At 41.5% G+C, this 57,671-nt stretch carries 44 protein-coding genes and 3 tRNA genes (2 of these 47 cut by a window edge); 37 read left to right on the forward strand and 10 right to left on the reverse strand.

Annotation, left to right across the window (positions count from 1 at the left end; translation table 11 throughout):
• Positions 1-912 carry the 5' portion of a ribokinase gene (gene rbsK / locus DXA54_RS05170; protein ID WP_120079069.1) on the reverse strand. It extends 3 nt beyond the left edge of the window, so only the first 912 of its 915 coding nucleotides appear in the window; the start codon lies at positions 910-912; its stop codon lies beyond the left edge, outside the window.
• Positions 913-1,055: 143 nt separating this feature from the next.
• Between rbsK and DXA54_RS05175 the strand changes: the two genes are divergently transcribed.
• Positions 1,056-2,072, forward strand: a complete 1,017-nt coding sequence (locus tag DXA54_RS05175; RefSeq protein WP_009000993.1) for a LacI family DNA-binding transcriptional regulator — start codon at positions 1,056-1,058, stop codon at positions 2,070-2,072.
• A 70-nt stretch (positions 2,073-2,142) separates the two neighbouring features.
• Here the strand turns inward: DXA54_RS05175 and DXA54_RS05180 are convergent, their stop codons facing one another.
• Complete coding sequence (locus DXA54_RS05180; protein WP_120079070.1) at positions 2,143-2,622, reverse strand: DsbA family protein; 480 nt, start codon at positions 2,620-2,622, stop codon at positions 2,143-2,145.
• A gap of 343 nt (positions 2,623-2,965) precedes the next feature.
• On the opposite strand from DXA54_RS05180, the gene DXA54_RS05185 reads away from it, so the two are divergent.
• The gene (locus DXA54_RS05185) at positions 2,966-3,556 is read left to right on the forward strand and encodes a metallophosphoesterase (RefSeq protein WP_371682932.1); all 591 of its coding nucleotides are present in this window, start codon (positions 2,966-2,968) and stop codon (positions 3,554-3,556) included.
• Positions 3,557-3,608: 52 nt separating this feature from the next.
• Here the strand turns inward: DXA54_RS05185 and DXA54_RS05190 are convergent, their stop codons facing one another.
• A complete protein-coding gene (locus DXA54_RS05190; protein WP_120079071.1) occupies positions 3,609-4,208 on the reverse strand; it encodes an HU family DNA-binding protein in 600 nt (199 codons plus the stop codon).
• 331 nt (positions 4,209-4,539) lie between these two features.
• Here DXA54_RS05190 and DXA54_RS05195 point away from each other — a divergent pair, with 331 nt between their 5' ends.
• The 15 genes from DXA54_RS05195 to DXA54_RS05265 all read left to right on the forward strand — a co-directional run bounded on the left by DXA54_RS05195 (position 4,540) and on the right by DXA54_RS05265 (position 25,092).
• A complete protein-coding gene (locus tag DXA54_RS05195; RefSeq protein ID WP_120079072.1) occupies positions 4,540-7,959 on the forward strand; it encodes a TonB-dependent receptor in 3,420 nt (1,139 codons plus the stop codon).
• Positions 7,960-7,979: 20 nt separating this feature from the next.
• On the forward strand, positions 7,980-9,713 hold the full coding sequence (locus tag DXA54_RS05200; protein ID WP_120079073.1) for a RagB/SusD family nutrient uptake outer membrane protein: 1,734 nt from the start codon (positions 7,980-7,982) through the stop codon (positions 9,711-9,713).
• Between the two features lie 19 nt (positions 9,714-9,732).
• The gene (locus DXA54_RS05205) at positions 9,733-10,524 is read left to right on the forward strand and encodes an endonuclease/exonuclease/phosphatase family protein (RefSeq protein WP_120079074.1); all 792 of its coding nucleotides are present in this window, start codon (positions 9,733-9,735) and stop codon (positions 10,522-10,524) included.
• Between the two features lie 28 nt (positions 10,525-10,552).
• Entirely contained in the window at positions 10,553-12,709 is a 2,157-nt protein-coding gene (locus tag DXA54_RS05210; protein WP_120079075.1) for an alpha-N-acetylglucosaminidase, read from the forward strand.
• A gap of 8 nt (positions 12,710-12,717) precedes the next feature.
• On the forward strand, positions 12,718-13,860 hold the full coding sequence (locus DXA54_RS05215; protein WP_032850981.1) for a glycerate kinase: 1,143 nt from the start codon (positions 12,718-12,720) through the stop codon (positions 13,858-13,860).
• A 6-nt stretch (positions 13,861-13,866) separates the two neighbouring features.
• The gene (locus DXA54_RS05220; RefSeq protein ID WP_120079076.1) at positions 13,867-15,123 is read left to right on the forward strand and encodes a GntP family permease; all 1,257 of its coding nucleotides are present in this window, start codon (positions 13,867-13,869) and stop codon (positions 15,121-15,123) included.
• 14 nt (positions 15,124-15,137) lie between these two features.
• Positions 15,138-16,223: an acyltransferase family protein gene (locus DXA54_RS05225; RefSeq protein WP_008642604.1), complete on the forward strand. Its 1,086-nt coding sequence runs from the start codon at positions 15,138-15,140 to the stop codon at positions 16,221-16,223.
• 6 nt (positions 16,224-16,229) lie between these two features.
• A complete protein-coding gene (locus tag DXA54_RS05230) occupies positions 16,230-18,413 on the forward strand; it encodes an alpha-N-acetylglucosaminidase (RefSeq protein ID WP_008642605.1) in 2,184 nt (727 codons plus the stop codon).
• Between the two features lie 118 nt (positions 18,414-18,531).
• A complete protein-coding gene (locus DXA54_RS05235) occupies positions 18,532-19,113 on the forward strand; it encodes an RNA polymerase sigma factor (RefSeq protein WP_004317492.1) in 582 nt (193 codons plus the stop codon).
• A gap of 108 nt (positions 19,114-19,221) precedes the next feature.
• A complete protein-coding gene (locus tag DXA54_RS05240) occupies positions 19,222-20,178 on the forward strand; it encodes a FecR family protein (protein WP_008642606.1) in 957 nt (318 codons plus the stop codon).
• Between the two features lie 31 nt (positions 20,179-20,209).
• A complete protein-coding gene (locus DXA54_RS05245) occupies positions 20,210-20,983 on the forward strand; it encodes an endonuclease/exonuclease/phosphatase family protein (RefSeq protein WP_004296439.1) in 774 nt (257 codons plus the stop codon).
• A 7-nt stretch (positions 20,984-20,990) separates the two neighbouring features.
• Positions 20,991-21,770: a hypothetical protein gene (locus tag DXA54_RS05250; protein ID WP_009038942.1), complete on the forward strand. Its 780-nt coding sequence runs from the start codon at positions 20,991-20,993 to the stop codon at positions 21,768-21,770.
• 13 nt (positions 21,771-21,783) lie between these two features.
• Positions 21,784-23,313: a hypothetical protein gene (locus DXA54_RS05255; protein WP_008642608.1), complete on the forward strand. Its 1,530-nt coding sequence runs from the start codon at positions 21,784-21,786 to the stop codon at positions 23,311-23,313.
• Positions 23,314-23,553: 240 nt separating this feature from the next.
• Positions 23,554-24,357, forward strand: coding sequence for an inositol monophosphatase family protein (locus tag DXA54_RS05260; protein WP_009038943.1), 804 nt, complete (start codon positions 23,554-23,556; stop codon positions 24,355-24,357).
• 30 nt (positions 24,358-24,387) lie between these two features.
• Positions 24,388-25,092: a ComF family protein gene (locus tag DXA54_RS05265; RefSeq protein ID WP_120079077.1), complete on the forward strand. Its 705-nt coding sequence runs from the start codon at positions 24,388-24,390 to the stop codon at positions 25,090-25,092.
• Between the two features lie 1,898 nt (positions 25,093-26,990).
• Here DXA54_RS05265 and DXA54_RS05275 read toward each other — a convergent pair.
• Together DXA54_RS05275 and DXA54_RS05280 are read right to left on the reverse strand one after the other, a co-directional pair.
• A tRNA-Asn gene (locus DXA54_RS05275) sits at positions 26,991-27,064 on the reverse strand.
• 28 nt (positions 27,065-27,092) lie between these two features.
• A tRNA-Asn gene (locus DXA54_RS05280) sits at positions 27,093-27,166 on the reverse strand.
• A 77-nt stretch (positions 27,167-27,243) separates the two neighbouring features.
• Here DXA54_RS05280 and DXA54_RS05285 point away from each other — a divergent pair.
• Together DXA54_RS05285 and DXA54_RS05290 are read left to right on the forward strand one after the other, a co-directional pair.
• Positions 27,244-28,233, forward strand: coding sequence for an adenosine kinase (locus DXA54_RS05285; protein WP_009000957.1), 990 nt, complete (start codon positions 27,244-27,246; stop codon positions 28,231-28,233).
• A 45-nt stretch (positions 28,234-28,278) separates the two neighbouring features.
• A complete protein-coding gene (locus DXA54_RS05290; RefSeq protein WP_004310710.1) occupies positions 28,279-29,967 on the forward strand; it encodes a S41 family peptidase in 1,689 nt (562 codons plus the stop codon).
• Positions 29,968-30,109: 142 nt separating this feature from the next.
• Here DXA54_RS05290 and DXA54_RS05295 read toward each other — a convergent pair whose 3' ends face one another.
• Positions 30,110-31,309: a PAS domain-containing protein gene (locus DXA54_RS05295; protein ID WP_008646380.1), complete on the reverse strand. Its 1,200-nt coding sequence runs from the start codon at positions 31,307-31,309 to the stop codon at positions 30,110-30,112.
• A 183-nt stretch (positions 31,310-31,492) separates the two neighbouring features.
• Between DXA54_RS05295 and ahcY the strand changes: the two genes are divergently transcribed.
• Together ahcY and DXA54_RS05305 are read left to right on the forward strand one after the other, a co-directional pair.
• Positions 31,493-32,911, forward strand: a complete 1,419-nt coding sequence (ahcY, locus tag DXA54_RS05300; RefSeq protein WP_165863225.1) for an adenosylhomocysteinase — start codon at positions 31,493-31,495, stop codon at positions 32,909-32,911.
• A 151-nt stretch (positions 32,912-33,062) separates the two neighbouring features.
• Positions 33,063-35,576 carry a YfhO family protein gene (locus DXA54_RS05305; RefSeq protein WP_120079079.1) on the forward strand — a complete coding sequence of 838 codons (2,514 nt, stop codon included), beginning with the start codon at positions 33,063-33,065 and terminating at the stop codon, positions 35,574-35,576.
• A gap of 154 nt (positions 35,577-35,730) precedes the next feature.
• On the opposite strand, the gene DXA54_RS05310 is transcribed toward DXA54_RS05305, so the two are convergent.
• Positions 35,731-36,327, reverse strand: coding sequence for a hypothetical protein (locus DXA54_RS05310; protein ID WP_004302399.1), 597 nt, complete (start codon positions 36,325-36,327; stop codon positions 35,731-35,733).
• Positions 36,328-36,718: 391 nt separating this feature from the next.
• Between DXA54_RS05310 and DXA54_RS05320 the strand changes: the two genes are divergently transcribed.
• The 4 genes from DXA54_RS05320 to DXA54_RS05335 all read left to right on the forward strand — a co-directional run bounded on the left by DXA54_RS05320 (position 36,719) and on the right by DXA54_RS05335 (position 41,782).
• The gene (locus DXA54_RS05320) at positions 36,719-38,050 is read left to right on the forward strand and encodes a TolC family protein (protein ID WP_004302398.1); all 1,332 of its coding nucleotides are present in this window, start codon (positions 36,719-36,721) and stop codon (positions 38,048-38,050) included.
• 22 nt (positions 38,051-38,072) lie between these two features.
• Complete coding sequence (locus tag DXA54_RS05325) at positions 38,073-39,164, forward strand: HlyD family secretion protein (RefSeq protein ID WP_004296422.1); 1,092 nt, start codon at positions 38,073-38,075, stop codon at positions 39,162-39,164.
• A gap of 66 nt (positions 39,165-39,230) precedes the next feature.
• Complete coding sequence (locus DXA54_RS05330; protein ID WP_120079080.1) at positions 39,231-40,868, forward strand: MFS transporter; 1,638 nt, start codon at positions 39,231-39,233, stop codon at positions 40,866-40,868.
• 38 nt (positions 40,869-40,906) lie between these two features.
• On the forward strand, positions 40,907-41,782 hold the full coding sequence (locus DXA54_RS05335; RefSeq protein WP_055167324.1) for a helix-turn-helix domain-containing protein: 876 nt from the start codon (positions 40,907-40,909) through the stop codon (positions 41,780-41,782).
• Positions 41,783-41,786: 4 nt separating this feature from the next.
• Here DXA54_RS05335 and upp read toward each other — a convergent pair whose 3' ends face one another.
• Positions 41,787-42,440 carry a uracil phosphoribosyltransferase gene (gene upp, locus DXA54_RS05340; RefSeq protein ID WP_004310703.1) on the reverse strand — a complete coding sequence of 218 codons (654 nt, stop codon included), beginning with the start codon at positions 42,438-42,440 and terminating at the stop codon, positions 41,787-41,789.
• Between the two features lie 280 nt (positions 42,441-42,720).
• On the opposite strand from upp, the gene pckA reads away from it, so the two are divergent.
• From pckA to DXA54_RS05365, 5 genes are all read left to right on the forward strand, one after another.
• The gene (gene pckA, locus DXA54_RS05345) at positions 42,721-44,328 is read left to right on the forward strand and encodes a phosphoenolpyruvate carboxykinase (ATP) (protein ID WP_004296417.1); all 1,608 of its coding nucleotides are present in this window, start codon (positions 42,721-42,723) and stop codon (positions 44,326-44,328) included.
• A 149-nt stretch (positions 44,329-44,477) separates the two neighbouring features.
• Positions 44,478-45,788: a MutS-related protein gene (locus DXA54_RS05350; protein ID WP_055167326.1), complete on the forward strand. Its 1,311-nt coding sequence runs from the start codon at positions 44,478-44,480 to the stop codon at positions 45,786-45,788.
• Positions 45,789-45,905: 117 nt separating this feature from the next.
• On the forward strand, positions 45,906-48,395 hold the full coding sequence (locus DXA54_RS05355; protein WP_008646370.1) for a glycosyl hydrolase family 95 catalytic domain-containing protein: 2,490 nt from the start codon (positions 45,906-45,908) through the stop codon (positions 48,393-48,395).
• A 31-nt stretch (positions 48,396-48,426) separates the two neighbouring features.
• Positions 48,427-48,984: a chromate transporter gene (locus tag DXA54_RS05360; RefSeq protein WP_004310700.1), complete on the forward strand. Its 558-nt coding sequence runs from the start codon at positions 48,427-48,429 to the stop codon at positions 48,982-48,984.
• Positions 48,981-49,505, forward strand: coding sequence for a chromate transporter (locus DXA54_RS05365; protein ID WP_004296410.1), 525 nt, complete (start codon positions 48,981-48,983; stop codon positions 49,503-49,505). The genes DXA54_RS05360 and DXA54_RS05365 overlap by 4 nt, the downstream gene beginning before the upstream one ends.
• Before the next feature lie 81 nt (positions 49,506-49,586).
• On the opposite strand, the gene typA is transcribed toward DXA54_RS05365, so the two are convergent.
• Positions 49,587-51,386: a translational GTPase TypA gene (gene typA, locus DXA54_RS05370; RefSeq protein ID WP_004302390.1), complete on the reverse strand. Its 1,800-nt coding sequence runs from the start codon at positions 51,384-51,386 to the stop codon at positions 49,587-49,589.
• Between the two features lie 155 nt (positions 51,387-51,541).
• On the opposite strand from typA, the gene rpsO reads away from it, so the two are divergent.
• The 3 genes from rpsO to DXA54_RS05385 all read left to right on the forward strand — a co-directional run bounded on the left by rpsO (position 51,542) and on the right by DXA54_RS05385 (position 54,258).
• Positions 51,542-51,811, forward strand: coding sequence for a 30S ribosomal protein S15 (gene rpsO / locus DXA54_RS05375; protein WP_004296393.1), 270 nt, complete (start codon positions 51,542-51,544; stop codon positions 51,809-51,811).
• Between the two features lie 186 nt (positions 51,812-51,997).
• On the forward strand, positions 51,998-52,573 hold the full coding sequence (locus DXA54_RS05380; protein WP_004296396.1) for a helix-turn-helix domain-containing protein: 576 nt from the start codon (positions 51,998-52,000) through the stop codon (positions 52,571-52,573).
• Between the two features lie 35 nt (positions 52,574-52,608).
• Positions 52,609-54,258, forward strand: a complete 1,650-nt coding sequence (locus tag DXA54_RS05385) for an AMP-binding protein (protein ID WP_004296397.1) — start codon at positions 52,609-52,611, stop codon at positions 54,256-54,258.
• Between the two features lie 154 nt (positions 54,259-54,412).
• Here DXA54_RS05385 and DXA54_RS05390 read toward each other — a convergent pair whose 3' ends face one another.
• Positions 54,413-55,495 (reverse strand): mannose-1-phosphate guanylyltransferase, encoded by a 1,083-nt coding sequence (locus tag DXA54_RS05390; protein ID WP_004296398.1) that lies wholly within the window; start codon positions 55,493-55,495, stop codon positions 54,413-54,415.
• Positions 55,496-55,659: 164 nt separating this feature from the next.
• Here DXA54_RS05390 and DXA54_RS05395 point away from each other — a divergent pair.
• The 4 genes from DXA54_RS05395 to DXA54_RS05410 form a co-directional block, all read left to right on the forward strand.
• Positions 55,660-55,743: transfer RNA gene (locus DXA54_RS05395), tRNA-Leu, on the forward strand.
• Between the two features lie 236 nt (positions 55,744-55,979).
• Positions 55,980-56,888, forward strand: a complete 909-nt coding sequence (locus DXA54_RS05400) for a hypothetical protein (RefSeq protein WP_007479974.1) — start codon at positions 55,980-55,982, stop codon at positions 56,886-56,888.
• Between the two features lie 124 nt (positions 56,889-57,012).
• On the forward strand, positions 57,013-57,300 hold the full coding sequence (locus DXA54_RS05405) for a helix-turn-helix domain-containing protein (protein WP_005944327.1): 288 nt from the start codon (positions 57,013-57,015) through the stop codon (positions 57,298-57,300).
• Positions 57,301-57,305: 5 nt separating this feature from the next.
• A protein-coding gene (locus DXA54_RS05410) for an AAA family ATPase (RefSeq protein WP_004323659.1) crosses the window boundary here: on the forward strand, positions 57,306-57,671 show its beginning. It continues 708 nt past the right edge of the window; 366 of the gene's 1,074 nt are visible here — the first part of the coding sequence; the start codon lies at positions 57,306-57,308; the stop codon falls past the right edge of the window.

The raw sequence follows: 57,671 nt of genomic DNA on the forward strand, positions 1-57,671 counted from the left end.
TTGTATTTCTTTTCTCAAAGGTATAGATACTTGTGCTCCCATTCTGGTGACAGAAATAGAAGAGGCTTTACTTGCAAATATAATTGCATCTTTTAGATTCTTGCCTTCAGACAGAGCTACGCACAGTCCACCGCAGAATGTATCTCCGGCAGCGGTCGTGTCTACCGCTTCTACCTTGAAGGCTGGAATGTGAATAAACTCATTGTTCTCATAGGCGAGAGCTCCTTTGGCTCCCATAGTAATAATGACGGTTTTTATGCCTTTTGAACTAATATAACGAATCGCTTCTTTTGCCGATTCATCATCTGTAATGTGCATTCCCGATATGATTTCAGCTTCTGTGACATTAGGAATAAGAATGTCGACATTGGCTAATAAATCATCAGGTAGTTGTTGAGTAGGGGCAGGGGCGGGATTTAATATAACGGTAATCCCATCTTTTTTTGCCATTTTGGCTGCATAAGTGACACTCTCGATTGGAGTTTCCAACTGCATGATGACGATGGATGCCTGTTTGATGGCGGTTTCTGCTTTTTGTATGTCATCAATAGATAAAGTCCCGTTGGCTCCGGAAGCAACAACAATACAGTTTTCCCCTTTTTTGTCGACATTGATAAGAGCTACTCCTGACGGTTCCTGCGGAGTAATTCCTACATAAGTAGTGTCGATCTTTTCTTTGTGAAACATTTCCAAGGTTTCATTTCCAAAAATGTCATTCCCTATTTTGCATATGAAAGTGACATCTCCTCCTAGTCTTGCAGCAGCTACGGCTTGGTTAGCTCCTTTGCCGCCATGATTCATTAAGAAGTTTCCTCCCAGAATTGTTTCTCCTGGTTTTGGTAGACGGTCTGATTTGATAACCATATCCGTATTACTGCTACCTATCACTACGATTTTCTTCTTTGTATCCATATAATGAGTATTAAGTATTAAGGCGAATTGAATCGTAAACTATGCGCAATCGTTTGCGCAAATATAGAAATTTTTTTCAAAACAAAATATTTTTCTTGCTTTTTTCTCAAATAAAATGTTATTTTTGCAAAAAACAACCAGTAATGAAGAAAACTCTGATTGATGTATCAAAGAAAACTGGGTACTCTATCTCTACGATTTCCAGAGTGTTAAATGGGAAATCGGAGAAATATAGAATAAGCCAGTCTGCTAAGGAGGTTATTTTGCAGTCCGTTAAAGAATTGGACTATCAGCCTGATATAGTTGCGCAAAGTTTGCGCAATAACACGACATACACTATAGGCCTTCTTGTACCACACATAGATAATCCTTTTTTTGCCAATATAGCAAGTGTTGTCATCCGTGAAGCACAACGTTATAATTATACTGTCATGCTTATTGATACCCTGGAAGATCCTGTTCAGGAAAATAAGGCTATCGATTCGCTTCTATCGCGTAAGATAGACGGAATTATTTTGGTTCCAACCGGTGAAAACCCTTCTAAACTCGAGGAGATTAGTGCTAAAACTCCGATTGTGCTGATTGACCGCTATTTTGAGAAGCATAATTTGCCATACGTAGCTACTGATAATTATGTAGGGGCTTATCAGGCAACAAAATTATTATTAGAATCGGGGCATAGTAAGATTCTCTGTATTCAGGGACCAAGTATCTCTATAACAACTAAAGAACGTGTGCGCGGGTATGTTGATGCGCTTCGCGAAGCTGGTTATCAGGATAACGCAATGATAAGAGGAAATGAGTTCTCGATTCAGAATGGTTATATTGAGACTAAGTTGGCTCTGAACTCTACTACAAAACCTACTGCTATATTTGCGTTAAGTAGTACAATTCTTTTGGGAGCCGTCAAAGCATTAAATGAGCATAAAGTGAGAATTCCTCAAGATATGTCTATCATTTCGTTTGATGATAACTTATATCTGGACTATTTGAACCCTCCTATTACTCGTATTGCCCAGTCACTGGAGAATATTGGCATTATTGCTGTAAAAATGTTGATGCAGAAGATTTTGGAAGAAACTGAATTACATTCGGAGATTCTTTTGAAACCTAATATTATAAAACGGGATTCGATAAAGGTGTTAACTGATAGAAAGTAGTATTTTAAATAATAGAAAAATCCGGCTTAATGTTACCTAAGCCGGATTTTTTTAATATTAATATCGTTTTTTATGCTGCCGGATCCGGTGCTTCTCCGCTACCACCTCCTTCTCCTTTATCGTCTCCCTTTCCATCATCAGGCGTGGGAGAACTGTTGGTTTTAGAACTATCCAATTTCTGGATACTTATTGATTTTATCATGCCTTTAAACATACTTCCTGGAGTGAAAATTATTTTACGGTTCTTTAATGTGTCCGTAGTCACTTCTTTTTCATCATCCTGACTTTTGCATCCGAATGAAGGACGAAATGTTCCGAATTCTCCAAGGCTTACCGAAGCCCCGATTTCCATATAGGTTATCAGCGAATCTATCAATCCGTCAAGTACTGATTTTACAGTACCGCGTGGAACGAATCCTACTTTTGTTACCTGATCGCATAACATTTTAAAATCAACAGTAACCACGTTGAATGGTCTTGCTACATATTTTTCGGCTTTTGCCTTATCAAAGCCAAAGGTTGTTTTCTTGACTACATATTTCAGTGCCATAATTCTTAATAGTTTTAATCGTTAGTAAATCTAGTTATTATTTTGTGATCACGTTGCAAAGATATGGTATCGGAAATTGCTGTCCAAATGATTTTTAGAATGTGCGTTAATAAAATAATTAATATTGAGATAATACATTGTAATATAGATGATTGTGTATTCTTTATTATTTACACATTGTAGTTTTCTTATGTTGATTGGAAGTTTTATATACCTCTTTTAAAAGATTTTTCTGAAAAACGCTGGCAATACATAAAAAAAGTCTATTTTTATATTTATTAGAGATTAAAAGAATTAAATGGAAATGTATCAAAAAACAGTGATACGTAAAAAGACTAATATGATAAATTATAACCTGACAGCAGAACATACATATTTTACATCAGATACTCATTTCAATCACGGGGAAATTATTAGTTTTTGTAAACGTCCGTTTGTGAATGTGGAGGAGATGAATGAAGCGTTGATCGCGAATTGGAATCGTGTGATTGGTAAGAAAGATATAGTATTTCATTTGGGAGACTTTAGTTTTGGAGGTGCTGTTGAATGGAAGAATGTACTTGACCGGCTAAATGGGAAGATTTTTTTGGTCCTTGGCAATCATGATATGAAACATCTGCCGAAGGAGTTCAACTATCGTTTTGTAGAAGTCGTGATGCAGAAATATATCAAGATACATAAACAGGCTATTTATTTGAACCACTATCCGTTTTTATGTTACGGAGGTGCATATAAGAATGTATGGCAACTATTTGGCCATGTGCATACAAGTGAGAATAATATAGGTTGGGATGCCAGTCGTTTGTCGATGCTGTTTCCGCTACAGTATGATGTCGGGGTGGATAATAATAACTTTACACCTGTGTCTTTTGAGCAGGTACGATGCATTATTGAGAAACAGAAAGCGGTAACGGCAGTCAATGAAAAGAAGTAAGAATAAAGAATTTGTTGACACTATCCGAAATATGGAGTGCAAACTGTATGGTTTACCTTTTTAAATATACCACCGTCTTGCCTCCTCCATACTTGCGTATCATTCCTTCTTCTATGTATTTATTCAATAATCCGATTGCCTTGTCCCGGTTTATTCCGGTCAGTCTCATAAAATCAGTTCGGGTGACGCAACCTTCTTTTTCCAGATGTTGCATAAGGACAGTGCGGCAGTTGTCTTCATCGAGACTACCGTCGTTGCGATAGGGAGATTCCATACGTTCCAACTGTAACGGTTCCATGCTTTCGCGGAATTTCTTGTTGACGCGAAGGTTTATCTTATTCAGATGGATGGAAGGAGAGCGGATTTCTTTCTTTTCCATTACTGGCCGCCCGCATTTCAGCGATAAAGAGAAATGACCTAATTCTCCGACTTCCACAATCCAGCCTTGCTTTAACCAATGCTGTAATTCGTCAGTAACTGCTTGCAGGCATCCTTCAATGGTCGCTTGGCTGAACCCATTGCTTTTAGATACCAACTCTATGAATTTCTTGGCATCAAGAGTTCCTGATGGAATCACTCGTGCGTGAAGTGGCTGTTGCTCATCCTTTTTTTGTGGGTTGCCACTGGCATAAAGATCGTAATAAACACTCATGTTTTATTTTGTTTTTAGTTATTCAGTAAATACTCTCTCCGATTGCATGGTTTTATTCGTCGGACTATAGTCCGACGCAACGTTAACTATAGTGTTCCTTTCGTCGAACTATAGTTCTTTGAAAGATAGACTACAGTCCGACGAATTAATTTGTGCACTCAAAGGTATTAATTATTTCAGGTAAATACACTAATTTGTGCATTAAATGAGAGAATACTATGTGCTATATATTCTCAATTAATATTCATTAACTTATTTGCCGTAATACTTTTTAATACCTCTTGTGTATTAGCTAATAGATATTGAACTATTAACTTTAAAGACTAATATTATGGAAAAAGATTCTCCTTTTTCATCCACCGGCAGAAGGTGTATTGTAACCCTAATGTGCATATTTGTCACTGCTTTTGTTTATGCACAACAGCAAAAAATATCGGTTAGTATCAAAGAGCTTCCTCTTAAAGAAGCTATCAGTCAGATAGCAGAGAAGGCATCGATGAATGTAGCCTATAGTAAAGAATTTGTGGATACGAGTAGGAAAGTGTCATTGGAGGTAAAAGACACAGATGTAAACAAAGCACTAACTCTTTTGCTAAAAGGGACTAACATTGGGTTCCGTTTCCTGGATGACAGTATTTTATTTTATAATAAAGAATATCAAAATAAAACTGAACCTGTTGATTCACAAGGAGAGAAGAAGGAACTGTATGTGAAAGGTAAAGTTACTGACGAGAATACGGAACCGATCATCGGAGCCACCGTATCGGTAAAAGGCTCGACTACAGGTACAATCACCGATATCAATGGTCAGTATTCCATCAAGGTACCCTATGGGAGTACACTTCGGTACTCATACGTCGGCTACCGTGAAGAAAGCGTCATAGCGAAAGCAACGACAGTAAACGTAGTGATGAAAGAGAATGCTGTCAGCCTGGAAGATGTAGTAGTTGTAGGTTATGGCGTGCAAAAGAAAGTGAATGTAACAGGTGCCGTATCTATGGTTAAAGCGGAGGCTATTGAGAACAGACCTATTACTAACGTAACTACGGGTCTGCAAGGATTATTGCCTGGAGTTAGTATCGTTTCCTCTTCGGGGCAGCCGGGTGCTGTGCCCAGCATCAACATTCGTGGTACGGGAACTATTAACAGTAGTACAGCACCTTTGATTTTGATTGACGGAGTAGCCGGGGGAGACATTAACTTATTGAATCCTTCGGACATCGAAAGCGTATCAGTACTGAAAGATGCCGCCTCATCAGCTATTTATGGAGCACGTGCCGCTAACGGTGTTATTCTTGTAACGACTAAAAAGGGAGAAAAGAAAGAGCGCGTAGTATTTCAATATAACGGATATGCCGGATTCCAGACTCCCACAGCATTGCCCGAACTTGTTAACGGAAGGGAATACATGGAACTCTCCAATGAAGCCATGAGTGCTGCCGGATTTTCCAAGCCCTATACACAAGAGGCGTTCGATAAATATGATTCGGGACTGTATCCCAACGAATATTCCAATACAGACTGGATTGATGAAATATACAAAAGCCGGGCTTTTCAGACAGGGCATAATGTAAGTGCACGGGGTGGAAGCGAGAAAACCGGATTTTTTATGTCGTATGGTTTCCTGGATCAGGATGGGCTGGTTGTAGGTGACGGATATAGTTCAAAAAGACATAATGCGCGTATCAGTGTAAACACGGAGGTGTATGATCGTCTGAAACTGACCGGACAGATGAGCTATGTCGATTTCTATAAAAAGGACTTAGGTTATAGCGGCACATCAGGAGTATTCCGCCTGTCACAGCGTATGTCTCCGTTACTTCCCGTCATGTGGCAAATTCCTGATGAGAATGGCCGGATGGTAGATAGTGAGAACTGGTCGTACGGTTCGGTACGTAACCCCTTGCAAGTAGCTTATGAGTCGGGAATGGAAGAACGAAAAACACGTGTGCTCAATGGTATTTTCAATGCAGATCTCAAAATTATAGACGGACTGAACGTAGGTATGCAGTACTCTGCAAATATATATACCCGCCAGGTGGATGAGTTTAACCCGAAGATGTTGTCTTATTACTCGGACGGTAGCCCGTTGAAAGCAAATGAAGATGCCAAGGACTATATCTCACAAAGCCATCTTGACGTTATGACCCAAACGTTGCAATTCACCCTGAACTTTAATAAAACCATAGGGCGCCACGAGTTGGGAGCATTGATGGGATTTTCGCAAGAGTGGGAAAACAGAAGCACATTGGGTGCTACACGTGATAATGTGATGGTTGAGGATATTCACGTTATTAGTGCCGGAATGATTAATTTTATGAATAGCGGAACAAAAGACGAGTGGGCTTTACGTTCTTACTTTGGTCGTGTCAACTATGCTTTTGACGGTAAATACCTGTTTGAAGCTAACCTGCGTGCCGACGGAACTTCAAGATTTGCCAAGGGCAATCGTTGGGGATATTTTCCATCATTCTCGGCAGGATGGAACTTCTCACGTGAAAAATTCATGGAGTTCGCTACTTCGGTATTGAGCTCGGGTAAGCTGCGTGCTTCCTGGGGTGAGTTGGGAAATCAAAACATTCCCGGTAATTACTACCCCTACTTGTCACCTATCATAACCGAGGAGTCTTATCCTATCGGAGCTTCTAATACACCTGTTATGGGACTTTGGCAAAACAAAATCGGTAATCCCGACATCAAGTGGGAAACCATCCGCATGCTTAATTTCGGAGTAGACCTTAGTTTTTTGAACAATAGACTGAATGTGGACTTTGATTGGTATAAGAAAGAAAATATTGATGCATTGGTTCGTCCCGATGTTCCGGCTATTGTCGGGGTTTCCAGTAGTAACGTAGGTTATGTCAATCTTGGTAAGATTGATGTCAAAGGATGGGAACTTAATCTGTCATGGCGTGATAAGATCGGAAATGTAAATTACAATCTCGGGTTCAATCTGTCGGACGCCCGTAATAAGATTACCGATTTGGGTGGAACTCCGGAGTCTCTGACCAGTACGGCTTCCGGTTCGTATCGTCGGGTCGGTGATCCGATAGGTGCTTTCTATGGTTATCTGACTGATGGGCTGGCGCAAGTGTATGACTTCGAATCGGTGAATACAACTACAGGTAAGTACCAGAAACCAAAATTTCCTCTTGTTGCATCACAAAACGGCATTGTACAGCCCGGAGATATTAAGTATCGGGACATCAGTGGTCCTGACGGCGCTCCCGACGGGGTAATTGATGACTACGACAAAGTGGTGTTTGGCGAGAAAGAGCCCCATTACACCTATGCAATCAAGGGTGGTTTGGAATGGAAAGGCATTGATTTCAGTTTCTATTTGCAAGGAGTAGGCAAAGTTGCCGGTTACCTTGAGGATGAGGCTCGGCATGCGTTTATCAATGACTACTCAATCCCTAAAAAAGAGCATCTTGACAGATGGACGCCTATGAATCCAAATGCTTCTTATCCCAGACTTTATCAGTCGCAGGAGCACAACAGGCTCTTCAGTGACTACTGGAAAGAGGATGCATCGTACTTGCGCCTGAAGAATATTCAGATAGGTTATCGTTTTCCTGCCCGGATGGTGGCACCTCTTGGTATTAATAGTCTTAGAGTATATGCTTCGGCAGATAACTTGTTTACTAAAACCGATTACTTCGGAGCTTATGACCCTGAAGTGAGGACCACCAGCGGAGATGTCTATCCGCAAGTAAAAACCTATGTTTTTGGATTATCAATAACATTCTAACCTATTAAACGACTATAAAGATGAAATACTCAAAATACTTTTTAATCATTGCTTTATTTGGTATAGTTACCTCATGTAGCGATTTTCTGGATAGAACGAACCCTAACGAGCCGGACAATGTAACATTCTGGGTGAATGAAGATCAGCTTAAAAATGCCTTGCCTCCCTGTTACGAAGCTTTACAAAAAGACTATCTCGTGAATTGGAGCGAATCGACGGCCGAAACTGTTATGTGGGGGAATATTACTAGTGGACTAAGTAAGGTTTCGGGAGGCAAGCACTCTTATACTGACGGCTTCCCCTTCACTACCTATTGGACAGGAGCGTATAGCTATATTTATCGCTGCAATAATTTTCTGGACAACTATAATAAAGCGCAGGTAGCTCAAAAGAAGAAGGACGTTTATGCCGCAGAAGTAAAAACTATCCGGGCGCTTATGTACTTTTACCTCACGGTGTTTTGGGGTGATGTACCTTGGGTAGGAGAAGTCATCCAGCCCGAAGATGCATATATCGAACGTACTCCCAGAGAGAAAGTCATCGACCAGCTCGTCGAGGATTTGAAATGGGCGGCAGAGCGTATGCCTGAAGAAAGGTATACGGGCGATAAACTGGGAAGACTCGACCGCTGGGGCGCTTTAGCTATATTGGCACGTATTGCCTTGCAAAACGAAAGATGGGAACTGGCTGCAAAAACGAGTGAATATATCATCGAAAACAGTCCCTATGGCCTGTATGAATACGAAAAACTATTTCATCACGAAGGGGATGTCGAGAATGATCCGAAAAATATCGAAGCCATCGTATATAGCCTTTTTGTACCTGAAATCCGTACACAAAGTCTACCCAATGAAACTTGCAGTCCGACAGACTATATACGCCTCAATCCAACGAAGTCATTAGTGGATGCTTATCTGTGTACAGACGGTAAACCGGCAAAAACCGGATTGGAATATTATAAAAAGACCGGTGTGCAGACCTCATCGTTATACAAGTCGCCTGAAGAGCATTATGTGGATTATTTCCAGAACAGAGATCCTAGAATGAAGATGACTTTATATGCTCCGGGTGACAAATGGCCGGGAGGAGATGACGGTGATCCTGATACGGATAAGGCCAACGAGATATTTAATCTGCCTCGTTTTGCTTCATTGCAAGATAATAACCGTGTGGGGGCAAATAGCCGTACAGGTTTCTATCTGAAAAAGTATAACGATATTGATTTGGCCGGCTCAAGTGTGGGTGGACATGGGAATCTCAATGTCATCCGCTTTGCCGAAATCTTGCTGATTTATGCCGAAGCCACTTTCGAACTACAAGGCAAGAAATTGACACAAACACAGATTGATTACTCCATCAACAGACTTAGAGATCGTGTGAATATGCATCGTATGAACCTTGACGAACTTAGCGCATGGGGGATGGACCTCGAAACCGAATTGAGAAGAGAACGTCGCATTGAGTTGGCAGGTGAAGGTACAAGATACGCCGATGTGATGCGTTGGCGTGAAGGCGAACTTCGCTTTGGACGTGCCATCACCGGTCCCAGCCTGAAAGTTTGTATGAATGATTTGGGCGCCAACCCATATCCCGATACCGGAGTAGATGAGTTTGGTGATGTTATCTACGAAAAGTCTACTGCGGAAGGCGGAGCACGCTACTTCGACGCAACGAAACATTATTTGTGGCCCGTGCCTAATCCCGAGCGTCAGAAGAATCCTCTGTTAGGACAAAATCCGGGCTGGGAAAAGTAATCATTTAAAAATAGAAACCATGTATTCAATGAAGAAATATTTATTATTGTTTTTATGCCTGACTTTGGGCGTTGCCTATGCGCAAGATACTCTACGGGTACGGGTAATGACCTATAATTTGAGATTTGGCGAACTGGCATCTTTAGAGGAACTTGCTCATCACATCAAATCCTTCAATCCTGATTTTGTGGCGCTTCAGGAAGTGGATAGCAAAACAGACCGTAAGCGTACCCCGCATCAGAAGGGGAAGGATTTTATATCCGAACTTGCCTATCATACAGGGATGTTTGGGCTTTACGGAAAAACGATTGATTATTCTACCGGTTATTACGGTATTGGGATGTTAAGTAAATATCCATATATTTCTGTCCAAAAGATAATGCTGCCCCATCCGGTCAAAGAGCATGAGAGGCGGGCCATGCTGGAGGGATTATTCGAAATGGGTAATGATACCATTGTTTTTACCTCTACGCATCTGGACGTCAACTCTCAAGAAACAAGGGCGGAGCAAATAAAATTCATTACCGGTCATTTCAAGAATTATAAATATCCTGTAATTTTGGGAGGCGATTTCAATGCGCGTCATTACTCCGAGGCAATACGTGGTATGGATAGCTGGTTTGCTGCGAGTAACGATGATTTTGGAATGCCGGCATGGAAACCTGTGATTAAGATCGATTACTTGTTTGCTTACCCGCAAAAAGGATGGCGTGTGATTAGCACACAAACTGTTCAGTCGCTTTTGTCAGACCATTTACCGATTATTACGGAACTGGAATATGTGAAAGAAGCATCGAAGAAAAAATATTGATACTCACTTATAACATTTATGATTTTCTATGATACATACAATAATCAAGTATTTACTGATTTCAATAACGCTTTTTTTCTGCTCATGCCACAAGCCTAAGACGGATATTATCACCCCCGCCAAACAGTTAATAGAACGTCAGATTGGGGAAAGAGCACAGTCTATCCACTTTGAATATATCGAACCATCCGACGGTAAAGATATATTCGAAGTGATAGCAAGCGACGGCCGGCTTACCCTAAGGGGAAGTAGCTCCGTTGCTATCTGTTACGCTTTTCATACGTACATGAAAGAGGCCTGCAAGAGTATGAAAACATGGAGCGGTGAACATATAACGTCGGTGATGCCGTGGCCCGATTATGAATTGTATGAACAAGTGTCCCCTTATGAGTTGCGCTATTTCCTTAATGTTTGTACATTCGGCTACACTACTCCTTACTGGGACTGGGAGCGTTGGGAAAAGGAAATTGACAGGATGGCTCTTTATGGTGTAAATATGCCCTTGGCTACCGTGGCCAGCGAAGCCATTGCGGAACGGGTATGGCTGCGTATGGGATTGAACAAAGAAGAAATCCGTGAGTTTTTCACTGCCCCTGCACACCTTCCCTGGCATCGCATGGGCAATTTGAACAAGTGGGACGGTCCCTTATCTGATGCATGGCAACAGAACCAAATCGCTTTGCAGCATCAAATCCTGACCCGTATGCGCGAGTTGGGTATGCAGCCCATAGCGCCTGCGTTTGCAGGTTTCGTGCCGGAAGGATTTGTGCAGAAACATCCCGACACACAATTCCGGCACATGCGGTGGGGTGGTTTTGATGAAGAGTACAACGCCTATGTATTGCCACCGGATTCACCTTTTTTCGAAGAGATAGGCAAACTGTTTGTCGAAGAGTGGGAAAAAGAGTTTGGAGAAAATACGTATTATCTCTCGGATAGTTTTAATGAGATGGAGCTGCCTATCGATAAGGAAGATAAAGAAGCGAAATATAAGTTATTGGCCGAGTATGGAGAAACGATCTATAAATCAATTGCAGCCGGAAACCCGGATGCCGTTTGGGTTACACAGGGATGGACATTCGGATATCAACATTCATTCTGGGATAAAGAATCGCTTAAAGCCTTGTTAAGCAATGTACCTGATGATAAAATGATTATCATTGATTTGGGCAATGATTATCCGAAATGGGTATGGAGCACCGAACAAACATGGAAAGTACATGATGGATTTTACGGAAAGAAATGGATATTCAGCTATGTACCCAACTTTGGCGGGAAAAACACCATGACAGGAGACTTGGACATGTATGCTAGTTCCTCGGTCAAAGCATTACGTGCCGCAAATAAAGGTAACTTGATTGGGTTCGGTTCTGCCCCTGAAGGACTCGAAAACAATGAGGTTGTTTACGAACTGTTAGCCGATATGGGATGGTCATCAGATAGTATCGACCTGGACGATTGGATGAAGATATACTGCGAGGCCCGTTATGGAGGATATCCCGATGCCATGGAGGAAGCTTGGAAACTTTTTCGGAAAACAGCATATAGTTCTTTATATTCATACCCCCGTTTTACCTGGCAAACCGTAATACCCGATCAACGGCGGATCAGTAAAATCGACCTTAGTGATGATTACTTGCAGGCTATACGTTTGTATGCTAGTTGCGCTGACGAACTGAAAAGCTCTGAATTATACAGAAACGACCTCATAGAGTTTGTTTCGTATTATGTAGCGGCTAAAGCTGAAAATTTTTATAAGCAGGCCTTGAAAGATGATTCGGAGAATCGTGTTCTCGCAGCGCAACGTAATCTGCAACAAACTGTTGATTTGTTGATGGACGTTGACAGGCTGTTGGCCTCTCATCCTTTATATCGATTAGAAGAATGGGTGGAACTTGCGCGCAATAGCGGAACAACTCTTCAGGAAAAAGATGCTTATGAAGCAAATGCCAAACGCTTGATTACAAGTTGGGGTGGTATTCAGGAAGATTATGCTGCCCGTTTCTGGAGCGGGCTGATTAAAGACTACTATATCCCTCGTATACAGCTCTATTTCACAAAAGACCGGAATAAAATCCGAGAATGGGAGGAGCAATGGATCACATCTCCCTGGAGCAACAGTACGACTCCGTTTGATGATCCGGTCGAGGCTGCATTGAGTTTAATAGAGAAAACAAATAAGTGATAGCTTTTATGAAAAAGATTGTATTGGCATTCGACTCGTTTAAAGGTTCGGTCGGTTCTTTTGAGATAGCAAAAGCTGCCGAAAAAGCGATTCAGGAGGAATTACCCGACTGTCAGATTATACGTTTCCCCATAGCTGATGGCGGCGAAGGGACTACAGAAGCTCTATGCTCTGCCCTTCATGCTCAAACGGTGTCATGTCGGGTGCATGATCCATTCATGAAGCCAATTGAAGTATCGTATGGCATCGTAAACAATGGTGCGATGGCTATTATCGAAATGGCCTCGGCCTGCGGTCTGCCATTGATTGATTCAAATCGAAGAAATCCCATGAAGACTACGACTTATGGAGTTGGAGAAATGGTTGCTGACGCATTAAAACGCGGGTGTCGGGAATTCATTATCGGGATCGGCGGAAGTGCTACGAATGATGCGGGAATAGGTATGCTGAAGGCTTTAGGTGCACGCTTTTTAGATAGCGGAAACGGTGAGTTGGAGCCTGTCGGCGAAAATCTGATAAAAGTTCATCAAATAGATATTTCCCAATTAAATCCGGCATTGAAGGAAAGTCATTTTACGATCGCCTGTGATGTTAGTAATCCATTTTTTGGAGAAGAGGGTGCGGCCTATGTATATGCTCCCCAAAAAGGGGCAAATAGTTTGCAAGTGATAGAGTTGGACAATGGGTTGCGGCATTATGCACAGGTGATAAAGGAATATACAAATATGGATATATCACAGCTTCCCGGTGCTGGAGCAGCCGGAGGAATGGGAGGCGGCTTACTTCCGTTTTTGAATGCAGAATTGCAATCCGGAATAGAAGTTATATTGAAAACGCTTCGTTTCGAGGAGGTCGTCCGACAGGCAGACCTGATACTGACCGGAGAGGGGAAGCTGGATCACCAGACTTGTATGGGAAAAGCGCTGGACGGAATCTTACGTGTCGGTGAGAGATGTCAGGTTCCGGTGATAGCGTTGGGGGGAGCGGTCGAAGCCACCGAAGCGCTTAATAGGATGGGGTTTACTGCCGTACTGCCTATTCAACCTTTTCCGGTAACACTTGAAGAGGCGATGCAACCGGAGTTTACGAAAGAAAACATAGAGAGAACGGTGCGACAGGTGGTGAGAATCATAAAACAATTTACTAAATAATACTCAATGACAGCGATAGGCGCATTAATCGGGCTTTCATTATCCATACTGTTAATCATAAGAAAGCTTTCTCCGACATACAGTCTGATTATCGGAGCGATAGTCGGAGGGTTGTTGGGAGGACTATCTTTAAATGAGACCGTAACGGTGATGACCGAAGGAGTGAAAGAGGTCACCCCGGTGGTATTGCGGATTCTGACAGCCGGAGTCTTGTCAGGCATATTAATACAAACCGGAGCTACCACGGTCATCTCCAATGCGATTATAAACAAAATGGGTGAAAAACGGGTATTTATGGCATTGGCACTCGCAACGATGTTGCTTTGTACGGTAGGCGTCTTTATTGATGTGGCTGTGATAACCGTTGCGCCGGTGGCTCTTTCGATAGGCAAGCGTCTAAACCTGTCTCCATCTGTGTTACTTATTGCTATGATCGGGGGAGGTAAATGTGGAAATATCATATCACCTAACCCGAACACCATTATAGCAGCCGGAAATTTTAATGCAGATCTATCGGCTGTAATGTTTGCCAATATTTTACCGGCAGTGATCGGTTTGTTTTTCACTGTTTTTGTTATTGTCCGTCTGATGCCTCAAACAGTGAAAAACAAAAAAACGATGATGCAAACAGAGGATAAAGAGGAAGAGAGAAATTTGCCCTCGTTAAGAACCAGTCTGATTGCTCCTGTTGTTACGATTGTTTTATTGGCATTACGTCCTGCGGCAGGAATCAATATTGATCCTTTGATAGCTTTGCCGGTAGGTGGTTTATGTGGTGCTATCTGTATGAAACAATGGAAAAATATTCTTCCCAGTATAGAATATGGACTGCAAAAGATGTCTGTGGTAGCTATTCTGTTGATAGGAACCGGAACTATTGCCGGTATCATAAAGAACTCTTCTTTGAAAGATTGGATTCTTACAGGATTGGATCATGCTCATATGAGTGATGCATTGATTGCTCCTATATCAGGCGCGTTGATGTCGGCGGCTACCGCATCGACAACAGCCGGAGCGACACTGGCTTCTTCTTCGTTCGCTGAAACGATATTGGCTATAGGCATTTCTGCGGTTTGGGGAGCGGCTATGATTAATTCCGGAGCTACAGTTCTTGACCATTTGCCACATGGTTCGTTCTTTCATGCGACAGGAGGCGTATGCGAACTCAATTTTAAGGAACGTCTGAAGCTGATACCTTATGAATCGCTTATAGGGATAGTGTTAGCTGCCGGAACGACTATTTTATATATAATAAGTAATTAAAAGAATCAAATATTATGAATCCGAACAAACGGTTACTTTCGCTTGATGTACTTCGGGGTATTACTGTTGCCGGGATGATCTTGGTCAACAATACAGGAAAGTGCGGGTATAACTTTGCCGCTTTTGCACATGCCAAGTGGGATGGCTTTTCGCCGGCCGATCTGGTATTTCCGATGTTTATGTTCCTGATGGGTATTTCGACCTACATCTCTTTGTGTAAGTATGACTTCCAGTGTCGACCGGCCATTACGAAAATCATAAAAAGAAGTCTCTTATTAATATTTATAGGTCTGGTTATGGAGTGGTTCATTACATCAATCGATAGTGGTAACTATTTTGATTTGAGTCAGCTCCGGTTGATGGGAGTTATGCAACGGCTTGGGATTTGTTATGGTATTACAGCCTTATTGGCCGTAGCAATACCGCATAAGCGTTTTATGCCATTAGCTATTATCTTGCTGATTGTCTACTTTATTTTTCAGTTATTTGGAAACGGATTTGAAAAGAGTGCGGATAATATCGTCGGGATGATTGATTCGGCTATTTTAGGGGCTAACCACATGTATCTTCAGGGCCGCCAGTTTGTCGATCCCGAGGGGATACTTAGTACGATTCCCGCTGTGTCTCAAGTAATGATCGGTTTTGTTTGCGGAAAGATAATCATCGATATTAAAGATAATGACCGCCGGATGCTGAATCTATTCCTTATAGGTACCACGCTGTTGTTTGCCGGCTATTTGTTAAGCTATGCCTGTCCTTTGAATAAACGTTTGTGGTCTCCTTCGTTTGTTTTGCTTACTTGTGGGATTGCGGCATTGTCATTGGCATTGCTACTTTATATCATTGATGTGAAGCAGAATAAAAAGTGGTTTTCGTTTTTTGAAGCATTTGGAGCGAATCCGCTTGTAATTTATGTGTTTAGTTGCATAGCCGGAGGATTGCTTGTGCATTGGCATATCCATACGGCTGTATTCAATAATTTGCTTAACCCGTTATTCGGAAATTACTTCGGTTCATTTATGTACGGTGTATTTTTCCTCTTGTTCAATGGGCTGTTGGGATATATTTTGTTAAAAAGAAAAATCTATATAAAATTATAAATCAGAATGAAAAGAAAAAGTGTATACACGTGTCTGGTTATGCTGCTTATGTCGTTGGCTCTTCAGGCTAAAGACAAAGACGTAGCTGTTGCGGAAGCATTATTGAAACGTTTGCTGCCGTCATACATCGAGAGTTTTCAGTTTCAAAAATTAAAAGGAGAGAAAGACTGCTTTACGATAGAGTCCGTAAAAGATAAAATTGTAATCGGTGGAAACAACGCCAATTCAATGGCGATGGGACTGAACCATTACTTGAAATATTACTGTCTCACTACAGTGTCATGGTATGCGGATATAGCCGTTGAAATTCCTGAAGAATTGCCGATGGTTGGTGAGAAGGTCGTTTCGGAAGCGAGAGTGGATACTCGCTTTTTCCTGAATTACTGCACGTATGGTTACACGATGCCTTGGTGGCAATGGAAAGAATGGGAGCGCTTTATTGACTGGATGGCCCTTAATGGTATAAATATGCCTTTGGCAATTACCGGACAAGAAGCTGTGTGGTATAAAGTCTGGTCGAAAATGGGAATGTCGGACATCGAAATACGCTCTTACTTCACGGGACCACCGTATCTGCCCTGGCATCGGATGGCTAACATAGATCGTTGGAACGGTCCGTTGCCGATGGAATGGCTGGAACACCAGGTAAGCTTGCAGAAAAAAATACTCGCACGTGAGCGTGAATTGAATATGAAGCCCGTATTACCAGCCTTCGCCGGACATGTACCTGCCGATTTAAAACGGATCTATCCCGAGGCCGATATTCAACATTTGGGCAAATGGGCCGGCTTTGCTGATGCATACCGTTGTAACTTTTTGAACCCTAACGATGCTTTGTTTGCGAAAATTCAGAAACTATTTCTTGATGAACAAAAAAAACTTTTCGGAACCGATCATATTTATGGTTTAGATCCTTTCAACGAGGTTGACCCGCCCAGTTTCGAACCCGAATATTTGCGGAAGATAGCTTCGGATATGTACGCTACATTGACGGCTGCCGATCCCAAAGCCCAATGGATGCAAATGACGTGGATGTTTTATTTTGATAAAGATAAATGGACTTCCGAGCGAATGAAGGCTTTGCTGACAGGAGTGCCACAGAATAAAATGATATTACTTGATTATCATTGTGAAAATGTTGAATTATGGAAAAGAACAGAGCATTTTCATAATCAGCCCTATATTTGGTGTTATCTGGGCAATTTCGGTGGAAACACGACTTTGACAGGTAACGTCAAAGAAAGTGGCGCACGACTTGAGAATGCTCTCATTAACGGTGGAGGCAACCTTAAAGGAATCGGCTCTACGCTGGAAGGATTGGATGTGATGCAATTTCCCTACGAATACATTCTTGAGAAAGCATGGAACCTGAATGTAGATGATAATAAATGGATTGAATGTCTGGCTGACAGACATGTGGGATGTGTGTCGCAGTCTGTGCGCGATGCTTGGAAACGATTATTCAATGACATTTATGTACAGGTGCCGCGCACATTGGGTACTTTACCCGGGTATCGCCCTGCATTGAATAAGAACAGTGAAAAACGGACAAGTAATGTGTATAGCAATGTTGAACTACTAGAGGTCTGGAGAAAACTGAATGAGGCACCTTCTGACCGGAGAGATGCTTTTCGCCTGGATTTGATTACTGTAGGCAGACAGGTGCTTGGAAACTACTTTCTTGATGTGAAAATGGAGTTTGACAGGATGGTTGAAGCTAAAGACCATCAGGCTTTGAAAGCTTGCGGCGAAAAAATGAAGGAGATATTGAATGATTTGGATAAGCTGAATGCCTTTCATCCTTATTGTTCGCTGGATAAATGGATTGATGATGCGCGGAAGATGGGAGATTCTCCCCAGTTGAAAGACTATTATGAAAAGAATGCTCGCAACTTGATTACTACTTGGGGTGGAAGCCTGAACGATTATGCCAGTCGTTCGTGGGCAGGACTGATAAGTGATTATTATGCAAAGCGCTGGGAGGTGTATATCGATACATTTATCAAAGCAGTTGGGGAAGGTGTAGAGGTGGATCAGAAGCAACTTGAAGATGAATTAAAAGAAATAGAAGAAGGTTGGGTAAATGCAACTGATCGGAAGGATGTTCGAAAAGATGTTCATTCAACAACTGACGGATTATTATCATTCTCCACTTTTTTGTTCAGCAAATATCAAAGACTGGTGAAATAAATAAGAGACCTGTTTCATTTGTTGCTCGCGAATCATGCTATATCAGAAAGAATTAATATATTTGAAAGTAAGGACTTGATATAATAAGCTTTTTATTTTCATATTTAAAATGATTAAGATGTCCCAGAAATACTCACAGGATGAAGCCCAAGCTTTGGTTAAGGCTCTGAAAGAGGGGAACCAGCTGGCATTTAGTATTGTGTACAAGACGTATGCGGCGCAGACCTTTTCTTTGGCATTTAAATATTTGCTGAATAAAGAATTGGCTGAAGATGCTGTGCAGAACTTATTCTTAAAACTCTGGCTGAAAAAAGAAGAAATCGACGAGACAAAACCTATAAACAGATACCTTTTTACAATGTTGAAGAACGATCTGCTCAATACGTTGAGAGACTCAAAGAAAAATATCTATTTACTTGAGGATTGCCTTTCAATGGTTTTGGAATTGGAAGACAATTCTCAAAACGAAAACCTTAAACAAGAACAAATGAACATCATACAGCAAGCTCTTGAGCAACTTTCGCCACAACGCCGCAAGGTTTTTGAAATGAAAGTTTCGGGAAAATACTCCAATCAGGAAATAGCCGATAAACTTAATCTTTCGATCAATACAATTAAATTTCAATATAGCCAATCTTTGAAGCAGATTCGCGCGACAGTGGGAGAGCTTAGCCTATTGTTGCTTTATTGTATGATGTAGTTTTATCTCTTTTTGCTGAAATGGAACGTTCTTTTGAATTAACACGGTTTAACGTAGTCTGTATAATACTTTTTTGTAACAGTGTGTATTACTAATAGATATTGAAATATGAAATCAAAAAAGAAACATACAAGTCAGGACCTTGAAATAGTTGACGGCATCGGGAAATATATGGATGACGACATTCAGAGGATAATAGAAGGCAAACAGCTCGAATTGGGCGACAGAGAATTGCCTCCTTTTGATGAATATCGCATTTATAAGAATATTCAGGAAGCCGTGATGCGGGAAGAAAAACGAAAGAACAGGAGAATAAGGATGCCATTGTTCTTTAAGTGGACGGTAGCCTGTGCAATTGTTTTGCTTGTGATAGGTGTAGGATATAATTTCTATCAAAGTCATAGTGAGGCAAACCTTGTTTATCGGGAGGTCTGTGCTGTAAGGGGTGAAAAGCTACTCGTATTACTTCCTGATGGTAGCCGGGTGTGGTTAAATGCCGATTCTAAATTGACTTATCCGGAACAGTTTGCAAAATACAACAGGAATGTTACGCTGGAAGGAGAGGCTTATTTTGAGATAGCAGAAAACAAGAAATCCCCTTTTCTGGTACTTGCCGAGAATGTGAAAATACAAGTGACGGGAACGTGTTTCAATGTAAAAGCATACGCTTCGGATAAGGTAATCAAAACTACACTCGACGAAGGAAGTATAAATATCGGGCATGTGCAAAGCCGCAGGCCTATGCAGCAAATGCTTCCCGGACAAACTGCAGTTTATGAAAAAAGGAGTAATGTAATAAAAATAAAAACTGATAGATATCACGATGATGCTTCGAGTTGGAAGAGCAACCGGCTTATTTTCAGAAATGCATCATTGAAAGAGGTGCTTACAACACTCTCGCGGCATTTTGATATAGAGATTACAGTTAAAAACGAAAAGATTGCTTCGTTTACGTACGACTTTGTTTGTAAAGGGAACGACCTGAACTATGTGTTGGAAGTGATGCAATCCATAACACCGGTTAGCTTTAAAAAAATATCAGAATATACATATACCGTTGAATAAGTAAACTTAATCTAATAACAAAAACAAATTTATGAAAGCACTTTTAAAGCCCATTGTATGGGTATGCCTTTTCTTCTTTGCGTATCAAAGTACGTATGCGCAGGCTCTTAAAATAATGAGCTATAATTGCCGGATGTCCGGGGAAATGACCGGTTACTCGGTGAAGGAGTATGCTGTATTTATCAGGAAATACAATCCGGATGTTGTAATGTTGCAAGAGATAGATTACAACACAAAAAGGAACAAAAATCAGGATTTTACCACTCAACTGGCTGCGGAGTTGGGATTGTTTTCCGTATTCGGGAAAGCGATGGATACTGGTGGTGGAGAATATGGAGTAGCTATCCTTTCAAAATATCCTTTTGTTTATATCAATAACAAAACTTTTGAAGGGATAGACGGAGCCAAAGAACCCCGGACGCTATTATATGTAGATATTCAGGAGCCGGGAACTTCAGACGTAATCAGGATAGGAACGACTCACTTGGATCATTCGACAGACCTGATAAGGAGCGCAATGGCCGAACAGATTAATGAGCGGATTGGTACGGGAGATACCCCGACACTGCTGGGGGGAGATTTTAATGCCCGGACCGACTCTAATGTGATTTGTGAGGTAATGAAGAACTGGCAGAGAATCTGTGATGATACATTCACCTATCCCGCAGATCAGCCGACAATCAAGATTGATTATATATTCGGACTTCCACAGAATAAGTGGAAAGTGAAGTCGTTTAAAGTTTTATCTAATCCGGAAGTATCTGACCACAGAGCTTTGTTTGCTGAAGTTGAATTTGTAAAATGAATGAAATATGAAATCAAACTATCTATATCTGCTATTTATATGTATCATCTCTTGCCTGTTCGTTTCGTGTAGTGATGAGGATAACAAGGGAGAAGAAATTCCGGAATGGAACCGGTTCAGAACAACTAACGTATTGGTTTATGCGCACTTGTCAGAGCAAAATTTATTTAGCTCTTGTAGTTATAAAGAGGTGGCGTCATCTATCAGAAACACTGTTCATGCAGTGGCATTGTTGGACAGGACGAACGCTGTCTATGGGCAAACTGCAATCATAAATACGGGTACGGAGACTGCTAGAGAGAGCAAGAAAGTGCCGGTGTTTGTACCTGTCAGCTATAGTAACGGAGAGAAAAAGATAATCGGCAGTACTGTGCTTTTTCCTTCTACTATTTCCGAAATGACACAATATGTAGTAAAAAACGATTGCAGATATCTTGAAACAAAAACAGAAGCAGTGAACGGAATAGATATGCTCTTCTGTTCTGTATCATTAAATAGTGAAGACCTTATAGCTCCGGCTGTCGACGTTTTCAAGAAAAAGGTAAACGAACAGACGGTTCTGGTAGGCACTGTTAAACGTGCGTTATTGCCTAATCTTGAGTCGGCAATTACTTCTAACTTAACTTCTGATACCTATTCTTTCGTAGAAGTGGAAAATAGAAATAGAGACTCCGAGTATTGTATATTTGTCCTGACTTCACATAAATGGGCTTTTAGGGGGGTAACCGAAACAAGTGTAAGCGGAGATTTACATTGTTTTCAATTACAAATCGAATCTTTAAAATAAAAAATGAACGGTCATGAAGCAATATATCAAAAATATAATGATCCTGATACTTGCCCTTCCATGGGGTTTGTTGTTGACAAATTGTAGTGATAGTAAGTCTGATTATTCGGACGACAACGCGTATCCGCCACCTACTGTAGAACTCACTTCTCCTTCCGAGATAGATGTGGTGGAGTATAACTCGACGGTGACTGTATCTGCCAGAAGTTTCTCTGCTGTGGGTATACACAGTATATATGCTACCTTGTTGAAGATGGATGAGAATGGAGAATATGAAGAGATAAACGCGACTGAACGTCAACGTTTAAAGATAGATACTCTGCAAACTGATATGACACTTGAATTTGACTTGAATGTCAAGGTCAACACGCGTGAAGCAGCCGGGATACTGGTAACATCAACGGACGTTTTGACAAAAACGGCACAAAAGGTAATACCTATTAAAAAGATAACCAAACTTCCATCCCAGATATTCACCGAACCATCAGATTTCCCTGTTTTAGTACCCGATGAAGAGGTTTCTCTCTCTGTAGTGATTCGTTCTGCTGTGGGCATTAAGTCTATAAAACATACGTTGTGTAATAAAGTACTGGGTGACCTGAAGGAATATACGACTATTCCGGTATCAGGCAATCCGTTGGAAATGGAGTTTATTTTGAAAACTGTCGTAGATAATAAAGATACTGGTGGAATTAAGATTGTGGTGGAAGATATAGAAGGGTTGAAAGAGGAAAAGATTATCAATATCGAAGGTCTTGAGGGTGTTGACAATAATGTTGCGCTTGTTTTCAGCGATATCGAAATGGCACCCGAATGGGAACATTCAACAGAACCGGATCAACCTTATATTTTCTCCATAGAGGGAATAATGATACGGGGTGTGCAGAAACATGTATTAAGCTTGAAGGAAATTAAAGGATATGGCTCAAAGGCAAATAGCGTAGACTTTGCTTTCATCAATATATGGAGAAATCCGAGCTTTGTTGCCGTTAAAAACAGAGGTTTCTCTTATGTCAGTGCGTCAAGAATTAATGGAGGGCCGATAGGGAGAGCTTATGATGTGAATGACTGGATCAAACCGGCAGGTGTTGCTACCAACAAAACGTTGTTTACTCTTATACCTGATGATAAGGTTACTGATCTTGGTATTGATGTGATGATGGCGAACGCGGCTTCGGACGTCAAGACTTTTGAGGCGTTGAATGTATTGGAAAGTATAGCTAAAGGAGGTGCCGATATGTTAATGCAAAGAGTCAATGCGTCTGATGGATATCCGAATGATCCTTGTAGTTTGCAGATAAAAGACGGTTCTTATATTGCCTTTGTTACTGCGGCGGGCAAATACGGTGTCATTCATGTTATTGAAGCCGCAAACGATATGGATGCATTAGTTGCCGGAGGATGTAAAATAGCTACTCCTACAGGAGTGGTAGGAAGCCAGGGGCCAGCCTATTCGGGAGCTGGCATAACCGGACTCACTTATGACGGTGTGGCATTACTCTATGGACGTACCTGTAAGTTGAAAATTGTGGTTCAGAAGTAATGTTGTTATAAATTAAGGAATAAAGGACAATACATTTATATTTTGATGTAAAAGTAAAGAAAGGTCGGCTCATAAAAGAAAATGAGTCGGCCTTGTTTTTAGATGTCTTTTTAAATATTGGTTATAATAGTTTTGATGTTATCTCATTAATTTGCGTATCAAACACGAAAATATTATTTTCCTTTATGCTTTTTGCCGGAAAAGCTATAACTTCGAAGCACTTTTTAATTTGAATAATAAATGTTAGATTTGAAGCAGCTTACAACTGATGTATGCCGGATTGCTACCGAAGTTGGATATTTTTTGAAAGAAGAACGAAAGAACTTCCGTCGTGAGCGTGTGGTGGAAAAACATGCACACGATTATGTGTCTTATGTGGATAAAGAATCTGAAGTGCGAGTGGTGAAAGCCCTTACTGCTTTATTGCCTGAAGCGGGATTCATTACAGAAGAAGGCTCTGCCACTTATCAGGATGAACCCTACTGTTGGGTGATTGACCCCTTGGATGGAACCACGAATTATATTCATGATGAGGCTCCTTATTGTGTGTCCATCGCTTTACGTAGCCGTACCGAACTTCTTTTAGGTGTCGTTTATGAAGTTTGCCGGGATGAATGTTTTTATGCTTGGAAAGGCGGAAAAGCGTTTATGAATGGTGAAGAAATTCATGTGTCGAACGTTGAGGACATCAAAGATGCATTTGTCATTACAGAATTACCTTATAATCATCTGCAATATAAACAGACTGCTCTTCATCTCATCGATCAGCTTTATGGGGTAGTGGGCGGTATTCGGATGAATGGCTCGGCTGCTGCCGCAATCTGCTATGTGGCTATTGGGCGTTTTGATGCTTGGATGGAAGCATTTCTCGGAAAATGGGATTATTCTGCGGCAGCACTGATTGTTCAGGAGGCGGGAGGAAAGGTGACTGATTTTTATGGTGAGGATCATTTCATAGAAGGACATCATATTATCGCAACGAACGGGAATCTTCATCCTTTCTTTCAGAAGCTCCTAGCAGAAGTCCCTCCATTGAATATGTAGGTGCTATTGCAACTTCAAATTTCTATTATTATGAAACACACACTTCTTATCAAAGACTGGCTTAGTTCCTTCTTATCTTTGCTATTTCCCCGTTGCTGCGTTGTTTGCGGCCGACCGTTAGCAAAGGGTGAAGAATGTATCTGTACAGTATGTAATATCAATCTACCCCGTACTAATTATCATCTTCGAAAAGATAATCCGGTAGAACGGCTCTTCTGGGGACAAATCCCTTTGGAACGGGCTACTTCTTTTTTCTTTTATGAGAAAGGAAGCGACTTCCGGTTGATTCTTCATCGGTTGAAATATGGTGGACAAAAGGAAATTGGTGCAATTATGGGGCGGTATATGGCTGCCGAACTTTTGTCTTCCAATTTTTTTCAGGGAATTGATGTGATAATCCCCATACCGCTTCATAAGAAAAAACAGCAAATCCGTGGTTATAATCAGAGTGAGTGGATTGCCCGTGGTATTGCTGCTGTAACAGGAATACCCATCGATACAGAATCCATATTGCGTAAGAAAAATACGGAAACGCAAACGCGTAAATCTGTGTTTGAACGTCGGGATAATGTGGAAGGTATCTTCGAGCTTCAGCATCCCGAAACACTTGCCGGAAAACACATATTGATAGTTGACGATGTGTTGACCACTGGTTCTACTGCTCTGGCATGTGCTTCCTGCCTAGTGAATGTGGAAGGAATACGGATTAGTATATTGACGTTGGCAACGGCTTAAATTTGTTTCAAGAATGTATAAAGGGCTTCTCAAAGATGACTTTTTATAAAAAAAACGAGATTGAGAACCGAATGAATTAATAATTTCTTATATTTGCACTGTCGTAGATCGACATGTTTTTATGTTTTTGAAGAAAAAAAGCGTTTAGCTGATTTCTGTGCAAGCGAAAAGTCGAAAATTCAAATACGCACATGAAACAGTAAAATGCTCCTTGCGATATGCGGGGGGTGTTTCCTGTTTGTGCGTATAGGGCTTCGACTCCCTCGCTTGCGGATAGGCAAATGCCCTACCGCTTTTTTTGTATATACAGGGTTTGTAAAAGGGCGCAAACCATCATTTGTTATAAATGGAAAGAACAAAAAAGATATGCCCGCTTTCTCCTCAAAGCAATCGTGTGATTTGCTTGAGAATACCCTTCTTGGCTGCATCGCCATACAATCAAGAAATCATCCGGCTGGACATCTCTTATGGTATTCTTTCCTTCTTTTATGTATTTAAACCGATTTGAAATGAATGAAGATAGAGAAATAAACAGGTTCGGCTAAGACCCCAAGACGAGGTGGTTTATATCCAAACGGTAGGACTGCCTCGTCTATTTTTTCATTAAACAAATGAAGTGTCACGGCGAATCTATAGCAGCCAGTTGGTTGTGGTTTGCTATTTTTCGCCAAGATCTAATGTTATTTAAACTTTAAAGGCAAGTCAAATGGGACGGAGTGGTGTCTGACGGTTAAAAGGTCGAAAACATTACATTTATGTGTAACTACTTGCCTTTATCAAGAAACGATGATGTACGACCAGTATCAGAGGGGGACTAATGGATTTATCCGGGAGGTTCCCCTTATTCTTTCGTCTTTGTTCTCAAACTGATCCCCAAATCCCCAATATTCAGACTAAGCCGCCGTTTTCAAACTGAACCGCTGTCTTTGGAGTAGTAGCAAATCAGCGGGGATAAATTTTAGATTAGTCTGAAAAATCGGGGAACAGTTTAAAAGTTTGGGTAATGTGCTTTAGGGCAGCCTATACCAAAAAAGTTCGTTCCTGCACAGTTTTGAGCTAAACGAATGCATGCCTCGCCACCGTATCTCCGTTAGGTGTGCCAATAAGACTTTTTTAATTGCCCAAACAAATTATCTTTATTGCCTAGTCAGATTATCTCAATTAGCTACTTTTACTTCGTTCCACTATAATGGAACGAAATAAAAATAGCAAGTGGAACGAATCTGGATAGGCAAACGGATAAATAGAAATGCCCAATTGAAATCATTTCCTATGAATAGACGATTCGACTCATTCCATATGGGTTTTGAACAATTCGATGCTCTTTTCTATAACATGTTCAATTCTTCCAGCTCCTTCACTTTTCTTCTGTATTGCCGATAAACAAGGAGTTTGCAGGTGAATAGCCGCCCCTTCACCTTCTCTTCATCGTGAATCAAGTCAAATTGTTACTTTCAGATTCCACCATTGAGCAAGATTAGTAAAGCTATTTCGTAATTAGTTTCAACCCTATTTGAAACTAGATGTTTCTCGGTGTGAAACGGATTGTTTCAAGCCTTGAAACAATTTTTGAAACTAATCGCTACAGGAGAAGAGATGGTGAAGTTGTTACCCTTCACGCGCAAACTCCTTATTCATCAGAGAGACAGAGAAAAGATGAAGGGGGACATGGAAAAATGGAAAATAAATATCCAATAAGAGAATTTATTCGATTCTGTTGTGATTCAATACCACACCGGTTAATCACTATTTAATTCCTTTTTGTACCGATATGATGTACCTACTTTTAGAGATATGGTTGTTCTGAGCCAAATCCCACAAGATATATTATTAGTCCTTTGGATGATAAGAAAGGTGAATAAATAGAAAAGCCACCCTTCTAGGTGGCTTCTTTTTTGCTCTTCCTCTTGGACTTGAACCAAGGACCCTCTGATTAACAGTCAGATGCTCTAACCGACTGAGCTAAGGAAGAATGTTTGCAATCAAGATTTTCAACTTTGCTCTTCCTCTTGGACTTGAACCAAGGACCCTCTGATTAACAGTCAGATGCTCTAACCGACTGAGCTAAGGAAGAATGTTTTTCTCAATTGCGATGCAAAAGTACTAGGTTTTTTTGAAATATGCAATATCTTTGCAAAAAAAATATTAGGAATGGACAAAATAATAGGATTGGGCAACGCCCTGGTAGACGTACTCGCAACCCTGAAGGATGATACTCTTTTGGATGAAATGGGTTTACCCAAAGGAAGCATGCAGCTCATCGATGACGCTAAGTTACAGCAGATTAACACAAAATTTTCACAGATGAAAACCCACTTGGCAACAGGCGGATCGGCAGGAAATGCCATCCTCGGACTGGCTTGTTTGGGTGCTGGAACAGGGTTTATCGGAAAAGTGGGAAATGATAATTATGGAGAATTTTTTCGTGAAAATCTGCAGAAAAATAAGATTGAAGACAAATTATTGACCTCGGATCGACTGCCTTCCGGTGTGGCATCCACTTTTATTTCACCGGATGGAGAGCGCACTTTCGGAACCTATCTGGGAGCAGCGGCTTCTTTGAGAGCAGAGGAACTGACCTTGGATATGTTTAAAGGTTACGCGTACCTATTTATAGAAGGCTATCTTGTTCAGGACCACGAAATGATTCTTCACGCCATTGAACTGGCTAAAGAAGCCGGTTTGCAGATTTGTCTCGATATGGCTAGTTATAACATTGTGGCTAATGATCTGGAATTCTTCACCTTGTTAATAAACAAATATGTCGACATTGTCTTTGCAAACGAAGAGGAAGCGAAAGCCTTTACCGGCAAGGAGCCGGAGGAAGCTTTGAGAGTGATTGCCAAGAAATGCAGTATTGCTATTGTAAAAGTGGGGGCAAATGGTTCTTATATCCGCAAAGGGACAGAAGAAATAAAGGTTTCGGCCATTTCGGTTCAAAAAGTGGTAGATACTACCGGTGCCGGTGATTATTTTGCTTCCGGATTCTTATACGGATTGACTTGCGGATATTCGTTGGATAAATGTGCGAAAATAGGTTCTATTCTCTCGGGAAATGTTATTCAGGTAATCGGAACAACGATACCACAGGAACGTTGGGATGAAATTAAGTTAAATATTAACAGGATTCTGGCGGAATAACAAAGGATTGAGCTACTTTTACGACTCATTTAGATTGAAAGAGGTATGAAAAAATTGCTGAACAGGCAGATAGCTATTGTTGCAGTAGCGGTGATAGCAACAGTTGCTTTCTTTAGTTTCAAGAGTGGAGACGACCGTAATTTCCAGATTGCAAAGAATCTGGATATATTTAATGCGATTGTGAAAGAACTGGATATGTTCTATGTAGATACCATTGATCCGAATAAAACGATTCGGGAAGGAATCGATAATATGCTTTATACGCTGGATCCTTATACGGAATATTTCCCGGAAGAAGATCAGAGTGAACTGGAGCAGATGATTAAAGGATCATTTGGTGGGATGGGTTCTTACATTGCTTATAATACGAAACTAAAACGTTCGATGATTTCTGAACCTTTTGAGGGAACGCCTGCTGCAAAAGCCGGTCTGAAAGCGGGAGATATACTGATGGAGATTGACGGACAGGATCTTGCCGGTAAGAATAATGCGGAAGTCAGCCAGATGTTACGCGGACAGGCAGGTACCAGTTTTAAGCTAAAGATTGAGCGCCCGAATGAGAAAGGTGGACGTACGCCGATGGAGTTCACGATTGTACGTGAGTCTATTCAGAATCCGGCGATTCCTTATACTGCCGTATTGGATAATAATGTAGGTTACATTAGCCTTAGCACTTTTTCCGGCAACCCTTCCAAAGAGTTTAAGAAAGCATTTCTGGATTTGAAGAAACAGGGAGCTACTTCGTTGGTGATAGACCTCCGTAGTAATGGCGGTGGATTGCTGGATGAAGCAGTAGAAATTGCGAATTATTTCTTGCCGCGTGGAAAGGTGATTGTAACGACCAAAGGGAAAATCAAACAAGCTAGTAACACTTATAAGACATTGCGCGAGCCGTTGGACTTGGATATTCCGATTGCGGTATTGGTAAATAGTGGAACCGCTTCTGCTTCCGAAATCTTATCAGGTTCTCTGCAGGATCTCGACCGTGCCGTTATCGTTGGTAACCGTACCTTCGGAAAAGGACTGGTACAGGTTCCCCGCTCTTTGCCTTATGGCGGAACGATGAAAGTGACTACCTCCAAATATTATATTCCAAGTGGACGTTGTGTACAGGCTATTGACTACAAGCATCGTAATGAAGATGGAAGTGTAGGAACCATTCCTGACAGTTTGACTAAGGTATTCCATACGGCTGCCGGACGTGAAGTACGCGACGGAGGTGGTGTAATGCCGGATATTGTTATCAAACAGGAGAAATTACCGAATATCCTCTTCTATCTGGTACGCGATAATCTGATTTTTGATTATGCAACTCAGTATTGTTTGAAACATCCTACCATCGTTGCTCCGGAGAAGTTTGAGGTGACAGATGCCGATTATAATGATTTTAAAGCGTTGGTGAAGAAAGCTGATTTCAAATATGACCAGCAAAGCGAGAAAATTCTGAAAACGTTGAAAGAAGCTGCCGAGTTTGAAGGGTATATGGATGATGCTTCAGAGGAGTTCAAGGCACTTGAGAAGAAGTTAAATCATGATCTTGACCGCGACTTGGATTATTTCTCATCTGATATAAAGAAGATGATTGCTACTGAAATTATCAAGCGTTACTATTACCAACGTGGTAATATCATCCAGCAGTTGAAGGATGATGACGGTTTGAAGGAAGCGATGAAAATTCTGAATGATCCGGTGAAATATAAAGAAATGCTTAGTGCTCCGGCTGCTAAGGAATAAATGAATATATTTCAAACATAGATATATGCGGAAAACGCGGTTTTGTTACCAACAAGCCGCGTTTTCTGTATATCTATATTTAATTGTAAATAGTCATGTAAGGTCATGCCTGGACACAGATATTTGTGTCCTTAATCGATCTTTATTGACGAATCAAAGGTAGGGTAAAATAGAATCTGCTCCCCTGGCCTTCCTGGGAGCGCAACCAGATACGTCCACCCATCTTCTCTACTAACATTCTGCAAAGAGTTAATCCCAATCCTGTTCCCTGAACAAAATCGTCGACCTTTCCAAAGCGCCGGAAAATTGTGGCAATTCTTGCTGCCGGAATGCCGATGCCGCTATCTTTAACGTAGAACTCTACAAAATCCTCCTTTTCCCGATAGCCGAAATGAATTTCTCCTTTCGGGGTAAACTTCGTAGCGTTACTAAGCAAGTTACTTATAATTTGTATGATGCGATTCCAGTCTCCCGAAGTATACATGTCCGTATCTACGTCGTCCAGAATAAGTTTGACACCGTTTTGCGTCTTATGACAGAATTGTTGTTCCAGCTGCAGGCAGATATCTATTAATTTGATCGGGCGGATATTGAATTTTAGAGAATCAGCTTCAAGTGATGCCAGATCCAGAATATCATTGAATAGATTCAGCAGCATTTCCGAATTTCGTTCGATGATTTCCGAATATTGATTCTTCTCTTCTGCAGATGTTGCGTAAGTGATTAGTTTGGAGAATCCTACAATGGCATTGAGCGGGGTACGTATTTCATGACTCATGTTTGCCAGAAAAGCAGATTTCAATCGGTCCGACTCTTCCGCTTTGATTCTGGCAGCCTTTAGTTCTTTCTGTTGCTGGGCATTCGTCTGTTCCGCCTCCCATTGTTGGGATATATCACGGCACATACACAACAGATACTCTTTATCCAAAGGAAAGATACGGTTTTCGTAGTGATGTAAAACACCATTCAACATAAGATCGTGTCTGGCTGTTGAACTTTCTCCTGTGAGAATCACCTTATCCATATTCTTGCGGACACTTTCATAAGCCTCTTTGGGCAGAATGTCTTTTACGTTAGTGGTAGTGATATTGTTGGGGCTGATACCTTCTACGTGATTAGTTGCCGGAGAAGAAGCAAGCTCTATAATATTGGCGTCATGGTCGAAGACGGTGAGCATGTCAGGAAGAGCATCCAGTATCCGGGTACTATATTTATCACGAAAACGTCCTTTGGAGGGAGAGGAAGAATCTGAAGAATGAGAGGAAAGGAAATCTATTTTCTTCTCTAATTGTTCGATTATTTCTAAAAGATCCTCCTTTGTTTTGTTTTCGTAATTTCTCATAGAAGATTCATTATTATTCATTAGAATGTTGTAGAAGTTGTTTTATCTGTTGCAAATATAAAACAATATTCCGAGATGCTGACAGCCTCCCTAGTTATTATAATATAAAAAAAACGGATAGCTTTTGCCCTACTAATCAGAATATTCTATCTTTGCATCCATTATATATAAATGATTTACAATATGTCTACAGAATTATTCTCTACTCTGCCCTATAAGGTGGCAGATATTACACTTGCTGATTTCGGACGCAAGGAAATCGATTTGGCAGAAAAAGAAATGCCCGGCCTGATGGCTCTTCGCGAAAAGTATGGAGAATCCAAACCGTTAAAAGGTGCCCGCATTATGGGGTCGTTGCACATGACCATTCAAACGGCTGTGCTGATTGAAACATTAGTGGCTTTAGGAGCTGAAGTACGTTGGTGCTCTTGTAATATATATTCAACGCAGGATCATGCTGCTGCTGCGATAGCTGCTGCCGGTGTACCGGTATTTGCATGGAAGGGCGAGACTCTTGCCGATTATTGGTGGTGCACGTTGCAGGCATTGAGCTTTGACGGCGGCAAGGGACCGAATGTGATTGTAGATGATGGCGGTGACGCGACAATGATGATCCACGTGGGTTATGATGCTGAAAATAATGCTGCCGTATTGGATAAGGAAGTACACGCGGAGGATGAAATAGAACTGAATGCTATCTTGAAGAAAGTGTTGGCAGAAGACAGTACTCGCTGGCATCGCGTAGCGGAAGAAGTGCGTGGCGTATCTGAAGAGACTACGACAGGCGTACACCGTTTGTATCAGATGCAGGAAGAAGGCAAATTGCTGTTCCCGGCATTCAATGTAAACGACTCGGTAACGAAATCTAAGTTTGATAATCTGTACGGTTGCCGCGAATCGTTGGCCGACGGAATCAAGCGTGCAACAGATGTGATGATTGCCGGAAAAGTAGTAGTGGTATGCGGTTATGGTGATGTGGGTAAAGGCTGTTCTCACTCCATGCGTTCTTATGGAGCGCGGGTGCTCGTGACGGAGGTAGACCCGATCTGTGCACTGCAGGCTGCAATGGAAGGTTTCGAAGTAGTGACGATGGAAGAGGCTTGTCTGGAAGGTAACATCTTCGTGACTACGACAGGTAATATCGATATTATCCGTATCGACCACATGGAGAAAATGAAAGGCCAGGCTATCGTTTGCAACATCGGCCATTTCGATAATGAAATTCAGGTAGATGCTTTGAAACATTATCCGGGCATCAAATGTGTGAACATCAAACCACAAGTAGACCGTTATTATTTCCCGGATGGACATAGCATTATCTTGTTGGCCGACGGTCGTCTGGTAAATCTGGGATGTGCAACAGGACACCCGTCATTCGTGATGAGTAATTCATTTACCAATCAGACATTGGCGCAGATAGAACTGTTCAACAAGAAATATGATATCAATGTATATCGCTTGCCGAAGCATCTGGACGAGGAAGTGGCTCGCCTGCATCTTGAAAAGATCGGTGTGAAACTGACTAAGCTGACTCCCGAACAGGCCGCTTATATTGGTGTATCGGTGGACGGACCTTATAAAGCAGATCATTATAGATACTAATTTGATTTACGATTAGACGATTTACCATTTACGATTGATAAATAAGGGAGATCGATATTCCACTGTTATCAATTGTAAATGTTAGATTGTCCGGTCGTATTTATTTTTATATTCAAACTTCAATCGTAAATAGTAAATCGTGTCATCGTAAATGAAAAAGTTTCTTCCTGACTTAATAGCCATTCTGGCTTTTATCATTCTTTCTTTCGCCTATTTTTTTCCGGCTGATATCGAAGGTCGTATCTTGTTTCAGCATGACACGGCTGCCGGAGTCGGTGCAGGACAAGAATCGAAAGAGTATCTCGAGCGTACCGGAGAACGTACGCGCTGGACAAACTCGATTTTTGGAGGTATGCCTACTTATCAGATGTCTCCGAGTTACGACTCGACAACGTCCCTGAAAGGGGTGGAGAAGGTTTATCGCCTCTTTCTCCCGGATTATGTAGTGCTGACTTTTATCATGATGCTGGGATTCTATATCCTCTTGCGGGCGTTTGGAATATCGGCCTGGCTGGCAGGATTAGGCGGAGTGATATGGGCATTCTCTTCCTATTTCTTCATTCTGATACCGTCAGGGCATATTTGGAAGTTTGTGACATTGGCTTATATACCACCTACGATTGCAGGTGTCGTTCTGGCTTACCGGAAGAAATACCTGTTGGGCGGAATCGTTACGGCCCTGTTCATCGCCCTTCAGATTCAGTCGAATCACATTCAGATGAGCTATTATTTCATGTTTGTGATTCTGTTTTTTGTAGGAGCTTACTTTGAAGATGCTTACAAAAAGAAAGAATTGCCTCATTTCTTCAAGGCTAGCGGGGTTTTAGCACTGGCTGCCGTGGTAGGAGTCTGCATCAATATTTCCAATCTGTATCATACGTATGAATATAGTAAGGAGACGATGCGTGGCAAGAGCGAATTGAAGCAGGAGGGAGCTGCTGCCAGTCAGACTAGTAGCGGATTGGATCGTGATTATATAACCAACTGGAGTTATGGTATCGGTGAAACGTTGACGTTGCTGGTTCCGAATGTAAAGGGGGGAGGATCAGGATCTACGATGTCACAGAGCGAAGCTGCTATGGCAAAGGCCAATCCAATGTATAACGGTATTTACTCACAGTTACCTCAATATTTCGGTGAGCAGCCGTGGACAGCCGGTCCGGTATATGTGGGGGCATTTGTGATGTTCCTCTTTGTATTGGGGTGCTTTATAGTGAAAGGTCCTCTTAAATGGGCGCTGCTGGGAGCTACTATCTTCTCGATTCTGCTTTCATGGGGAAAGAATTTCATGGGGCTGACGGACTTCTTTATCGATTATGTCCCGATGTATAATAAGTTCCGCGCTGTATCTTCTATTCTGGTAATAGCTGAATTTACAATACCTTTGTTGGCGATTTTTGCCTTGAAAGAGATTTTGAGTAAACCGGATATGCTGAAACAGGAAAAGAACTGTAGAGGAGTGATTGCTGCGTTGGTACTAACTGCCGGTGTTGCGTTCATTTTAGCTGTCGCCCCGGGCGCTTTCTTCTCCAGCTTTATAACGGCACAGGAGATGACTGCTTTGAAACAAGCACTTCCTGCCGAACATTTGGCTTCGTTTGTGGCCAATCTGACTGAAATGCGCGAAGCCATTATTGCTTCGGATGCATGGCGCAGCTTCTTTATTATAGTGATCGGTTGCCTGTTCTTATTCTTGTATCAACTGCGGAAGTTGAAAGCCTCTTTCACACTGGCGGGTATTGCGCTTTTGTGTCTGATAGATATGTGGAGTGTCAATAAACGCTATTTGAATGACGAACAGTTCGTGCCGAAGTCGAAGCGGTCAGAAGCATTCGTGAAAACACAGGCGGATGAGATTATTCTTCAGGATACGACTCCGAATTATCGTGTACTGAATTTCATCGGTTTCCCCGGTAATACATTTAATGAAAACAATACAGCATATTGGCATAAGAGTGTCGGTGGCTATCATGCAGCGAAACTTCGCCGCTATCAGGAAATGATAGACCATCACATCGTGCCCGAAATGAAAGAAACTTATCAGGCTGTGGCTACTGCCGGTGGACAGATGGACAGTGTGGATGCTTCTAAATTCCGTGTACTGAATATGCTGAATACCAAATACTTCATTTTCCCTGCCGGAGAGCAAGGGCAGGCTGTTCCTGTCATGAATCCTTATGCATACGGTAATGCATGGTTCGTAGATAAGGTGCAGTATGTAAATAATGCAAATGAAGAAATAGATGCTTTGAACGATATTCTTCCAACGGAAACAGCCGTAGTGGATGTGAAGTTTAAAGAACAGCTGAAAGGTGTGACAGAAGGATATAAAGATTCACTATCTACCATCCAGTTAACCAGTTACGAGCCAAATCGTTTGGTTTATAAGGCCTCCACTCCTAAAGACGGAGTTGTTGTTTTCTCTGAAATATATTATCCGGGATGGCAGGTGACTATCGATGGCCAGCCGGTGGATATTGCCCGTGCAGACTATATCTTGCGTGCGATAAATATGCCGGCAGGGGAACATACCATCGAGATGTGGTTTGATCCGCAAAGCATACACGTCACGGAAAGTATTGCTTATGCAGCATTGGCTTTATTGTTAATCGGAGTTATGCTTCTTGCGTGGACGCAGCGGAGCAAGATAGCGAAGAAGTCCTAAGCGAAATAAAATAGTACGTAAACCTGTTGTGTATCATAAGGTTATTAAATAAGGGCGGCTCTCTTCCTCGCGAAGAGAGCCGCTACTTTACATTCACTAAAAAAATTATGAAAAACAAACGCTATTATTCATAGAAACATATTAAGTGTGATATTTAGAAGCTTTTTTGTTCAAAGTCCGGACCCTTGTCAGGATGATTATCTTTGTGCATTCTTCTTTGAGAAGCTTTTTTACGTGCGGAATTTTGTTCGGCCTGCCATTTCTCATACTGTTCTTTTGTCAGAATCTTTTTTATTTTCTTTTCTTTGGTTTCTGCGGCTTTCTTTTGTGAGTCGGCAGAATTGGTATCTCTGCTCATCATCGGACCACCTCCCATTCTGCCCGGGAAACCATCTTCTCCCATCATTGGCGGTTGTCCTCCACCCATTGGCGGACGTCCTCCCCGCATACCGGGACCTTCTCCCATTGGTGGGCGATAGTCATCCGAATTTTGCATAGCCTTGAAAAATGCTTTTTGCTCTTTCAGGTTCAGCTTATATATTTTCTTATATTGTTTATCTGTCAGTTGGAGCAACTTATTCATTTGCTCTGTCATCTGGGTTGCTACCTTCTCTGGATTCAGAACTTCGCGTGGAAGATGCTTTTCTTGTTGCTGCCTTTCTTGCGGCTCATTGGCTTCTTGTGCATCTATAAAACCTGCACAGCATGTTAAGCTGACTGCCAATCCTATCAATTTCATGTTTTTTCTCATTTCTCTTACTGCTTTTATTTGTTTTAATATCTCAAAGCTAAGTAGATACTGGAGCAGATAAAAATAAAATCGACTAAGGGTGGAGATTTGTCTATCAAATGCCTGACTTTTCTTCGTCCGATGGGTTTATGCTATTATGCTTTGGGGTGGAGGAAGGTTCCCCGCCTTGAAACTACAACAGTAACCTATTACCATTCTGAAAATACGATGAATAAAGGGTTTGATAATATAGGTGATAGGTTGAAAGAGGATTCTTGTTTTTATCTATGAGAGTGACTGTCCATTCATTTACCCATTGAAAAAGGAAAATATGAATATAAACAAATAGTTTGTGGATAGTCTCATTATGCTATAAGCTGCTAAATTTGTAGCCAATAATAGAGCATATATTATGAAAAGACTACTATTCATTTTTTCCTTTTTTTTCTTGTTCGTGTTAAACGGAAAAACACAGGAGGTAGAGATTCTGACATTAGAGGATTGCCTCCGCATTGGTATTGACAATAACTTGTCGCTAGAAGGAAAACGTAAAGAAATACAAAGAAGTAAGTATGGCGTATCTGAAAACCGTTCGAAGCTGTTGCCGCAAATAAATGCGATAGCCGGTTATAGTAACAATTTTGATCCTCCGGTGTCCGTCACAGACGGATCATCTTACGGTGTTCCTTATAATATAACGCAGACGCTGCAACATTCTGCTAATGCAGGACTGGAAATGCAGATGCCGCTTTTCAATCAGACTCTTTATACTTCTATGTCCATAGCTAAAGTGATGGAAGAAATCAGTCGTCTGTCTTATGGAAAAGCCAGGGAAGATGTTATTCTTCAAATCAGTAAGATGTATTATCTCGGACAGGTCACGGCCGAACAAATCATGCTGATAAAAGCTAATATCACCCGTCTGGAGGAATTGAGAGATATTACACAGGCTTTCTTCGATAACGGAATGTCTATGGAAGTCGATCTGAAAAGAGTCAATATCAATTTGGAAAATCTGAAGGTGCAATATGACAATGCACAAGCAATGATGAAACAGCAATTGAATATGCTGAAATACATTATGGATTATCCGGCTGAAAAGGAAATCGCGCTGACACCGGTAAATACCGATAGCATTACTACGGTAGCCCTGACCGGCTTGTCGGAAAATATCTATGAACTTCAACTCTCACAATCGCAAGTGCAACTGGCGGAACGGCAAAAGAAGATCATTACTAATGGATATATCCCTTCTCTTAGTCTGACAGGTAGCTGGCGATATGCTGCATATACGGATAAAGGTTATCATTGGTTCCACTCCGGTCCGTCCAATCAATGGTTTCGTTCCTATGGAGTGGGGCTAACCTTGCGTATTCCGATTTTCGACGGACTGGATAAAACCTATAAAATAAAGAAGGCGATGATCGATATAGAGAACAAAAGGCTGGCATGGGAAGATGCCCGGAAGAATCTGCAAACTCAATATCTGAATGCTGTGAACGACCTGATGAACAATCAGCGTAACTTTAAGAAACAGAAGGATAACTACTTGCTTGCCGAAGATGTGTACGCAGTCACTTCCGACCGTTACCGGGAAGGCATTGCTTCTATGACGGAAGTGCTGCAAGATGAAATGCAGATGAGCGAAGCTCAAAACAACTATATCAGCGCACATTATAACTATCGGGTGACTAACCTGATGCTGCTTAAACTGACCGGACAAATAGAATCATTAGTCAAATAATACGCAAATAACAATCATAAATATGGAAACAATGGAAAATAACCTTCCTTCCGCTACTCATCAGGAGAAAGCAAAAAAAATGAAGAAACTTCGTCGCTGGCAGATTGCTATCAGCCTTTTCGGAGTGGCTATTATTGTTTGGGGAGTGATTGAAGTGATCTGCCTTTTTTTGAATTATAGCCAGACGGAGACTAGTAACGATGCACAAATAGAACAATATGTGTCTCCTATCAATCTACGTGCTTCAGGTTACATTGACAAAATCTACTTTACAGAACATCAGGAGGTACATAAAGGAGATACTTTGCTGGTACTGGATGATCGTGAATATAAAATTCGCGTAATGGAGGCTGAAGCTGCCTTGAAGGATGCGCAAGCCGGTGCGACCGTCATCAATGCTACACTCAATACCACGCAGACAACAGCATCTGTTTACGATGCGTCTATTGCCGAGATTGAAGTACGGTTGGCGAAACTGGAAAAAGACCGGAAACGATATGAGAACCTCGTGAAACGAAATGCGGCTACTCCTATCCAACTTGAACAGATTGTCACTGATTATGAAGCTACGCGTAAGAAGCTGGAAGCTACGAAAAGGCAGAAAAAAGCAGCTCTTTCCGGTGTAGATGAAGTGTCCTACCGTCGCATGAATACCGAAGCGGCTATTCAAAGAGCAACAGCTGCGCTTGAAATGGCTCGGTTGAATCTTTCCTATACGGTTGTAATAGCTCCTTGTGACGGAAAGCTCGGTCGTCGCTCATTAGAGGAAGGACAGTTTATTTCGGCAGGGCAGACCATCACCTATATTCTTCCCGATACCCAGAAATGGATCGTTGCCAATTATAAGGAGACACAAATCGAGAACCTGCATATCGGACAGGAAGTATTTGTCACAGTAGATGCCATTAGCGATAAAGAGTTTAAAGGCAAAGTCACCTCTATATCAGGAGCTACCGGATCTAAATATTCATTAGTGCCGACGGATAATTCGGCAGGTAATTTTGTGAAGATTCAGCAACGTATTCCCGTACGAATCGATTTCACCGATTTATCGAAAGAAGATAACGAACGATTAGCAGCAGGCATGATGGTAGTAGTGAAAGCCAGACTCTAATCCCTCCGCCTCTTCTGTCTATATACAGTGCCTTATAATTTTTAATTTATATTTTTAATTAGTCCGATGCCCTCTTATCCTAAAAATTATCCTTTCTATAGTTGGATGCCCAAGCCGTTGGGTATTATCATTCTGTTATTTTTCTTTCTGCCGATTCTTACGGTAGGCGGGGTTTATTCGGTGAATAGCACTGAAATGATGAGCGGGCTTGGCATTATATCCGAGCATATCCAGTTTGCCAACTTTGTTACTTCTATTGGTATGGCAGCCTTTGCTCCTTTCTTATATCAGTTGGTGTGTGTGCGGCGGGAGAAGATGATGTGTGTTGTCGGGTTTGCGTTCATGTATATATTCAGTTATATCTGTGCAAAGACAGACAGCGTTTTTCTGTTGGCGCTTTGTAGTCTTCTGACGGGTTTCTTGCGTATGGTACTGATGATGGTCAATCTGTTCACACTCATTTGGTATGCGGGTGGAATGGAAGCTACCCGCAATATTACTTCGGGGTTGGAGCCGAAAGATACTGCCGGTTGGAATAAATTGGACATTGAAAGATGTGTGAGTCAGCCGGCTGTTTATCTGTTTTTTATGATTCTGGGACAGTCGGGCACAGCATTGACGGCTTGGCTGTCCTTTGAATATGAGTGGAAATATGTGTATTACTTTATGATGGGGATTCTCCTGATCTCTATTTTGCTCTTGTTTATTACCATGCCGAATTATAAGTTTCCCGGAAGGTTTCCTATTAATTTCCGTAAGTTCGGCAATGTCACTGCATTTTGCATCTCGCTGACTTGTCTCACGTATGTGCTGGTTTATGGAAAAGTACTCGACTGGTATGATGACGAATCTATCCGTTGGGCGACAGCTGTAAGTATTCTGTTTGCGGGAATTTTTCTATATATGGACGTAACGCGCCGGTCGCCTTATGTTTTGCTGGATGCGTTCAAACTGCGTACTATACGTATGGGAGCATTACTTTACTTATTATTGATGGTGATAAACTCCAGTGCTATGTTTGTCAATGTGTTTGCAGGAGTGGGGATGCATCTCGATAATCTGCAAAATGCTTCATTAGGTAATTGGTGTATGGTAGGTTATGCTATTGGCGCCGTGATTGCTATGGTGTTGGGAGGTAAAGGGATACATTTTAAGTATCTGTTTGCGATGGGATTCTTCTTCCTGTCTTTATCAGCTGTTTTCATGTATTTCGAGGTACAGACTGCAGGAGTTTACGAGCGTCTGAAATATGCAGTTATCATCCGTGCCACAGGCATGATGATTCTGTATGCGCTGACGGCTGCTTATGCCAATCAACGTATGCCTTTTAAATATCTTTCCACCTGGATCTGTATTATGCTTACTGTGCGTATGGTTGTGGGACCGAGTATTGGCGGAGCAATTTATACAAATGTTTTGCAGGAGCGGCAACAACACTATATAACCCGTTATGCGCAAAATGTAGACCTGCTTAATCCGGATGCTTCCACTTCCTTCCTTGGTACGGTACAGGGTATGAAATATCAGGGAAAGAGTGAGACGGAAGCCCGTAACATGGCTGCTATATCTACCAAAGGGCGTATTCAGGTGCAGGCCACGCTCTCTGCGCTCAAAGAGATGGCGGGATGGACAATTTATGGTGGATTAATTTGTATGATATTTGTGCTTGTTGTTCCTTATCCTAAACGAAAATTGCTAACTTAGCGTCGTTTTTGATAATGATCTGTTAATATATTAGTATGATGAATAGCGGACAAGATCGTTTATTGCAGTTTGATCGCGATTTGTTAAGTGGGAAAAATATATGTAGCTCCGAAGGGATATTTGTAAATTTTCCACCCTCACTGAAGAAAACTTTCCAAATGAAAGGACTGGGGCTGGTTATTTGCCGCCAGGGTAATTTCCAGTTTTCGCTTAATCAGAAAAAGCATTTCGCTGAAGCGGGCGAAAGTTTGTTTATTCCCGAAGATGGCGAGTTTCAGGTTTTGCAAGAGTCGGAAGACATGGAGGTGCAGATTTTGATCTATCAGATAGAACCTATCCGGGATATTATGGGGAATCTGGTTGTTTCCATGTATATGTATTCCCGCCTTACTCCCGAAGAACCTTCTTGTGTCTGGTCTACTGGTGAGGAAGAAGAAATAGTAAAGTATATGTCTTTATTGGACAATGTGTTGCAGTCGGAGGAGAATTCATTTAAACTTTATGAGCAGAAATTACTTCTACTTGCATTGACGTACAGGATTTGTTCCATTTATAACCGCAAACTCGTTAATGACGGGCGGGAAGTGGGAGGACGCAAAAACGAAGTCTTTATTCATTTGATCCAGTTGATCGAAAAATATTATATGCAGGAACGCGGCGTTGAGTTTTATGCGGATAAATTGTGTTTGTCTCCTAAATATCTTTCTGTCGTTTCTAAGAGTATTTGCGGATATACCGTGCAGGAACTTGTATTCAAAGCGATCATTCGTAAGAGTATTTCGTTACTTAAAAATACGCAGAAGGATATTCAGGAGATTTCAAATGCCTTCGGCTTCCCCAATGCCTCTTATTTCGGTACGTTCTTTAAGAAACAGGTTGGGGTTTCACCGCAGCAATATCGGAAGAATCTTTAAGCGTTTATTCTTTTTCACCATAGGCAAGGTCGCCTGCGTCACCCAATCCCGGAACAATATAAGAATGTTCATTGATTTCCGGATCAATGGCAGCGCACCAAATGGTTGTCTTGTCTTCAGGAAATACATTCTTTATATGGTCAATGGCCTTTTGGCTGGCAATAATGGAAGCAACGTGAATTTCAGCGGGATGACCTTTCGTCAACATTGCCTGGTAACTTAGTTCCATACTGCCTCCTGTTGCTAACATAGGATCGGTGATAATCAGCGTTTTGTCATCAATGCGGGGAGAAGCGATATATTCTATGTGTATATCGAATTTTAGCGTATCTTTATATTTGCGGTAAGCGGAAACAAACGCATTCTCCGCTCCGTCGAAATAACTAAGGAAACCTTGATGGAAAGGCAGACCTGCACGCAGGATCGTACTGATTACTAAATTGTTGTCCGGCGTACTGACCGGAGCGATTCCCAGTGGTGTCTGGATGTTCTTTACCGAGTATTTAAACTCTTTACTCATTTCATAAGCCATGATTTCTCCGATCCGTTCGATGTTACGGCGGAAACGCAGGCGGTCGTTCTGAACTTCTACATTTCTAATTTCGGATATGTACTGGTTTAGAATCGAATTAGTTTGGCCAAAATCAATTACTTTCATATTATATTTTAATCAGATTTTAATCTCATTTTCACAGCATTGCTAGCATACTGACTTGCAAAGTAAACGATAATCTTTCAAATTGCAATATTCAGTTTGCAGATATTGTTAGGAATTTATAAAAGAGTTTCAATTAGGGAAAAATTTCTCTAATACCTTCTTCCTTTCCAAAGAAAGTATTACTTTTGTAGCCGGATTTACAAGGGACTATCCAAAGCTCCCCATGTTAAGGTGAAAAGAGATAGAAAACAAAATACCAATTTTAATTAATTCAAAGAAAATGGCAAATTTAGATTTAAGCAAGTACGGCATCACAGGTGTGACCGAGATTTTGCACAATCCGTCTTATGATGTTTTGTTCGCTGAAGAAACAAAACCGAGTCTGGAAGGCTTTGAAAAAGGTCAAGTAACTGAATTAGGCGCTGTGAACGTGATGACAGGTATCTATACCGGTCGTTCTCCTAAAGATAAATTCTTCGTTAAGAATGAAGCTTCTGCTGATTCTGTATGGTGGACTTCTGAAGATTACAAAAACGACAACAAACCATGTACTGAAGAAGCTTGGGCTGACTTGAAAGCTAAAGCTGTAAAACAACTTTCCGGCAAACGTTTGTTCGTTGTTGATACTTTCTGTGGTGCTAACGAAGCTACTCGTATGAAAGTACGTTTCATCATGGAAGTAGCTTGGCAGGCTCACTTCGTAACTAACATGTTCATCCGCCCGACTGCTGAAGAACTTGCTAACTACGGAGAACCTGATTTCGTATGTTTCAACGCTTCTAAAGCAAAAGTTGACAACTACAAAGAACTGGGCTTGAACTCTGAAACTGCTACAGTATTCAACCTGAAGACTAAAGAACAAGTAATCCTGAATACTTGGTACGGTGGTGAAATGAAGAAGGGTATGTTCTCTATCATGAACTACATGAACCCGCTTCGTGGTATCGCTTCTATGCACTGTTCTGCTAACACTGATATGGAAGGAACTAGCTCTGCTATCTTCTTCGGATTGTCTGGTACAGGTAAGACTACTTTGTCTACTGACCCGAAACGTAAATTGATCGGTGACGACGAACACGGATGGGATAACGAAGGTGTATTCAACTACGAAGGTGGTTGCTACGCTAAGGTTATCAACCTGGATAAAGAAAGTGAACCGGATATCTACAATGCTATCAAACGTGACGCTTTGCTTGAAAACGTAACTGTTGATGCTAACGGTAAGATTGATTTCACAGATAAGAGCGTGACTGAAAACACTCGTGTTTCTTATCCTATCTATCACATCGAAAACATCGTTAAACCGGTGTCTAAAGGTCCTCATGCAAAACAAGTTATCTTCTTGTCTGCTGATGCATTCGGTGTATTGCCTCCAGTATCTATCTTGAACCCGGCACAGGCTCAATACTACTTCTTGTCTGGATTTACAGCTAAATTGGCTGGTACAGAACGTGGTATCACTGAACCGACTCCGACATTCTCTGCTTGCTTCGGTGCTGCTTTCTTGTCATTGCATCCGACTAAATATGCAGAAGAACTGGTTAAGAAGATGGAGATGACTGGTGCTAAAGCATACTTGGTTAACACTGGATGGAATGGTTCCGGCAAACGTATCTCTATCAAAGATACTCGTGGTATCATCGATGCTATCCTTGATGGTTCTATTGACAAAGCTCCTACTAAGGTTATTCCTTTCTTCGACTTTGTTGTTCCTACAGAACTTCCGGGTGTTGATCCGAAGATCCTTGACCCACGCGACACTTACGAATGTGCTTGCCAATGGGAAGAAAAAGCTAAAGATTTGGCTGGACGTTTCATCAAGAACTTCGCTAAATTTACTGGTAACGAAGCTGGTAAGGCTTTGGTTGCTGCTGGTCCGAAACTCTAATTGGAGAATCAGATATAATATGGAAGGTGGTTCGATTTCGAACCGCCTTTTTTGTTTATGCCTGTGCCTTTCTATGAGAATAAATGCTGTTTGTTTAAAACTTTTCCCTATATTTGCCAAAACAGGAGTACTAACCTTTAAAGGCGGTTATGGTATATCTAGCTACTGACAAACAGACCTATGCGGATCTAAGCATTACAGAGACTGCTAATAATGAGCAATTTCTTTTCTCTTTGTTTTCCAAAACAGAGACAAAAGAAGGAAAAGCGCTGATGTTGAACTGGATTATGTATCCGCTAAGTGATTTGGGGGAAATCCGTAAAAGACAGGAGGCTATTGTCTGGGATGCTTTGCCCGAACTTCTTTTGAATGAAGAAGAGCTGGATTTTATTGAGTATTACCTGGCTTATCGTGACCAGATACGGGAAGCTCATATTTTACTTTCATGTGCTACTGTTATCGACCGTCTGGTGCGATATGATTCGACCCGTTATGTGATCTGCAGAGGGGTGAAATTAGTGGTTCATCTCTTGCATTGTCTGAAGGAATGGGCGACAGAACTACCACAGGGCGCCCCGCAACTCATGAAAGAATCTGCTGCTATGATTGATAATATTCTCCATGGAAGTGAATTGGAGGAAGTATTGGAGCAGACCTCTGATGAGGAAAAACGACTATCTAACTTTGTCATAGACAAATTCGATTATCTGTTCCGGTGTACTCGGTTGTTATCTTTGAAGGAACTTCTGTCTGTTATATATCTACTTGATGTTTGCCGTACAGCTCACCGGGTGGCAAAAGAGAAGAACTTCTGTTGTATGCCGGTAATGGTACTGACAATGGACTTCTCGGTGGAGGGAGTCGTTCATCCTTTTGTGAAAGATGCGCAGCCAAACAGTTGGCAGATGTCCCGGGGAAATATATGCATTTTTACAGGCTCTAATATGGCGGGAAAGTCAACAACTTTAAAGGCATTGACCTTGGCTGTCTGGTTGGCACATTGCGGTTTGCCTGTTCCTGTGAAATCAATGATTTGTCCTCTTTACGAGGGGATTTATACCTCTATTAATCTGCCGGATTCTTTGCGGGACGGACGAAGTCATTTTATGGCGGAAGTACTCCGTATTAAAGAAGTGATGCAAAAAGCTGTGACCGGAAAACGCTGTTTGGTGGTATTAGATGAGATGTTTCGCGGGACGAATGCTAAAGATGCGTTTGAAGTCTCCGTTGCCGTCAATGAATTACTGAAAAGCTTCTCTCATTGTCATTTCTTGATATCGACACATATTTTGGAATATGCGAAAGTCTTTGAAAAGGATTCTTCCTGTTGCTTTTATTATATGGAAGCAGAAATTATTGATGATGCGTTTGTCTGTCCTCATCGGTTGTTGTCAGGGATTTCAGAGGCCAGAGTCGGGTATTGGGTCGTGAAAAAAATACTGTCGGATGGTTTGATGTAATTTTACCTCATTATAGAGGTTGTTGAGATTCTGTTTTATTTTTATTAGATATATATTTTGACTACTTTTGTACAGACTATAAATAGGTTATTAATCTTAAATAACGACGCGACGACCATGAAGAATTTTTATTTCCTTCTTATTAGTTCCCTATTCCTTACCTCCGGGCTTTATGCGGGAGAAACAGATTATACTCAAGGACTTTCCATCTGGTTTGATACTCCGAATACTTTGCAGGGATATGCTGCCTGGTATGGCGGAAGACCGGATTTGTGGAAAGATGAAAATAAACCGGTAACAGCAGGAAGCGGACATAACCTGGATGCCAGTTGGGAGTCACAGTCATTGCCTATTGGTAACGGTAGCCTCGGCGCAAATATTATGGGATCGGTGGAAGCCGAACGTATCACTTTCAATGAAAAAACGCTTTGGCGCGGTGGTCCGAACACAGCGAAAGGTGCGGACTATTATTGGAATGTCAATAAACAATCGGCCCATCTTTTAGATGAAATACGCAAAGCATTTACAGAGGGAGATCAGAAAAAGGCTGAAATGCTAACGCGACAGAACTTCAATAGTGAAGTTTCGTATGAAGCTGACGGAGAAAATCCTTTCCGTTTCGGTAGCTTTACTACAATGGGAGAGTTTTATGTAGAAACCGGACTGAATATGATAGGAATGAGCGATTATAAGCGCATTCTTTCTTTGGATTCGGCTATGGCAGTCGTACAATTCAAAAAGGATCGTGTGGCTTATCAACGCAATTTTTTTATCTCTTACCCCGCCAATGTAATGGTGGTACGTTTCAGCGCGGATCAATCGGGGAAACAAAATCTGGTTTTCAGTTATGCGCCCAATCCCCTGTCTACCGGCAGCATGGTTTCTGATGGAAATAAAGGACTGGTTTACACAGCTTCTTTGGATAATAATGGAATGAAGTATGTTGTGCGCATCCAGGCAGAAACAAAAGGAGGAACACTGTCTAATGCAGATGGAAAGTTGACGGTGAAGGATGCAGACGAAGTTGTATTTTATATCACAGCGGACACTGACTATAAGATTAACTTTGATCCGGATTTCAAAGATCCGAAAACATATATAGGCGTTAATCCCGAAGAAACGACAAAGCAGTGGATGAATAATGCAGTGGCGCAGGGATATACAGCTTTATTCAATCAACATTATAATGATTATGCTACTCTGTTCAACCGGGTTCGGCTGAATCTGAACCCAGCGGTGAAAGGAGTGAATCTGCCTACTTCCCAACGTCTGAAAAATTATCGGAAAGGACAGCCGGATTATTATCTGGAAGAGTTGTATTATCAATTTGGACGTTATCTTCTGATTGCCAGTTCCCGTCCGGGCAATATGCCTGCTAATCTACAGGGGATTTGGCACAATAATGTCGATGGACCGTGGCGTGTGGATTATCATAATAACATCAATATCCAGATGAATTATTGGCCTGCTTGTTCTACCAACTTGAATGAGTGCGTGCTTCCGTTGATTGACTTTATCCGTACACTGGTGAAACCGGGGGAGAAGACTGCACAAGCTTATTTCGGAGCAAGAGGATGGACGGCATCTATCTCCGGCAATATTTTCGGCTTTACCACTCCGTTGGAAAGTCAGGATATGTCGTGGAACTTCAATCCGATGGCAGGTCCCTGGCTGGCTACTCATATATGGGAGTATTACGACTATACAAGAGACTTGAAATTTCTGAAAGAAACCGGCTATGAACTAATTAAGAGTAGTGCGGATTTTGTAGTCGATTACCTGTGGCATAAGCCGGATGGAACCTATACGGCTGCTCCGTCCACTTCGCCCGAGCATGGTCCTATCGATCAGGGAGCTACTTTTGTGCATGCCGTAGTGCGTGAAATTCTGATGGATGCGATTGAAGCAAGTAAAGTGTTGGGTGTAGATAAGAAAGAACGTAAGCAATGGGAGCATGTGCTTGCCAATCTCGTTCCCTATCAAATAGGTCGTTATGGTCAGTTGATGGAATGGTCGGTGGATATTGATGATCCGAAAGATGAACATCGTCATGTGAATCATCTGTTCGGCCTGCATCCGGGACATACTGTTTCTCCGGTCACTACTCCCGAACTGGCGAAAGCTGCTAAAGTGGTATTGGTGCATCGTGGTGATGGTGCTACCGGTTGGAGTATGGGTTGGAAGTTGAATCAGTGGGCGCGTTTGCAGGATGGTAATCATGCTTATACTTTATTCGGCAATTTATTGAAGAACGGAACCATGGATAATTTGTGGGATACGCATCCGCCTTTCCAAATTGATGGGAACTTTGGTGGGACAGCGGGAATCATCGAAATGCTGCTCCAAAGTCACATGGGCTTTATTCAATTATTACCGGCTTTGCCGGATGCATGGAAAGACGGTTCTATCAGTGGTATCTGTGCAAAAGGAAATTTTGAGGTGGATGTGATCTGGGAGAATCATCAATTGAAAGAAGCTGTTGTACGCTCTAATGCAGGAGGCGACTGTGTCATAAAGTATGCGGATCAGACTATCTCCTTTAAAACTGTGAAAGGACGCAGTTATCAGATTGGATATGATGCAGCCAAAGGGCTCATTAAAAAATAAACACAAAATATCGGAAAATTAGAAAGAAAGGATGGTACTGGAGTATTTAAAATTATTCGTGACATTTGCGAAGATTGGAATGTTTACTATTGGTGGCGGTTATGCCATGATTCCGTTGATTGAACGGGAGATTGTTAACAAGCAATGGATGAATAAAGAAGAATTTATGGAGATGTTTGCTTTGACGCAGTCGCTTCCGGGTGTGTTTGCAGTGAATATTTCTATTTTTGTAGGATATAAGTTGTATAAGGTGGGTGGTAGCCTGGTGTGTGCATTGGCTACGATTCTTCCCTCTTTCGTTATCATGATGCTGATAGCCATGTTTTTTGCACAGTTTCAGGATAATGAAGTGATGATTCGTATCTTTAATGGAATACGTCCTGCCGTGGTAGCATTGATTCTGTTTCCTTGCATTTCTGCTGTTAGAGCTTTGAAACTGAAGTGTTTTCAGTTGATTGCTCCTGCCATAGCTACCGTGTTGATCTGGCAGTTCGGCTTATCACCTATTTATATTGTGGTGGCCGGAATTATAGGGGGATTGGTATATACATTATGGTTGAAAGAAAAAATAGCGAATAAACAGGTATGATATATTGGCAATTACTTTGGGTGTATCTTAAAATAGGTATGTTCGGTTTTGGGGGTGGATATGCGATGCTTTCCCTGATTCAACATGAAATAGTGGATCTTCATCATTGGCTGACTCCTCAACAGTTTACGGATGTGGTCGCAATTTCGCAGATGACTCCGGGACCGATTGGCATAAATAGTGCTACTTACGTAGGTTATGCGGTAACACAAAGTGTTTGGGGAGCTGTGTTGGCCACTGTAGCCGTTTGCTTGCCTTCTTTTATTTTGGTGTTGCTCATTTCTTATTTCTTTGCGAAGTGTAAGGATAATAAGTATATTAAAGCGGCTATGTCTGGACTGCTTCCTATGTCGGTCGCGCTGATTGCTTCGGCTGCATTACTTATGATGAATAGAGAGAATTTTATAGACTATAAAAGTATCGGTATTTTCGCAGCCGCCTTTTTGGTTACATGGAAATGGAATCTTCATCCTATTCTGTTGATTTGTCTGGCGGGTGTGGTAGGATTACTGTTGTATTAGTAATACTTATGGGAAAAAGAGCCCCCCGGTTGAACACTGCGTTTAACCGGGGGGCTCTTTTATAATATTATGAAAGAATGGTTAGTTCTTGTTTGCACGTTTACGTTCGATTTCGTCCAAAATCACTTTACGCATACGCATTGCTTTAGGAGTAACTTCTACATATTCATCTTCCTTAATATATTCCAGTGCTTCTTCAAGTGAGAACTGGATAGGTGGAATCAGGCGTACTTTATCATCCGAACCGGAAGCACGCATATTCGTCAATTTCTTCGATTTGGTTACGTTGATAACCAGGTCGTTGTCATGAGAGTGTTCGCCTACTACTTGTCCTGCATAAACTTCGTCCTGCGGGAAGATAAAGAATTTACCGCGATCCTGCAATTTGTCGATGGCATAAGCAAAAGCTGTTCCGCTTTCCATAGCAATCATAGAACCGTTCGTACGACGTTCGATTTCTCCTTTGTGCGGTTGATATTCTTTGAAGCGGTGTGCCATGATGGCTTCGCCGGCAGAGGCAGTCAGTACATTGGTACGCAAACCGATGATACCGCGTGAAGGCATATTGAACTCAAGATTGATACGTTCACCTGTATTTTCCATCTTGACCATTTCACCTTTACGGCGAGTAACCATATCTATAATTTTGCTGGAATATTCTTCCGGTACGTTGATGGTCAGTTCTTCAATCGGCTCGCATTTCACACCGTCGATTTCTCTGAAGATAACCTGCGGCTGACCTACCTGCAATTCATATCCCTCTCGGCGCATTGTTTCAATTAATACAGAAAGGTGGAGTACGCCACGGCCGGAAACAATCCATTTACCGTCTTCTTCACTTTTTCTTACGCGGAGAGCCAGATTCTTGTCGAGCTCCTTCATCAGACGGTCGTGGATATGACGTGAAGTCACAAACTTGCCATCTTTACCGAAGAAAGGAGAATCGTTGATAGCAAACAGCATACTCATGGTCGGTTCGTCGATTGCGATTGGCGGCAATGCTTCCGGGTTCTCGAAATCACAAACAGTATCTCCAATTTCGAAACCGTCGATACCTACCAGTGCGCAGATGTCACCGGAAGAAACTTCGTTTGTTTTCACGCGGCCTAAACCTTCGAAAACATGGAGCTCTTTGATTTTGCTCTTGAGCATATCACCGTTACGTTTCGCAAGCGTTATATTCATACCTTCTTTTAATGTACCGCGATGTACGCGGCCTACAGCGATACGACCGGTATAAGAAGAATAATCCAGAGAAGTAATCAACATCTGGGGAGTACCTTCCAATTGTTTGGGTGCCGGAATATTTTCGATGATACAATCCAGTAGCGGAGTAATACTGTCAGTCTGTTGCTTCCAGTCGGTGCTCATCCAGTTGTTCTTGGCGGAACCGTAGATTACGGGGAAGTCCAGTTGGTCCTCCGTTGCATTCAGGCTGAACATCAAATCGAAAACCATTTCGTAAACTTCTTCCGGACGGCAGTTAGGTTTATCTACCTTATTAACTACCACGATAGGTTTCAAACCGATTTCCAGTGCCTTTTGCAGTACGAAACGAGTCTGGGGCATCGGACCTTCAAAGGCGTCTACCAACAGAATACAACCGTCGGCCATATTCAATACACGTTCTACCTCACCACCGAAGTCGCTGTGTCCCGGAGTATCAATAATATTAATCTTTGTACCGTTGTAATTGATGGATACATTTTTGGAGAGAATCGTTATACCACGTTCACGTTCCAAATCGTTGTTATCCAGGATAAGTTCACCACTATTTTGGTTGCTGCGGAATAAATTTCCGGCCAATAGCATCTTGTCAACCAGCGTTGTTTTCCCATGGTCAACATGGGCAATGATTGCAATGTTTCGAATATTTTGCATATAATACCTATTATTTGGCTGCAAAGGTACGAAAATAGGATTAGAAATATGCGCAATGATAGCAATTTTTTCTTGTAAATCGTTGTGTGATATAAAGATAATGCCTATCTTTGCACGCTCAAAAGAATAATTTATCAATTAAAATTCTAAGAATTATGTATTTAGACGCTGCTAAAAAGCAAGAAATCTTCGGAAAGTACGGAAAGTCTAACACTGACACCGGCTCAGCTGAGGCCCAAGTGGCATTGTTTTCCTACCGTATTTCTCACCTGACTGAGCACATGAAGCTCAACAGAAAAGATTATAGTACTGAAAGAGCGTTAACAATGTTGGTAGGTAAGCGTCGTCGCTTACTTGATTACCTGAAAGCAAGAGATATCGAAAGATATCGTGCTATTGTTAAAGAGCTCGGTTTGCGTAAGTAATCTACTTGTCGCGAAAAGATTTAAAGCCGTTCCTCATTTATAGAGGAGCGGCTTTTTTTAGTTTCTTCTTTTTCTTCCTGATAGTCGTATTTTCTTCGGTTATAATTGTGTTCATCTAAAGATTTTGCTATTTTTGCAGCTTAATTATTATAATTTATCACCTTTGATAACTAAAATGCTTTCAAAATGGATACAAGTAAGATTGTTGGCGAAAAAATTAAAGCCCTCCGCGAAGATAAATCAATAAGCATAGAAGAGTTGGCACAACGTTCGGGTTTGGCTATCGAACAGGTTGAACGTATTGAGAATAACATTGATATACCTTCTCTTGCACCGCTAATTAAAATTGCGCGTGTATTGGGAGTACGTCTGGGGACTTTCCTTGACGATCAGGATGAAGTAGGACCGGTGGTTTGTCGTAAGAAAGAAGCCAAAGATGCGATTAGTTTCTCCAATAACGCGATTCATTCTCGCAAACACATGGAATATCACTCGTTGTCCAAGTCAAAGGCGGATCGTCACATGGAGCCGTTTATTATTGATGTGATGCCAACGGAAGATACCGACTTCGTGCTTTCTTCTCATGAAGGGGAAGAATTTATCATGGTTATGGAAGGTATCATGGAAATCAGCTACGGCAAGAATACCTATTTGCTGGAAGAGGGTGATAGCATTTATTATGATTCCATTGTTCCTCATCATGTACATGCTTACGAGGGGCAGGCTGCAAAAATCCTGGCAGTAGTTTACACGCCAATTTAATGAAATAATAGGAACCAAGACTTAAGTATAATTACATGCAATTATTTGATCGTACTTTGGGGCAGTGGCTCGAGCACTGGGCTGAAGAGACTCCCGATAAGGAATATATCGTTTATTCCGACCGCAATCTCCGTTTTACCTGGAGTCAGTTGAACCGTCGTGTGGATGATATGGCGAAAGGGCTTATCGCCATTGGGGTGGAACGTGGTACCCATGTGGGTATCTGGGCGGCTAATGTTCCCGATTGGTTGACATTGTTGTATGCTTGTGCGAAGATCGGTGCGGTATATGTTACTGTAAATACGAACTATAAACAATCGGAGTTGGAGTATCTTTGCCAGAACTCGGATATGCATACGCTTTGTATCGTGAATGGCGAGAAGGACAGTGACTTTGTGCAGATGACCTATACAATGCTTCCCGAATTGAAAACCTGTGAACGCGGACATTTGAAGAGTGAACGTTTTCCGTACATGAGAAATGTAGTGTATGTAGGACAGGAGAAACATCGTGGTATGTATAATACAGCGGAGATTCTGTTATTGGGAAATAATGTGGAAGACGACTGTTTGAGCGAACTCAAAAGCAAGGTGGATTGTCACGATGTGGTGAATATGCAATATACATCGGGAACTACCGGTTTTCCGAAGGGAGTAATGCTGACACATTATAATATTGCCAATAATGGATTTCTGACTGGTGAACACATGAAGTTCACGGCGGATGATAAACTTTGCTGCTGTGTTCCGTTATTCCATTGTTTCGGAGTGGTGTTGGCCACCATGAACTGTCTGACTCATGGTTGTACGCAAGTAATGGTGGAACGTTTCGATCCGCTGATTGTATTGGCTTCCATTCATAAAGAACGTTGCACGGCTCTTTATGGCGTACCGACTATGTTTATTGCCGAGTTGCATCATCCGATGTTTGATCTCTTTGATATGTCTTGTCTTCGTACAGGTATTATGGCAGGTTCTCTATGTCCTGTTGAACTGATGAAGCAAGTGGAGGAGAAAATGTATATGAAGGTGACCAGTGTGTATGGACTGACAGAGACTGCACCGGGTATGACAGCTTCTCGTATTGATGATCCGTTTGATGTACGTTGTAATACGGTAGGACGTGATTTTGAATTTACGGAAGTAAAAGTGATCGACCCGGAAACTGGTGAAGAATGTCCGGTTGGCGTACAAGGTGAGATGTGCAACCGTGGATATAACACCATGAAAGGATATTATAAAAATCCGGAAGCAACAGCAGAAGTGCTTGATGAAAACAATTTCTTGCATTCCGGTGATTTAGGTATCAAGGATGAAGATGGAAATTACCGGATTACCGGACGTATCAAAGATATGATAATCCGGGGTGGCGAGAATATTTATCCGCGCGAAATAGAGGAGTTTCTTTATAAACTTGATGGAGTGAAAGATGTTCAGGTGGCAGGTATTCCTTCTAAGAAATACGGTGAGGCGGTCGGAGCATTTATTATCTTGCAGGAAGGTGTGAAAATGCAGGAAGCTGATGTTCGTGATTTTTGTAGAAATAAGATATCCCGTTATAAGATTCCGAAATATATCTTCTTTGTGAATGAATTCCCGATGACAGGTAGTGGAAAGATTCAGAAGTTCAGATTGAAGGATCTGGGATTACAGCTTTGTAAAGAGCAGGGAATAGAAATTATCTAAGGTCTGTGATTGTTTAAGGACACACAAAGTTTTTCGATATAATAAACGATGAACGGTGAACGAACTGCATGATTGTTTGCAGAGAGTTCACCGTTCATTATTTATATTATTGTCTTATCCGGCTTTTGTTGTAGCAGCTATGTATTATACGCTGCTAAATGAAATCGTCACCCAGTTGCATTTGGGCGTCATTCACATATTTACGGATGGCATGTTCTTCATCTTTGCGGCAGATTAAAAGAACATTGTCGGATTCTGCTATTAGAAATCCTTCCAATCCATCGATTACGGCCAGTTTTCCTTTGGGAAGTACTACCATATTATCTTTACTATTATAAATAAGCGAATGGCATTTCAGAGTAACATTGCCTTCCGGGTCTCTTTCCGATAAGTCATAAAGTGATCCCCAGGTTCCAAGGTCAGACCAGCCAAAATCTCCTAACGATACATACACGTTATCCGCTTTTTCCATAATACCGAAGTCGATGGATACATTAGGACATGCGGGGAAATTTTCTTCAATAAATGCTTTTTCCTTATCGGTGGCATAAATATCTTTTCCCGGTGCCAGTTTGGAAGCTAATTCAGGCAACAAGTCTTCACTTGCTTTGATGATTGTATTTACATTCCACATAAACAGGCCGGAATTCCAGTAAAATTCTCCGCTTTCTACGAATACTTTAGCTAATTCTAATTCAGGTTTTTCAGTGAATGTTTTTACTTTATAGAAGTTTCCTCCTGCGGGTTCATCTATTTGTATATATCCATATCCTGTTTCCGGACGATTGGGTTTAATACCTAATGTCAGTAGCTTTTCAGAGCGTGAAACAAAATCAAGTCCTTTTTCGATAGCGGCAAGAAACTCATCCTCTTTTAATATTAAATGGTCTGAAGGCGCAACTACGATATTGGCATTTGGATTCAGTGCCCGGATATGGTAAGAAGCCCATGCTATACATGGAGCAGTATTTCGTCTTGCAGGTTCCAGCAGAATTTGGTTTTCGCTCACTTCAGGTAATTGTTCCTTCACTAAGTCCGCATACATTGCATTGGTAACGATGAAAATATTTTCTGTTGGGATAACCTTTTGGAACCGGTCGAAAGTCTGTTGTAAAAGTGAACGGCCCGTTCCGAAGAAATCTAAGAATTGTTTGGGCAATGTTTTGCGGCTAAACGGCCAGAAGCGGCTTCCAATGCCGCCACCCATAATCACGCAATAATTATCCTGGTTTGTCATGATAGTGACTCTATTTTAAAGTTTCTGCTAATGTACGGTTTATTCTCTGAATAGAGAAGTGTTTAAGATATGTTTTATTATTTTTTTCTCCTTTTTTTTGCCAAACTATTGTGGAATCAAAATAATGTCGTATCTTTGCACCGCAATTGAGAAATCAAGTATGCGCCCAGATGGCGGAATCGGTAGACGCGCTGGTCTCAAACACCAGTGGATTCACTTCCATCCCGGTTCGACCCCGGGTCTGGGTACGAATAAACCCTGATAATCACCTGATTATCAGGGTTTTCTGCTTTTATAGGGCGTACTAAATGTGTACTGAATGACGAATACAAAGAAAAGGTGTACTTTAATAGTTTTCTTCCCCATATCTTTATAATTTCTTAACGCTTATCCTATCTTTTCTTCCTTATTATTGCCGATGTTTTCGGGAAAAGTGAGATTCTTACCTTATATTTGTAGTAAGAACGTTTAAAGGCACACGATTATGGAAAATCATATAGAAACCAATTTCAGAGAAATACAGAAGATATTAGATAGTTGTATAGCTCATGACTATAAAACTAAAGTAGATGCACTATTTTTAAAACGTGAATATTTGACGCAAGCCCAGCTAAAGGATTATTTGCGACAAGAAATTTTCCGTGTGACTGAAAATATTGTAGCCATCCAACAAAAATACCGTGTCGTGCGTAACATTGTATTGGACATGGATATTCCCGATTTTTTGTGGGAAAGTGGTTATTTTGAGGACTTGAATTCTGATGAAAGAAAAAAGTATATCGGTTTCCGCTGCTCTGATTTTGATATGGATGCATATTTGCATGAACCGTCCTGTTATGATGGGCGGCTTCCTTATTTGTCCATTATCGTTAATCTTGTCGTGCTTTCCAAATATTTGCGCTATCTGCAAGAACAGGAAAGCAATTACCATACAGATGCGGTTGCCATCCAAGAGCAAGCCTTGCCAAAAGAGAAAGAGGAAAGTGCAGATACTAATCCAACCAAGATTGTGGGCAAAAGCAATCCTTTCAAGTCCACGTTGAAAGCTAATGAAATCAAACTTCTGACCGACTGTGTGAATGAAGCGAATATGTTTACTACTACCGTCAGTGCCAAAATACTTACCGATTTTTTCAACTGCAAACTGAATGGGGTATTGAAAGTTAATAATACCCGTCTGTTAGCCTATCTTATGATGCAACTTAGCTGTTATAATTACATCGTTTATGAATGGCAGTCTGTCATAGCAAACAATAAACTGATATTGAAGAAGATAAAAGGTGAACCGCTTACACGTACTGACCTGTCGAGTGCGACAGACCAAGCGAAAAACATCTATCCGAAAGGATATGAAATCATAGACAAATACATCAAACAACTGCAAAAAGGTTGAGCATAGATTGAACGCTCAAACAAAGGTCAATTAGACTTCATTTTCAAGCTCTTAACTTTGCCCCCGTTAACAAAAAAACGAGGGTGCGCACCTTCATATTGTTTCACCTAAATTCCTAAACAATATGGAAAAAAATTTAGAGTTAAGAGTTTCCGAACTCGAAAAGATGTTGTTCCTTTCAAAGAACGTGCTTAGCTTCGATGAAGCGAGCAAGTTCTTGAACCTTTCTAAAAGTTACCTGTACAAGCTGACTTCGGGTAACTTGATACCCCATTACAAGCCGCAGGGCAAAATGCTTTATTTTGAGAAAGCGGAGTTGGAAGCATGGTTGCGTCAGAACCCGGTCAAGACGCAGGCGCAGATAGAGCAGGAAGCGCAGAAGTATATCCTTAACCGTCCTCTAAAGAAATAACGGCTATGGAAAATAGAAAAGCGACAGAAGCCGGGCAGGACATCACCATGCAGAAAGAGGATTTCGCAGCCCTTTGGAAAACCATTCATCTAAAGGTGACGGACACTTACGAAGTGCCGCCCGAAATACTCTGGGTGAACGGCTCTACCATTGGCACGTTGGGTAATTTCAGTGCATCCACGGGTAAAGCCAAGAGCAAAAAGACATTCAACATTTCCGCTATCGTTGCGGCAGCGTTGAAGAATGACGAGGTATTGAAGTATTCGGCATACCTGCCACCGAACAAACGGAAAATCCTCTATGTAGATACCGAGCAGAGCAAATACCATTGCCACAAGGTCATGGAGCGTATTTTGCGGCTTGCCGGACTG

The sequence above is a fragment of the Bacteroides sp. OF03-11BH genome (assembly GCF_003604005.1).
GTDB classification, from domain to species: Bacteria; Bacteroidota; Bacteroidia; order Bacteroidales; family Bacteroidaceae; genus Bacteroides; species Bacteroides ovatus.

Coding starts and splice junctions, on each gene's coding strand:
- DXA54_RS05295 (WP_008646380.1), bottom strand. CDS start 31,309: ATGAGAAATTACGAAAACAAAACAAAGGAGGATCTTTTAGAAATAATC.
- DXA54_RS05190 (WP_120079071.1), bottom strand. CDS start 4,208: ATGAGTGTTTATTACGATCTTTATGCCAGTGGCAACCCACAAAAAAAG.
- DXA54_RS05250 (WP_009038942.1), top strand. CDS start 20,991: ATGAAATCAAACTATCTATATCTGCTATTTATATGTATCATCTCTTGC.
- DXA54_RS05335 (WP_055167324.1), top strand. CDS start 40,907: ATGAATAGCGGACAAGATCGTTTATTGCAGTTTGATCGCGATTTGTTA.
- DXA54_RS05355 (WP_008646370.1), top strand. CDS start 45,906: ATGAAGAATTTTTATTTCCTTCTTATTAGTTCCCTATTCCTTACCTCC.
- DXA54_RS05210 (WP_120079075.1), top strand. CDS start 10,553: ATGATACATACAATAATCAAGTATTTACTGATTTCAATAACGCTTTTT.
- DXA54_RS05330 (WP_120079080.1), top strand. CDS start 39,231: ATGCCCTCTTATCCTAAAAATTATCCTTTCTATAGTTGGATGCCCAAG.
- DXA54_RS05175 (WP_009000993.1), top strand. CDS start 1,056: ATGAAGAAAACTCTGATTGATGTATCAAAGAAAACTGGGTACTCTATC.
- DXA54_RS05350 (WP_055167326.1), top strand. CDS start 44,478: ATGGTATATCTAGCTACTGACAAACAGACCTATGCGGATCTAAGCATT.
- DXA54_RS05400 (WP_007479974.1), top strand. CDS start 55,980: ATGGAAAATCATATAGAAACCAATTTCAGAGAAATACAGAAGATATTA.
- DXA54_RS05230 (WP_008642605.1), top strand. CDS start 16,230: ATGAAAAGAAAAAGTGTATACACGTGTCTGGTTATGCTGCTTATGTCG.
- DXA54_RS05390 (WP_004296398.1), bottom strand. CDS start 55,495: ATGACAAACCAGGATAATTATTGCGTGATTATGGGTGGCGGCATTGGA.
- typA (WP_004302390.1), bottom strand. CDS start 51,386: ATGCAAAATATTCGAAACATTGCAATCATTGCCCATGTTGACCATGGG.
- DXA54_RS05260 (WP_009038943.1), top strand. CDS start 23,554: ATGTTAGATTTGAAGCAGCTTACAACTGATGTATGCCGGATTGCTACC.
- DXA54_RS05290 (WP_004310710.1), top strand. CDS start 28,279: ATGAAAAAATTGCTGAACAGGCAGATAGCTATTGTTGCAGTAGCGGTG.
- DXA54_RS05220 (WP_120079076.1), top strand. CDS start 13,867: ATGACAGCGATAGGCGCATTAATCGGGCTTTCATTATCCATACTGTTA.
- DXA54_RS05255 (WP_008642608.1), top strand. CDS start 21,784: ATGAAGCAATATATCAAAAATATAATGATCCTGATACTTGCCCTTCCA.
- DXA54_RS05285 (WP_009000957.1), top strand. CDS start 27,244: ATGGACAAAATAATAGGATTGGGCAACGCCCTGGTAGACGTACTCGCA.
- DXA54_RS05385 (WP_004296397.1), top strand. CDS start 52,609: ATGCAATTATTTGATCGTACTTTGGGGCAGTGGCTCGAGCACTGGGCT.
- DXA54_RS05325 (WP_004296422.1), top strand. CDS start 38,073: ATGGAAACAATGGAAAATAACCTTCCTTCCGCTACTCATCAGGAGAAA.
- DXA54_RS05405 (WP_005944327.1), top strand. CDS start 57,013: ATGGAAAAAAATTTAGAGTTAAGAGTTTCCGAACTCGAAAAGATGTTG.
- ahcY (WP_165863225.1), top strand. CDS start 31,493: ATGTCTACAGAATTATTCTCTACTCTGCCCTATAAGGTGGCAGATATT.
- DXA54_RS05380 (WP_004296396.1), top strand. CDS start 51,998: ATGGATACAAGTAAGATTGTTGGCGAAAAAATTAAAGCCCTCCGCGAA.
- DXA54_RS05305 (WP_120079079.1), top strand. CDS start 33,063: ATGAAAAAGTTTCTTCCTGACTTAATAGCCATTCTGGCTTTTATCATT.
- DXA54_RS05180 (WP_120079070.1), bottom strand. CDS start 2,622: ATGGCACTGAAATATGTAGTCAAGAAAACAACCTTTGGCTTTGATAAG.
- rpsO (WP_004296393.1), top strand. CDS start 51,542: ATGTATTTAGACGCTGCTAAAAAGCAAGAAATCTTCGGAAAGTACGGA.
- upp (WP_004310703.1), bottom strand. CDS start 42,440: ATGAAAGTAATTGATTTTGGCCAAACTAATTCGATTCTAAACCAGTAC.
- DXA54_RS05360 (WP_004310700.1), top strand. CDS start 48,427: ATGGTACTGGAGTATTTAAAATTATTCGTGACATTTGCGAAGATTGGA.
- DXA54_RS05200 (WP_120079073.1), top strand. CDS start 7,980: ATGAAATACTCAAAATACTTTTTAATCATTGCTTTATTTGGTATAGTT.
- DXA54_RS05265 (WP_120079077.1), top strand. CDS start 24,388: ATGAAACACACACTTCTTATCAAAGACTGGCTTAGTTCCTTCTTATCT.
- DXA54_RS05225 (WP_008642604.1), top strand. CDS start 15,138: ATGAATCCGAACAAACGGTTACTTTCGCTTGATGTACTTCGGGGTATT.
- DXA54_RS05245 (WP_004296439.1), top strand. CDS start 20,210: ATGAAAGCACTTTTAAAGCCCATTGTATGGGTATGCCTTTTCTTCTTT.
- DXA54_RS05215 (WP_032850981.1), top strand. CDS start 12,718: ATGAAAAAGATTGTATTGGCATTCGACTCGTTTAAAGGTTCGGTCGGT.
- DXA54_RS05205 (WP_120079074.1), top strand. CDS start 9,733: ATGTATTCAATGAAGAAATATTTATTATTGTTTTTATGCCTGACTTTG.
- pckA (WP_004296417.1), top strand. CDS start 42,721: ATGGCAAATTTAGATTTAAGCAAGTACGGCATCACAGGTGTGACCGAG.
- DXA54_RS05235 (WP_004317492.1), top strand. CDS start 18,532: ATGTCCCAGAAATACTCACAGGATGAAGCCCAAGCTTTGGTTAAGGCT.
- DXA54_RS05320 (WP_004302398.1), top strand. CDS start 36,719: ATGAAAAGACTACTATTCATTTTTTCCTTTTTTTTCTTGTTCGTGTTA.
- DXA54_RS05240 (WP_008642606.1), top strand. CDS start 19,222: ATGAAATCAAAAAAGAAACATACAAGTCAGGACCTTGAAATAGTTGAC.
- DXA54_RS05365 (WP_004296410.1), top strand. CDS start 48,981: ATGATATATTGGCAATTACTTTGGGTGTATCTTAAAATAGGTATGTTC.
- DXA54_RS05310 (WP_004302399.1), bottom strand. CDS start 36,327: ATGAGAAAAAACATGAAATTGATAGGATTGGCAGTCAGCTTAACATGC.
- DXA54_RS05195 (WP_120079072.1), top strand. CDS start 4,540: ATGGAAAAAGATTCTCCTTTTTCATCCACCGGCAGAAGGTGTATTGTA.